The sequence below is a fragment of the Spirosoma radiotolerans genome (assembly GCF_000974425.1).
In the GTDB taxonomy this organism is placed as follows: Bacteria; Bacteroidota; Bacteroidia; order Cytophagales; family Spirosomataceae; genus Spirosoma; species Spirosoma radiotolerans.
In genome coordinates this window covers 6,966,030-7,023,700 of record NZ_CP010429.1, presented here as the reverse complement: position 1 = coordinate 7,023,700, position 57,671 = coordinate 6,966,030, and the positions used below count along the sequence as shown (strand labels likewise).

The 57,671-nt window shown below is 49.4% G+C and carries 29 protein-coding genes and 1 tRNA gene (2 of these 30 cut by a window edge); 16 read left to right on the top strand and 14 right to left on the bottom strand.

Going from position 1 to position 57,671, the window contains the following annotated elements:
- The 4 genes from SD10_RS28475 to SD10_RS28460 form a co-directional block, all read right to left on the bottom strand.
- A protein-coding gene (locus SD10_RS28475) for a VCBS repeat-containing protein (RefSeq protein ID WP_046578836.1) crosses the window boundary here: on the bottom strand, positions 1-886 show its 5' end (the start). It extends 2,504 nt beyond the left edge of the window; the window shows 886 of its 3,390 coding nt (coding positions 1-886); the start codon lies at positions 884-886; its stop codon lies off the left edge, out of view.
- Between the two features lie 72 nt (positions 887-958).
- Positions 959-4,192, bottom strand: a complete 3,234-nt coding sequence (locus tag SD10_RS28470) for a VCBS repeat-containing protein (RefSeq protein WP_046578835.1) — start codon at positions 4,190-4,192, stop codon at positions 959-961.
- 101 nt (positions 4,193-4,293) lie between these two features.
- Positions 4,294-5,889, bottom strand: coding sequence for a RagB/SusD family nutrient uptake outer membrane protein (locus SD10_RS28465; RefSeq protein WP_046578834.1), 1,596 nt, complete (start codon positions 5,887-5,889; stop codon positions 4,294-4,296).
- Between the two features lie 91 nt (positions 5,890-5,980).
- Positions 5,981-9,094, bottom strand: a complete 3,114-nt coding sequence (locus tag SD10_RS28460) for a SusC/RagA family TonB-linked outer membrane protein (protein WP_052731322.1) — start codon at positions 9,092-9,094, stop codon at positions 5,981-5,983.
- A gap of 484 nt (positions 9,095-9,578) precedes the next feature.
- Here SD10_RS28460 and SD10_RS28455 point away from each other — a divergent pair, with 484 nt between their 5' ends.
- Both SD10_RS28455 and SD10_RS28450 read left to right on the top strand, forming a co-directional pair.
- The gene (locus tag SD10_RS28455; protein ID WP_046578831.1) at positions 9,579-12,542 is read left to right on the top strand and encodes an FAD-binding and (Fe-S)-binding domain-containing protein; all 2,964 of its coding nucleotides are present in this window, start codon (positions 9,579-9,581) and stop codon (positions 12,540-12,542) included.
- A gap of 191 nt (positions 12,543-12,733) precedes the next feature.
- Positions 12,734-15,319, top strand: coding sequence for a GEVED domain-containing protein (locus SD10_RS28450; RefSeq protein WP_046578828.1), 2,586 nt, complete (start codon positions 12,734-12,736; stop codon positions 15,317-15,319).
- A gap of 33 nt (positions 15,320-15,352) precedes the next feature.
- On the opposite strand, the gene SD10_RS28445 is transcribed toward SD10_RS28450, so the two are convergent.
- Together SD10_RS28445 and SD10_RS28440 are read right to left on the bottom strand one after the other, a co-directional pair.
- The gene (locus SD10_RS28445) at positions 15,353-16,726 is read right to left on the bottom strand and encodes an APC family permease (protein ID WP_046578827.1); all 1,374 of its coding nucleotides are present in this window, start codon (positions 16,724-16,726) and stop codon (positions 15,353-15,355) included.
- 200 nt (positions 16,727-16,926) lie between these two features.
- Entirely contained in the window at positions 16,927-19,944 is a 3,018-nt protein-coding gene (locus SD10_RS28440) for a TonB-dependent receptor (protein ID WP_046578825.1), read from the bottom strand.
- A 219-nt stretch (positions 19,945-20,163) separates the two neighbouring features.
- Between SD10_RS28440 and SD10_RS28435 the strand changes: the two genes are divergently transcribed.
- Positions 20,164-21,519: a Gfo/Idh/MocA family protein gene (locus tag SD10_RS28435; RefSeq protein WP_046578823.1), complete on the top strand. Its 1,356-nt coding sequence runs from the start codon at positions 20,164-20,166 to the stop codon at positions 21,517-21,519.
- Between the two features lie 8 nt (positions 21,520-21,527).
- On the opposite strand, the gene SD10_RS28430 is transcribed toward SD10_RS28435, so the two are convergent.
- Entirely contained in the window at positions 21,528-22,529 is a 1,002-nt protein-coding gene (locus SD10_RS28430) for an FAD:protein FMN transferase (protein WP_227699093.1), read from the bottom strand.
- 49 nt (positions 22,530-22,578) lie between these two features.
- On the opposite strand from SD10_RS28430, the gene SD10_RS28425 reads away from it, so the two are divergent.
- Positions 22,579-22,782, top strand: coding sequence for a hypothetical protein (locus SD10_RS28425; RefSeq protein ID WP_046578819.1), 204 nt, complete (start codon positions 22,579-22,581; stop codon positions 22,780-22,782).
- Positions 22,783-22,986: 204 nt separating this feature from the next.
- On the opposite strand, the gene SD10_RS28420 is transcribed toward SD10_RS28425, so the two are convergent.
- The 3 genes from SD10_RS28420 to SD10_RS28410 form a co-directional block, all read right to left on the bottom strand.
- Complete coding sequence (locus SD10_RS28420) at positions 22,987-23,415, bottom strand: Uma2 family endonuclease (protein WP_227699092.1); 429 nt, start codon at positions 23,413-23,415, stop codon at positions 22,987-22,989.
- Positions 23,416-23,468: 53 nt separating this feature from the next.
- Positions 23,469-24,548, bottom strand: coding sequence for a chorismate synthase (gene aroC, locus SD10_RS28415; protein ID WP_046578817.1), 1,080 nt, complete (start codon positions 24,546-24,548; stop codon positions 23,469-23,471).
- A gap of 65 nt (positions 24,549-24,613) precedes the next feature.
- A complete protein-coding gene (locus tag SD10_RS28410; protein ID WP_046578815.1) occupies positions 24,614-26,065 on the bottom strand; it encodes a BatD family protein in 1,452 nt (483 codons plus the stop codon).
- A gap of 120 nt (positions 26,066-26,185) precedes the next feature.
- Between SD10_RS28410 and SD10_RS28405 the strand changes: the two genes are divergently transcribed.
- Positions 26,186-26,389 (top strand): hypothetical protein, encoded by a 204-nt coding sequence (locus SD10_RS28405; RefSeq protein WP_046578814.1) that lies wholly within the window; start codon positions 26,186-26,188, stop codon positions 26,387-26,389.
- Positions 26,390-26,480: 91 nt separating this feature from the next.
- Here the strand turns inward: SD10_RS28405 and SD10_RS28400 are convergent, their stop codons facing one another.
- The gene (locus SD10_RS28400) at positions 26,481-27,875 is read right to left on the bottom strand and encodes an MBL fold metallo-hydrolase (protein WP_046578808.1); all 1,395 of its coding nucleotides are present in this window, start codon (positions 27,873-27,875) and stop codon (positions 26,481-26,483) included.
- A gap of 81 nt (positions 27,876-27,956) precedes the next feature.
- Here SD10_RS28400 and pbpC point away from each other — a divergent pair, with 81 nt between their 5' ends.
- The 9 genes from pbpC to SD10_RS28355 all read left to right on the top strand — a co-directional run bounded on the left by pbpC (position 27,957) and on the right by SD10_RS28355 (position 44,308).
- The gene (pbpC, locus tag SD10_RS28395; RefSeq protein ID WP_179945482.1) at positions 27,957-30,320 is read left to right on the top strand and encodes a penicillin-binding protein 1C; all 2,364 of its coding nucleotides are present in this window, start codon (positions 27,957-27,959) and stop codon (positions 30,318-30,320) included.
- A 69-nt stretch (positions 30,321-30,389) separates the two neighbouring features.
- Positions 30,390-30,824, top strand: a complete 435-nt coding sequence (locus SD10_RS28390) for a nuclear transport factor 2 family protein (protein ID WP_046578805.1) — start codon at positions 30,390-30,392, stop codon at positions 30,822-30,824.
- Positions 30,825-30,918: 94 nt separating this feature from the next.
- Entirely contained in the window at positions 30,919-36,555 is a 5,637-nt protein-coding gene (locus tag SD10_RS28385; RefSeq protein WP_052731321.1) for an alpha-2-macroglobulin family protein, read from the top strand.
- A gap of 122 nt (positions 36,556-36,677) precedes the next feature.
- The gene (locus SD10_RS28380; protein WP_046578803.1) at positions 36,678-37,988 is read left to right on the top strand and encodes a hypothetical protein; all 1,311 of its coding nucleotides are present in this window, start codon (positions 36,678-36,680) and stop codon (positions 37,986-37,988) included.
- Positions 37,989-38,107: 119 nt separating this feature from the next.
- Positions 38,108-38,620, top strand: a complete 513-nt coding sequence (locus SD10_RS28375) for a gamma carbonic anhydrase family protein (RefSeq protein ID WP_046578802.1) — start codon at positions 38,108-38,110, stop codon at positions 38,618-38,620.
- A gap of 3 nt (positions 38,621-38,623) precedes the next feature.
- Positions 38,624-39,238, top strand: a complete 615-nt coding sequence (locus tag SD10_RS28370; RefSeq protein WP_046578801.1) for a HupE/UreJ family protein — start codon at positions 38,624-38,626, stop codon at positions 39,236-39,238.
- Between the two features lie 98 nt (positions 39,239-39,336).
- Complete coding sequence (locus tag SD10_RS28365; RefSeq protein ID WP_046578798.1) at positions 39,337-41,715, top strand: M1 family metallopeptidase; 2,379 nt, start codon at positions 39,337-39,339, stop codon at positions 41,713-41,715.
- Positions 41,716-41,738: 23 nt separating this feature from the next.
- Positions 41,739-44,144 carry a M1 family metallopeptidase gene (locus SD10_RS28360; RefSeq protein ID WP_046578796.1) on the top strand — a complete coding sequence of 802 codons (2,406 nt, stop codon included), beginning with the start codon at positions 41,739-41,741 and terminating at the stop codon, positions 44,142-44,144.
- Between the two features lie 90 nt (positions 44,145-44,234).
- Positions 44,235-44,308: transfer RNA gene (locus SD10_RS28355), tRNA-Pro, on the top strand.
- 979 nt (positions 44,309-45,287) lie between these two features.
- On the opposite strand, the gene SD10_RS28350 is transcribed toward SD10_RS28355, so the two are convergent.
- Positions 45,288-49,022, bottom strand: a complete 3,735-nt coding sequence (locus tag SD10_RS28350; RefSeq protein WP_052731319.1) for a two-component regulator propeller domain-containing protein — start codon at positions 49,020-49,022, stop codon at positions 45,288-45,290.
- 735 nt (positions 49,023-49,757) lie between these two features.
- On the opposite strand from SD10_RS28350, the gene SD10_RS28345 reads away from it, so the two are divergent.
- Positions 49,758-50,507 (top strand): response regulator, encoded by a 750-nt coding sequence (locus tag SD10_RS28345; protein WP_046578795.1) that lies wholly within the window; start codon positions 49,758-49,760, stop codon positions 50,505-50,507.
- A 259-nt stretch (positions 50,508-50,766) separates the two neighbouring features.
- Here SD10_RS28345 and SD10_RS28340 read toward each other — a convergent pair whose 3' ends face one another.
- The gene (locus SD10_RS28340) at positions 50,767-54,360 is read right to left on the bottom strand and encodes a PAS domain S-box protein (protein ID WP_052731318.1); all 3,594 of its coding nucleotides are present in this window, start codon (positions 54,358-54,360) and stop codon (positions 50,767-50,769) included.
- Positions 54,361-54,555: 195 nt separating this feature from the next.
- On the bottom strand, positions 54,556-55,650 hold the full coding sequence (locus SD10_RS28335; RefSeq protein ID WP_046578794.1) for a hybrid sensor histidine kinase/response regulator: 1,095 nt from the start codon (positions 55,648-55,650) through the stop codon (positions 54,556-54,558).
- A gap of 1,581 nt (positions 55,651-57,231) precedes the next feature.
- On the opposite strand from SD10_RS28335, the gene SD10_RS28330 reads away from it, so the two are divergent.
- Positions 57,232-57,671 carry the 5' end (the start) of a SusC/RagA family TonB-linked outer membrane protein gene (locus SD10_RS28330; protein ID WP_082111713.1) on the top strand. 2,881 nt of this gene lie beyond the right edge of the window, so 440 of the gene's 3,321 nt are visible here — the first part of the coding sequence; the start codon lies at positions 57,232-57,234; its stop codon lies off the right edge, out of view.

The window sequence follows — 57,671 nt, the reverse complement described above, 5'->3', positions numbered from 1 at the left end:
TGGATGCCAGGCTGATGTGCCCCATTTCGTTCTCGATGTCTTCTTTGAACGTGCCGTTTTTCTGGTTTATGTACAGGTAATCGCGCTCGTAGAAATCGTTCGAGATATAAATATCCGGCCAGTTATCGTTATTTACGTCCCCAATGGTAATACCCAATCCAAAACCGATCAGGCTGCCGTAAATGCCCGCTTCGGCGCTCACATCCCGGAACGGCTTACCCGGTCCTTCGTTGCGAAACAGTTTATCCCCGCCCAGTCTGTCGCGGGAATCACGCATATTCGCGAACCCCAGGCGATCCATGGGTGTGAAGCTATTGTTGAGCAGGTACATGTCCAGGTCGCCGTCGCGGTCATAGTCGAAGAAGGCCGCGTGGGTCGAGAAACCGCCATCAAACAAACCATATTCCTTTGCTTTCTCAACAAAAGTGGGCACGCCGTTTTTTACGCCCTGATTGATGTACAACTGGTTGCCCCGCTCATCGCGGCTGCCTGAATTACAGACATAAATATCCAGTAGCCCGTCGCCATTGATGTCAGCAAAGGTGACGCCAGTCGACCAGAATTTCTTACCGATAATCCCCGCCTTTGTGGTAACATCGTCAAACTTCATCCCGCCTTTATTGAGGTAAAGCTTATTGGCTTCAAAGTTGGATGTTAGAAACAGATCGGGTAGGCCATCGTTGTTCACATCACCAATGGCGACTCCTCCCCCGTTGTAGAAATTACGGTAGTTGAAAATATTAAAGTTTTTTTTATCCAGACTCCGGTTTACGAAATCCACACCGGTTTCTGAAGCTGGTAAATTTTCAAAAAGCGGTTCGGGCTTCTTATGACATGCTATCAATCCGCTCATACAGATGATCAGCAGGCCTACTTTCTTGTTCATTCGTTTAATTAATTTATCAAGCTACGTAGTCCATCAAAGCAGCCAGTGTGTCAGGCTAGGGGCTTCTACCCGTCAGGGCTTTTGCTTAAACGTTAGTAACTTCTCTCCATTGACACCAACAACGATATAGTCGTTCACTTTTTTTACATCGCGAACATCACCCCGCACCATAAAGCCGGTTTCCTCCGATGAACGCTCACTGAAGTGCCATTTACCCTCATTATGGAGTAGCAGACCATGATTTGCGTCCACTTTACCAATTCGTAACCGCATGCGGGAGTTGTTACCCATCAGCAGTAAATCGGGTTTTCCATCCCGGTCATAGTCGTCCACCAAAATGCTGTAGACAGGCGCATACTGAGCCGCTATAGGCAGCGCATGAGCAACCAAATCGCCGTCATTATTTTCCAGAACGAGCGTTCTTAGCTCATCAATCTGCTTGGTTTTAGCCTGACGAAGCTGCTGTTCATCAAAGCACTCGTTAAGGGTTGCGTCGGCAAAAGACTGATAAGTTGTAAATCGCTTTCGCAGGGACGGCACCTGCTCACAAATCTCATCGCGCGAGTAGGCCGGATACACCTTCCCCTGAACCGAATAGCTCATAAAGAAATCAAGTGTGCCGTTCTGGTCGAAATCGTCGTAGGTTAGCGTAGCCGGTTGGCCTTCACTTGCTTTTACCTGCGTGTTCAGGCCAAGGTTGCCGAGAATCAAATCGTCGTCACCATCACCATCAAGATCGGCTTTCTCGATTCGGTTCCACCAGCCTGCCAGGTTTTCGTAAACCTTCTGGTTCGTAGTCGACAATTTCCCCCGCTGATTCAGCAGAACCGTAACGGGCATCCACTCGCCGACAATCACCAGATCAGGCCAACCATCTTTATTGATGTCCAGAACGGCCGCATCCGATACAATACCTAGCTGTCCCAGAGGTTGTTTTTTGAAGTTCCCCCTGCCATCATTGATCAATAAAAAGCTCTCGTCGGCGGCCGGGAACTTGAACGGCCGAACCGAGCTGCCCACGAACAAATCCGAATCCCCATCGCGGTCAATGTCAATGACGTTAACACAGCTTCCGTTTTCGGTTTCGGTGGGTAACGCTTTGGCCACGAAGGTACCTTTGTCATTCAGCCAGAGTTGATCTTGGCGCTTTTCCGCTTCGCGAACGCTATACCCACCATTGACGACATACAAATCGAGTTGTTTATCACCGTTTACATCCAGCAAAACAGCATCCGTATTTGTCCTTCCATCCAGATTCGGTAATGTGGTTGGCTTAAATAAACCATTGACATTCTGATACAGCAGTTGCCCCTGCTGCAGGCGGTTTCCACCCACAAACAAGTCCACCAGACCATCGTTATTTACATCGCCTGTGGCCATGTGGACGCCAGTAGCCGAATACTGAATGGGTAATAAAATCTGCTGATCAAAATTGTTGGTCGAATCGAGTTTATGCGTGAACGCGATGGCATTGACCGCCGAGAAAAGCGGATTACCCGTTCGGAGTGGAGAGGCTAACGCGCCAGCATGTGCCTGACGGTAATCCATGGAAAGCATCTGGTTGGCTGTCACGGCGGGTAACACCTGCGTTTTGCCATCCGGCCAGCGCACGGTAACACGCACTGTCTGAGCATCCGCTCCTGTCCCAAACAGCAAATTACCATGACTACAGGACTCGAACCCCCGCGTTGGGAAATACTCCTGCACCTGTTGCTCTTTACCGACACCAACGGTTACAGTGGCCCCAATACCGAACGGATTACTTGACGGGCCTTTCAATCGAATACTGAGGTAGTTAGTAGAAGCCGTTTCCTGCGTGTTGTTCCGATAGATTCGGGCGGGTTCATTCAGGTTGTTCGTCACGATATCCAGATCGCCATCGCCATCCAAATCGGCGTAGGCGCATCCATTGGAGATCGTTGGGTCGTCGAAGCCCCAGGCAGCCTGTTCATTCGTGAACGTCAGGTCGTGGTTGTTCCGAAAAATGTAATTCCTTGTCCGGGTCGATGGCATTTGCTTGATCTGTTCGAGCACTGACCCGCCCGCCTGCCGAGCCGCGTTATCATCCGAAAATTTGATAAAATCAGCGTTTGTAAAATCGCGCAGGGTACCATTACTGACAAAAATATCTTTATAACCGTCGAGGTCGAAATCAGCCAGCACGACGCCCCAGCTCCAGTCGGTACCAGCGACACCGGCCAACTGACCAATTTCGGCAAACTCACCATTGGGCTGTTGAATCTGGAGCATGTTCCGCATGTTCTGGTGCCAGAAACCATTCTTCAGTTGGGCTTGGTACACGTTCCAATTGTCCGGCCAGGGCAGTAGTTTCTGCCGGGCGTTGCTTTCAGGGAGCATATCCAGCGTCATAATGTCGGGTCGGGCGTCGTTGTTTAGATCCGCAATATCGGCCCCCATCGCCGAATAGGATGTATGGTCGATCCGGCTCCGTAGCTCGTCCCGAAACGTACCATTCCCCTGGTTTATGTAGCAGTAATCATCTTCAACGAAGTCATTTGTAACGTAGACATCGGGGTAGCCATCCCGGTTAATATCCGACACCGAGACTCCAAGGCCAAAGCCCAGCGGATTACCTTTGATACCGGCCTGTTCTGACACATCGGTAAAGTGAATGGAAGTTACTGAGCCAACTTTACCATCATTTCTGAATAGCTTATCGCCCGCATTATAATCCCGTTCGGCCCGCATAACCGACGCTTCCTTGCGCTGGTAATTCTTTAGATTATGATTAATGAGAAAGCAGTCCAGATCGCCGTCCAGGTCATAGTCGAAGAAATTAGCCTGTACCGAATAGCCAGAATCGGCCAGCCCGTATTCGGCGGCCCGATCCGTAAAGGTCAGGTTATGGTTGTTGATGAACAGTTGATTTTTGCGAAGGGAATCGGGTCGCAAGCCCCCGTAACAAACATAGATATCCAGCCAGCCATCAGCATTTACATCGGCCAGCGTAACCCCCGTTTTCCAGCCATCGGTACGGCCAGCCACACCCGCTTTGGTAGTTACATCATCGAAGGTCAGCCCCCCTTTATTAATAAATAATTTATTTGCTACCTGATTTCCGGTATAGTACAGATCGACTTTACCATCGTTATTCAGATCACCGGCGGCTACTCCCGCCCCATTATAAAAATATTCGAATGCCAGGACATTTTCCTGTTCCGTTTCGGTCAGTTGATTTGTGAAGGCAACGCCCGTTTCGGCCGGATTCGTGATGATAAACCGAGGTTTATCATCACGACAGGAAAGACAGGTAAGAAGAACAAGAACGAAAAGAACAGCTTTCATTGGCCAATAAACGCTACCGGATAAGGCGTATTGCTATGGATAGGAAAACAAAACAGCAGCCCAATACCGGGCTGCTGTCCTGTCAATCGAATCAGGCTCGTTTAGTACCCAGCATTCTGCGGCTGCAGATTGGGGTTACTGTCAATGGCCTGTTGTGGGAATGGGAACAATACGGCTGTATCAGGCGACTTGGTTGGGCGCTGATCAACTGGGTTCGTAAAGACACCAAAGCGAATCTGGTCACTCCGGCGCCAGCCTTCCCAGTACAATTCACGACCACGCTCGGCCAGAATAGCAGGCAGGTCGACCGTTGACAGCGTTGAGGCTCCCCGCGTTGTCCGTACGCTATTTACGATACCAGCGGCTGTTTGCCCCTGTGGATCGGTACCACCGCGCGCAATCGCTTCTGCTTTCATCAGCAGAACGTCGGCATAACGCAGCAGGACGTAGTCGTTGGTTGGGTTGTTGTAGGTAAGCGGGTTTGGCAGGTACTTGATGACCCGGATACCAGCTACCTCGTTAGCCAAGGCGATGTTTACAGCAGGCGTAAAGACCAGTGGGTTACCACTACGGTCTTTCAGCGGAACAAGTGCGGTACTACCCTTGGCCGGTGCGCCATATTGCTGACCAACCTGAAAACCAGCCGTCATACCAGTTTGGGGCGTCAAGTCAGACGGAGATGCACCACGACGTTCGTCAGCGGCTTCGAAGCTGTTGTAGAAATCAGCCAGCGTTGTGAAACCATTCCAGGCACCGATGTACTGGTTGTAGTGTTCGGTCATAAAATACCGGTTCTGAACGCTGCCTGGCTGAGCCGTCGCGGTGTTCTGAATGGTAAAAATCAGTTCCTGCGAACGGGCATCGTTATCCCAGTGGAAGTTATCGAAGTATTTACCTTTCGCGGTCAGAGCAAACTTAGCTGAAGAAATCACCTGATTGGCGAAATATACGGCTGAGTCCATATCCGCTTTCGCAAATGTGTAAGGGCCCGCTGGACTTTTGGGGTCTTGATTATAAACGGCCCGGTTCAGGTACATCTTAGCCAGCATAGTTGCTGCTGCCTCTTTGGTAGCTACGTTAGCTGTTGCCGTTGTGTAGGTAGGAAGCCCGTTGAAGGCAGCACGCAGGTCAGAAATAACGAAGTTAGACGCAGCCTGGCGACTTAACACAGCTGGATTGGCATCAGCAGCATCCGTTACTTGACGAACGGGGGTGCGGCCAAACAAATCCACGATGTAAGACGTAAAGAAACCACGTAGAAATTTAGCCTGAGCTACTAGCGTCTGATTCGATCCAGCCGCATAAACGGCCTGAGAAGCCCGGAAAGCGCCCGTATTCAAATCATTCCAGGCATTCAACACCTCTGTATGCTGAGAGTCCCAGGTATGCTGGTGCAGTTTACGCCATACGCCAAAATCGTCCCAGTCTGTCCCACGCGTTGGTCCCATCATCTCATCAGAGGGGTGTTCTTCCAATGCATAAGCCCTGCCTTGGCTATTGGCAATCGGATTCAGGGCTTGGTAAGCCCCCTGCAACGTAGCAGTAGGATCTAATGTAACGGCCCCGAGTGTAGCATCCGTCGATGAAAGTGACCCGAACACTTTATCGTCCAGGTTTGTACAGCCATTGATACCAAACGAACCAACCAATAAGGTGGCAGTCAGTATTCCAATGGTCTGATATTTAGATACGTTCATTTTGTATAGAAATAAGTAGTGTGTTGTGGCCTTCTGTCTATAAATCAACTAATCTGGTTAGTACTTACGAACAGAAGGCCTTTAAGATTGCTTAGAATCCAACATTTAATCCCAGTGTTACTGTACGGGGCGTTGGGTAGGGCGTATAGTCGATACCCAGCGATGGAATACCATTGCCATTACCATTGAACGTAACCGTATTAACATCTGGATTCAACCCAGTATAGCCTGTAAAGATGAACAGGTTCTGACCAGTGAGCGACAACGAAAGTGATTTGGCAAAGCCGCCCTGGGGTAGGTCAAACCGACGAGAAATCGTCAAGTTCGTAATCCGTACGTAATCGCTTTTTTCTAAGAAACGGGTCGAAACCGAAGCTGGGTTCAAGCCATTTTCTGCGCTGTTAGCGACATCATACGTTACATTACCCGCGTTCTTAAGGGCTCCCTTAGCAAACAAGGCGTTGGCTGTGTTGTTGTAGATTTTGCCGCCAAACTGACCATTCACGAATAGGCTGGCCGTCCACTGGCCAAACGTGAAGTTGTTCGTTAAACCCAAACGCAGTTTAGCAAATGGACTTCCCTGGTAGTTGGCCCGGCTATTGTCGGCATAGGTCGCATAACCATTGGCATCATACCCGGTAAAGGTCGGGATAAAGAAAGCAAACGGTGGATATCCGCTGGTAATACGCTCTGCATAAGCACCCGATAGGCCCTGTCCGCTAATAGCGCCTACAGCCTGGTCAGTTGCAATATTCTGCGCTTTAACATCAACCGTGGTCAAGTTAAACAACGCTTCCCAGCCAAACTGTTGCTTTTGAACAACCTGGTACGTCAGGTTCAACTCTATACCTTTGCTGACGATTTCGCCTGGCAGGTTGATCCACTTGTAGTTAACCGGAGCTGGTTGTGCATAGAATACTTGCAACAGTGTGTTCGAACCAGCACGGTGATAGTAGTCAATCGAACCGGCCAGTCTACCTTTCAGCACACTGAAGTCGATACCAACACCCGTCGTTGTGTTCTGTTCCCACTTCAAATCCGGGTTCGGGTTGTTCTGCTGAACCTGCGCGCCCGTGTTGTTGTAGGTATAAATGATTTTCGAGGCACCACCCGTAAAGTCCTGGTTACCCACAATACCATAGTTGGCCCGGAGTTTCAGGTCATCGAAAATGTTCTTCGGAACGAAACTCTCCTGCGATAAACGCCAGGCAGCCGCTACTGACGGGAAAGTTCCGTATTTGTTGTTAATACCGAAGCGCGACGAGCCATCAACCCGTACCGTTGCCGTCAACAGGTATTTTTCTTTGAGGTTGTAATTAGCCCGGCCAAAGTATGACTGCAGGTCGTTCTGGTTCCGTGTCGAACCACCACCGATGGCCGTTCCCGTCAGGGTGTTTGCCGATCCAATGTTATCGGCATAATCGATGACCGATTCATTGAAGGGGAAACGGCTGGCAGCTATATAACTCGTCCGTGTTCCGAACGTCTGGTAAGCAAACCCGGCTACAGCTTCAAGTACGCCAGGACCTACATTTTTGTTGTAGTTTACGGTGTACTCGACCAGTTTAGACAAGCGATTCAGGTTATTAATATAAGCCGCTCCGCCCAATCCCGTATTTGGATCTGCATACACTGGGTTTGTTACCGAGCCCAGCGGAACGTTGAACTGTCCATTCAATCGTGAATCGATGGTGGTCGTCCGGGTCGAGGTAGAATTATCAACACCAAAGTTTGCTCTTACGGATAAACCATCCATAATCGTCCAGGTAGCACTCACGTTGGCCAACGTACGATTCGTAACGCCTTTATCGTGGTAATAATCCAACATAGCCCGTGGGTTACGATACGAACCACCCGCCAATTGATAATAAGAAGCGGTATCGCTGCTATTTGCAAAAACCGGATACGTAGGGTTGGCTTTGATCATAGCGCCGAACAGGTTACCCAGCGCACCGGCCTGGTTACCTGTCAAGGCATATTGATCGGTTACCGATGAAGTCGTTGCGTTAACAGCGATCGTTACTTTTTTATTGAACAAATCCTGCGACGCATTGATACGACCTGTGATCCGTTTCTGTCCCGTTCCTTTTACAAGGCCCTGTTGATCCTGATAACCTAGAGAGAACAGATAACGGGTATCGTTGGTACCACCGCCAAAGCTGGCGTTGTAAATCTGCGATACACCGGTACGTAGAATCTGATCCTGCCAGTTCGTCGATGCGCCTGCGTTAACGGTCGACAGCGTTGGATCGCCACCGGCTGCTTTTACACCCGCCAGAAAGTCAGTGGGAGAAAGCAGGTTGTATTTCTTCAGCGAGGTCGACACAGCGGCAGAAGCCGAGAAATTGAACTGTGGCGCTCCGGCCTTCCCTTTCCGGGTCGTGATCAGGACAACACCATTGGCACCCCGTGCACCATAGATGGCAGCCGCCGAAGCATCTTTCAATACCGAGATGTTTTCGATATCGCTCGGGTTCAGGAATGACAGCGGGTTACGAGCCGTTGTTGTACCCGTACCGAAATCCGGCGTACCACTGCTGAAGTCACCACCATCGAGTGGAACACCATCAACTACGTATAACGGTGTGTTACCACCCCGCAACGATACAGCACCCCGAATCTGGATGTTGTTGGCAGCGCCCGGTTCCCCACTAGCCGGTGTAATTTGCACACCCGCTACGCGACCCTGCAGCAATTGTTCCGGCGACGAAATGACCCCTTTGTTGAAGTCTTTTGGCCCCAGCGTCGCTACTGATCCGGTAACGTCTTTGGCTTTTTGCGTACCATACCCAATCACAACTACTTCCTGAAGTGCCTTGGTGTCATCGACCAGCTTTACATCTACCGTAGCGCGATTACCAACTGCTACCTCCTGCGTTGTGTAGCCAATAAAGCTAAGTATGATTGTCGCGTTTTCAGGTACATCCGATAGTGTATACACACCCTCCGCATTGGTGTTTGTCCCCCGCGTTGTTCCTTTGATCTGAACGCTAACACCTGGTAAGCCAAAACCGGTTGGATCAGATACTTTCCCCGTTACAGTACGCCCTTGTGCCCACGCTGAGGTATTACCCAGCAGCAGTATCATTACCAGCATCGTCAAAAAACTAAAGAAAGCCTTTTGGTTGGATGCTTGGGGTTGGCCAATACCAACCTGACCTACGTTACCACCGAAGTGACTCAATTTGTAGGATTTGTCCATCATAGGTTTGAAGTAAAAATGAATAGATATTGATTCTTAGTTTGGTTAAATTTACTCCTTCGTTCTCGTTTGTTACCAAGTTCTCGACAATACACGAAGCATGTAGCCACACGTCTGGGTTGTATCAACTTGGCGAGAATTTATTGAATAAAACCTGAACCATTTGGCGAATTACATCAGGATAAGACGAAAATACAAATGCGATGAGGTTAAAATGCGAGTAATTCTTGGCAAAATCGTATCACAATAATTGTTAAAATAAATGACCATTTTAATATTATTCCATTTTTTAATAGTATATTATATTTCCTTAACAACTAATGATCAATGCCTTACAACATAAATAAGCTAGAATTAATTATAACTTTACGTATAAACGCCTTCCCCTCATTTTTTACTCTATCAACTCAAAAAAATGTAGTATTTACACCTACTTTTGCCTAACTATTCCATTGCCTAATAGCCAATAGGCAGTTTGTGTGTTTCTATGCGTGCGGACCTCCTTAAACATCTAGCCAACCAGTTAACCGGTGATCTCTTCGACGATACAACGTATCGAACCCTGTATGCAACCGATGCGTCGGCTTATCGGGAGATGCCAACGGCGGTGGCTATCCCTAAAACAGTTGACGACCTTAAGGCGTTAATCGCTTTTGCGAATGAACATAAAACAGCGCTGATCCCCCGTACAGCGGGCACATCGCTGGCCGGACAGGTAGTTGGCAGCGGCATCGTTGTTGATGTATCAAAGCATTTTACCAAAATACTGGAGGTCAATCCCGAAGAGCGGTGGGTGCGTGTGCAGCCAGGTGTTATTCGGGATGAGTTGAACCAGTTTCTTAAACCTTACGGCCTTTATTTCGGCCCCGAAACGTCAACGGCGAACCGGGCCATGATTGGCGGTATGGTGGGGAATAACTCGTGTGGCTCGAACTCAGTGGTGTACCGGGATACTCGAGAACATACATTATCCGTAAAGGTATTGCTGGCCGATGGATCGGAGGCTGAATTTGGTCCGGTTAGTGGCTGGGACTTTACCAAGCAGGTTAGTGAAGCCAGCCGTAAGAATGGATCAGCCACGCTGGCTGACAAGATTATCCTGAAAGCAAACGCCATTTTATCGAATGCTGCGAATCAGGAAGAAATCCGACGAAATTTTCCCAAGAAAACCATTGAACGACGCAACACGGGGTATGCCCTGGATGTCTTGCTCGATATGCAGCCATTCGCCCCGGAAGGCGAATTGTTCAATATGGCCAAGCTGATTGCCGGTTCAGAAGGAACGTTGTGTTTTTTGACCGAAATAAAGCTGAACATCGTTCCACTACCACCCAAGGAAAGCGGGCTGGTTTGTGTTCACTGCCATTCCATCGACGAGGCTCTGCGCGCTACCCTGATCGCCTTGAAATACAAGCCTTATGCCGTTGAATTGATCGACGACATTATTTTGGAGCGGGCCGATACCAACCCGGAACAACGAAAAAACAGCTTCTTCGTCCAGAAAACGCCCACCGATCATTTCCCGATTATTCTGGTCGTTGATTTGTCGCGCGATACACGGGCTCAAATCGAGCAGCTCTCGGCGGCTATGATTGCCGACATGCAGGCGGAGAATATGGGCTACCATTATCCATTGCTATTTGGTGAGGATAGCAAAAAAATATGGACGCTTCGCAAAGCGGGTCTGGGGTTGTTGGGCAACCTGCCCGGCGACGAGAAAGCCGTTGCTGTTATTGAAGATACCGCTGTTGATGTAGGTGATCTACCGGATTATATCCGTGATTTTAACGAGATACTGGCCAGGCACCACATGCATGCAGTACACTATGCCCACGCGGGTTCGGGCGAGTTGCATCTGCGCCCCATCATTAACCTCAAAACAGAAGAAGGACACCGGCAGTACCGGATGATTGCAGAGGAAATTGCGACACTCGTAAAAAAATACGACGGTTCTTTATCGGGTGAGCATGGCGACGGACGTCTTCGGGGCGAATTTATTCCGCAGATGGTCGGCCCGCACAACTACGAATTGATGCGGCAGATCAAACATACCTGGGACCCGGCTGGCATCTTCAATCCCGGCAAAATTGTGGAAACGCCACCCATGGATACCTTCCTGCGGTACGAAGCCGGTCAGCAAACACCCGCCTTTAAAACGTATTTCCGTTACAAAGATCAGGATGTTCTTCAGCACGCAGAACAATGCAACGGCTCGGGCGACTGTCGCAAAACAGAGGCTTCGGGCGGAACTATGTGCCCAAGTTACATGGCTACCCGCGACGAGAAAGATACGACACGGGCACGGGCCAATATCCTACGGGAAATGCTCACCCGTTCACCCAAAGAAAACCGCTTCGATCATAAGGAAATAAAAGCAACGTATGATCTCTGCCTGTCCTGTAAGGGATGTAAAAACGAATGCCCTTCCAATGTGGATGTAGCCAAGCTAAAAGCGGAATTTTTACAGCATTACTACGAATCGAATGGTATTCCTGTCCGATCACGGCTGATTGCCAACTTTGCCCGCTTGTCCAACTTAGCGTCGATTGCGCCCTGGGCCTGGAACGGCGTTCTGGGCACACCTTCGCTCCGGCGCATCGCCAATCGTCTCGTCGGCTTTCACCCCGACAGGACAATGCCGATGATGGGCAAAACAACCTTGAAAAAGTGGTTTTTTGAGCGGAATAGAAAACAGGAAACGAAAGCTACGAAACCCTCTGGCCGCTCCCTCCTGCTTTTCTGCGACGAGTTCACCAACTTCAATGATGTTGAAGTTGGGCAAAAAGCCGTTCAGCTATTTGAGCGGTTGGGCTACACCGTTATCATCCCTCAACATGGCGAGAGTGGCCGGGCAGCCTTATCGAAAGGAATGCTTACCTACGCCAAAACACTGGCCGAAAAAAACGTTCGTCTGTTGAAGGACGTGGTATCCGCTGACACACCGCTGGTTGGTCTGGAGCCATCAGCTATATTGACATTCCGGGATGAGTATCCTGACCTGGTCGATGAGTCGTTGATAGCGGACGCAAAACGTATCGCCGAACATGCCCTAACCTTTGAAGAATTTTTAGCACGGGAGGCAGACGCCGGCCACATCAAACCAGAGCAGTTTACAACCGAAACCCGGTTAATTAAACTACATGGACATTGTCAGCAAAAAGCCGTTTCGTCATTGGTACCAGGCAAGAAGGTGCTGTCATTGCCAAAAAATTATACCGTGCAGTTAATTCCATCAGGCTGTTGTGGTATGGCCGGTTCATTTGGATACGAAGCTGAACACTACGATGTTTCTATGAAAGTTGGAGAGCTTGTTTTATTCCCAACCGTCCGCCAACAGCCTGATGGCGTGATTATTGCGGCTCCCGGCACATCCTGCCGCCACCAGATAAAGGATGGGACAAACCGAAAATCACAACACCCCGCTGAGATTTTATTTGATGCTCTTTTGTAACCTTTTAATTATTGTTGGCCTTAAAAACCGGCTTAATAAAGTCCAGACAGTCTTGCATAATCAGTGTGGACTCATTCGATCTAAGTTTTTGTCACCGATGCACGAGCTAAGGATACGGCCTGTATTCTTAGCTTAATCGACAGTACACAAAGGCATAATTTTTGTACATACTTTCCCTTAAACACCGCTCTATGGGAAAATATGTACAGGTATTATTTTTGTGGTTGTGGCTGCCAGCCGTTCTTTTGGCTCAACAGCCAGTTCATACAAATCCAACCTTACCGCTGTGTGCTACCTTCGATTTAACAGCAGCGCAACGTAAAGAACTTAATTTGCAGGCATCGCAGGCACTGGCTCAGAAGCGCGCTTCGAATGCAGCATTCGCCAGCATTACCTATGTACCCATTCGACCACACATTCTTCGGCGAAGCGACGGTACAGGTGGTATGTCAACGGCGAGCCTCAATCAGGTCATAGCCGTTACAAACAGTTACTACTTATTGAATGGCTACGGAATCCAGTTCTACTTCTGTGGGACTTCGCCAGACTACATCAATAACGATACACAATACAATAGCTTCGACATCAACAATGAGTCAGCTATAACGCAAGGGCATGATGTAACAAATGCAATGAATCAGTATTACGTCAATTCCTTCGCATCAGGTGCAGGTGGCTATGCTTATTATCCAGCTAACGGTCTGTACTCAACTCATTCGTTTATCCTTAATGAAGCCGGTAATGAAGAAGATATGGGCAACCGACTCATTCCACACGAGTTAGGTCATAACTTCAATCTTGTTCACACCTTTGGTGAGCGCGCCGGAAATGGTACGTTAGGCTCAGGAACCACCTTTGAATTAGTGACGCGGGGCGCCGGAGCTAACTGCACAACAGAAGGTGACTACATATGCGATACGCCCGCAGATCCTTACAATGTCGACGGGGCTAATATCATTTACGTAAACAATTGCCCGCAGTATGACCCGAGCAGTACGGCCCGCGACGCGAATGGGCAAGCCTACAATCCATCCCTAACAAACATCATGTCCTATTATTTTCCCTGCGCTCATGATTTCACCGCAGGGCAATATGACCGGATGCAGGCTGGGCTGGCCTTACGCCAAACCCATACAGCTTACTCATTAGACTGTCCACCAACAGCGGTGTCTGCGCCAACCAATCTGGTCGCGTCCATTAGCAATGGGAATGTTTCATTGACCTGGCAGGACAATGGCACCAATGAAATGGGGTATTTCATTGAACGCTCCCGCTCTCCTACGTCGGGCTTTTTGCCAATTGGTGGCGTTGGGCCCAATATGACCACGTTTACGGATACTAAAACTACCCCTATAACCACTTACTATTACCGGGTAAAACCATCGAATTCCACAACAACGGGAATAAGTCAGATAATCAACATCCAAACGCCCGCCTGCCGTCCATCTTTTGTTTATGCCTGTGATTATCCGGTAGGTTTCTCCAGTATGGCCGTAAACAATGTCGCTTTGAGTCAAAACTCAGGTTGTTCGTCGAAAGGATATGGGACCTTTGGCACATCGACCACCGTCCTGGCCGGTATGTCTTATCCCGTATCAGGCGCTTTTCTTTACTCATTTTATGACCAGGGCGTAACGATCTGGGCAGATTTAAACCGGGATGGAACGTATGATGCTAACCAGGGGGAGCGCCTGTTTCAAACGTCTTCTTACGTGACGGGACAATTTGCGGGTAGCCTTACCCTGCCAGCCAGCTTATCGGCCGGTGCCCTGTCTATTCGGGCTATTACTGCGTATTCCACCATTCCTAACATTCCCTGCGGAACCTATTCATACGGGGAGGCCGAAGACTATACGCTAAACGTAGTTAGCCCAACTCCTCCATCGGCCGATCTGAGTCTATCCCTGCAAAGCAGCATTCGAACGCTGGCAACTAATCAACCCGTCAGTTACTCATTGACCATCCGCAACGCCGGCCCCAATGACGCAGCGGATATTAGCTGGCAAAACCGGCTACCGGCCAATGTGAGCTTTCTCAGTGGAGGTACGAATGTTGTCAATTCCGGTACGGCCGTTAGCGGTAGTAATATAGCGCTGGCGAATGGCCAATCCGCTACGTTTATTTATCATCTCCTTCCAACCCAGGGAGGCACTTTTGTGAATGCCGCTCAAATTATGACCAGCAGTCTACCCGACCCCGACAGCCAGCCTGGTTCAGGAACCGGCGACGGGCAGGACGATGCAGCCTCGGTCGACATTCGCACTGCAGCCAGTACCAGCACCGTGTATAGTTCGCCCAACCCCAATCAGGTTCCCTTACCCGCCGTTGCATCGAGTCAGCCAGCTCCCGATCCAGACAAAGCCGACCTATCACTGGCAATGGCTGTCGATTTGCGTACACCAATTGCGGGCCAGTCCGTTACATTCACCGTCAGCATCAGGAATGAAGGCGGCCTGCCCGCTACCAACATTGTTGTCCGTGACACCTTACGCGGATTGACGTTGACCGGCTCATCGCCAGTATTTAATGTAGTAAGTACTGGAGCGGGCTACACGATTATTGAAGGAACGGTTGCTTCACTGGCTGCCAATGCAACTACGCAGGTAGCCTTTACGGCGACACCTACTTCAGCAGGTTATATAACCAATGCCGCTCAGATCTGGTCATCAGCCGTAGCCGACCCAGACTCGAAACCGGGATCCTTAACCCCAACTGGTAATAACTTCAACGGCGAAGATGACATTGCCTGGATCGACTTGCGCGTGGAATTGCCTTGATGCAGTCGTGGGCATCAGTGGCAACATGCCCATCTATTTCTCAAACGGCCACTGTTTTCGCACGCCCGCCGAAATGAGAAAAGCAACAATGCCTAACCCAATAACGGTTATCCCCGATAGCATGAACGTCAGGCCTGTCGAGAAAAAAATGAAGAGCCAAACGCCAATGGCCAATAGTACAGGTATCGGATAAAGCGGCATTCGGAAAGGAAATTCAGCAGCGGCCCGTCGGCGGTGAAGTAGCATTAGGCCAATGGCCTGCCCAACAAACTGAACCACAATCCGCATGGCAAGAATAGCCATAATTACATCACCCAGCCGGAATAGCAGACTAAACACAAAGCCCAACCCACCCAGAAAAAGCAGCGACACATACGGAAACTGGCGGGTTGGGTGAAGTTTCGCGAAAACTTTAAAGAACTGCCCATCTACCGCAGCCGCATACGGCACGCGTGAATAACCAAGTAGAACAGCAAAAAGCGACGAAAAAGCAACCAGCAAAACCAGAATCGTGGCGAATTTAGCAGCACCAGGGCCATAAAGCGTCTCGACGAACGTGCTGACAATGAAATTGCTATTCTGGGCAATCTGCCAGGGTACCACACTGACAACACTCAGGTTCATAAGCAGATACAAACCCGCGATCCCCAAGATCGAAATAAACATACTGGCTGGAATATTCCGGGTGGGTTTCTGAATCTCGCTGCCCAGATGGCAAACGTTGTAATAGCCAAGGTAACAATAGATCGTTTTGACAGATGCCTGCCCCAATCCGGCCGCCAGCAATCCGCCACTCACCGATCCAATTGACTGAAACGTATCGGCCAGTGGAATCCGGGCATTACTCAGCCCGCCAATAATGATCCAACCCAGTGTTAAGAGAACAGCCCCCCACATAACCAGACCAATTTTGCCAATCGAGTCAATCTTTCGGTATAAAAGGGCAATGATAATCAGAACCACCACGCCCGACACTCCTTTGCGTTGCCATTCATCCAGAGGCAGCAGATAAGACGCATACTGCGCAAAACCAATGGCGCCGGATGCCATAACCAGCGGAGCCTGAATCAACGTTTGCCAGACATACAGGAAGGATAACAAACGGCCCCAACGCCGTTCACCATAGGAAATCTTCAGAAAATTATAACTCCCTCCAGCCTGCGGAAACGCGGCCCCTAACTCGGACCAGACAAAGGCATCAATTAAGGAAACAAACGCGCCCAGTACCCAGGCCCATATAAAAAGCGGACCGCCCAGGGTTTTGATTACCAACGGCAATACCACAAAGGGGCCAATGCCGACCATGTCGATCATGTTCAACGCTGTACCTTGCAGCAGCGTTAAATTACGGGGCAGAGCAGCCGATGCAGTATCGGACGATTGGTCTGGAGAGGTAGCGTTACTCAATAGCGTACTGGATAACAGGCTTTCGTTCTTACCTTCACCGACTCAGACGGCCAGACAACAGCGCATGGCATGAATCACGAAAAGGTTCTGACTTATCTGAGAAAGGCCAGAAAGCGACTAAAAGTTCGAATTATGTCGAACAAAAAAGTGCCCTGCTTTCAGCAAAAGCAGGGCACTGGAAAAGCAAGTAAGGACAATGGTTAGTTCATCAGTTGATCGAACGTAAGGCTTATATAATACATGGAGCCGACGCTGGGATTTCCCCAGGCCTGGGTATACAGCTTGCCTGTCAGGTTGGTCCCACCCACTTTAAGAATAGACTTGAAGCTGGTAAGTTTTTTGCTGACCTGTGCATCGAGCGTACTGTAAGACGGGATTATCGTCTGCTTACGAGCCGTTGCTTCTGTATTAGCGAAACTACCCTCCCACAAGAACGAATCCTGTTGACGATACACCACATTGAATCCAAAACCCGTACCGCGTACATTCCGGTTACCGAACGACAGATTATACCGATATTTCGGTGTATTGAAGAACGTGACAAACCCCGTTGGAATCTTGTCCTCATCGATCAAATAGTTCGACGATACGTTAGCCCCAACGGTGTAATTACCCGGCAACACGTATTCGGCGCCAACGGCCCAACCCGCGTTTTTCAATTGTGTTGGCGAATTTGTGGGGTATGAATACACCGAACGGGTTGAACCGCTAATTAGTTGCAATGTCGAGACGGGATCCGTCAATGACACCGGCGATTTACCCTGCACGACGATTTGGCTTCCCAGAAAATTCAGGAAACGATTGTAGTAGTAATAGGCATCGATGAACAGCTTTTTCCCGATAAGTCCCTTATAGCCAACTTCATATGTTTCTACGCGTTCCGGGTCATAGCCCAGGTTAGGCGTTTTTTGCAGAAGAGAAATTGCCTGCGGCAAAGCGGCCGTTCCTCCCTGCTGCAAGGCAGCCCCAAATGCCTGCACCGACTGAAGGGTATAGGTCGGGTTTGTATTGAGGTTATATTTATCCTTCAGAAACGGCAACCCGCCAATGAGCCGGGCACTGGGCGTATTCAGGTCAATGTATTGATCCTGGGTGGTGGGAATCCGGAAGCCCCGCTGAAATGACGCCCGGAAGTTATGGATTTTAGCAACCGTCAGAACGGCCGAAAAACGGGGGCTTACCTGCGCTTTGAAATTCTGGTTCTTATCGTAACGAATCGAACCGGTCAATTTCAGAACATCGGCCAGCGTTTTCGATGCCTGGGCATATGCCCCAAATTCATCGATAGTAAATTCTTTCCCGTTTTCGTCACGAGCAAACAGCGTACCTTCTGAATTCAACGCATATCGACGGACGTTTCCACCCACAATTAACTCAACCGTTTTTGGGTCGATCAACTTTGTGAAATTATACATCACCTCGCCATGATACAGGTTAGTTTTGTCCAGAAACCGGGCACCGACACCCGTTGCATCACCAGGGATCGGTTTGCCGGTTACAGCATCGATGGCCTGCTGGAAACCAGCTGTACCAGGCAATAAGCGGCCCTGATCGGCAGCCCCTCGGGCTTGATTCAACAAAGCCGTTTGCTGACTGTTTATATAGGTTTGCGCAGCTGAAAGAGCAGCCCCCGGCGCCTGCCCCGCCCCAAGTGCGGTTAAGTAAGCACCCGCATATCCCTGTAAAGCCGATTGGGCATACGTGCCAAAATAGGTAGGAAACCATTTGGCTGCACTACCACTCCAGGCTTCATTAATACCTTGGCCGAGAATTGACGTGGCATAGCCATCTCCCGAACGCTCCTGTGTAGTGTAGGCCCGAACAAAGAAGTTTGATCCCCGTAGTTCAAGCTTATACTGGCCCAGCTTGAACCCTTTGAGGTAATAACGATCAGCGCCGGTATAGACAGTTGTCCCAGTGCCCCAGTTGGCCTGGATAATCGCTTCTACATTTTCGTTCAGCCGATAATGCAACGCCCCATTCAGCTTCAGATTTGTCGCATTGTAATTGACCAGATCGCTCTCCTGATAACCCGTCCGCGAAATGTTAAGATTGGGAATGATGTTGTTGAAAATCTGTTGTGGAGTCAATCCTGTCAGTTGTGGTAAGGTCGCATTGCCCGCCTGCGGGATTTGGGTGGTAGCGATAGCCCCCAGAACGGCAGATGTCCCATTTGCCCCCGTTCCAGGCTGGCCATTCCCTAAAAGGTTGGAATACAGGTTAGCGCTGGCATCGCCGTAAATATTGATTCCATCGTAGCCAGGGTTGTTGGCACGATTGCCCGTCTCAAGATTGTAGCCGTTCGAAAAACCCTGATCTCTGTAGTCAGTGGCCTGCCAGTCCTTTGCAGTTAAGTAAGAAACGCCAACTTTAATGGCCAGTCTGTTATTAAAGGCCTTGGCATAACGAAAAGCGGCATCGTAAAACGGAGTCGTAGCTGTTGACCGATTGCTGGCATTCATAACACCCCCTTTCACATAGGCACTCAGGCCCTGGTACAGAAAAGGACTTTTCGAATTCATTAGCAATAAGCCGTTGATCGCATTCGGGCCATAGAGCGCCGAGGCCGCACCGGGCAGGAGTTCAACACTTTCCAGATCAAGCTCCGACACCCCGGCAATGTTGCCTACCGAAAAATTAAGACCGGGCGCCTGGTTGTCCATCCCATCGAGCAGTTGAACCACCCGAGTGTTGCCATTCGAGCCGAACCCACGTACGTTGACGGACTTGAACGTTAAACTTTGGGTACTCATGTCCACGCCCTTGATGTTCTGCAATGCATCATAGAAAGTAGCCGCTGGCGTAGACTGAAATGTGCGAATATCCAGCCGCTCAACGGATACGGGCGACTTGAGTACACTCTCCTCCACCCGTGAGGCCGACACGACAACCTCCTGCCCCATGGTCACCTGCTCTTTCAGGCTCACGTTCAGATCGGTTCGGTTGCCATTGACAACAAATTCCTGTGGTTGAAAACCAACGGCTGAAATAGCAATTGTAAAAGGCGTTGGAGTCGTTGTTGTTAGCGAAAAGTTACCTTTCTGATCCGTAATGGTTCCGATGACTTTGCCTTTTACCGCAATACTGATCCCAGCTAATTCCTCTTTCTTTACATCGTCTGTTACCTTCCCGGCAATTTTGGTCTGGGCAATGGCATCACTGCCAAAGGCATTAAATAAAGCGAGAAGTAACACTAAATAAGTAATAATTTTTCCCATAGGTGTATAGTAACAAGTTAGGAATTGGTTACAAAATCGTCTTAGACGCTAAACATACGGATAACCCTTCATTTTGTACAAATTTTTCTTGTAATTAATAAATTACATCTTACTCATGCATAATTTATGAATTTCAATCATGCCAATAATAATTAGTAAATTTTAATTTGTATTTCCTTTAGTATCAGACAACTTTCTCAACCGAAATTTCTTCTATATATGACAACTGAATCGAACCAGGCACGCCGGGACTTTCTTAAGGCATCTGGCCTGTTGACAGGGAGCGCTCTGCTAGGTAGTCTGCCTTTTCAAACCAAAGCGGCTGGTAATCCAGGCTACCATTTTTCGGTAAATGACACCATTAAAGTAGCCCTCATTGGTTGTGGTGGACGGGGCACAGGAGCAGCTCAACAGGCGCTGAACACGAAGCAAAACGTCAAAATCGTGGCCCTGGCCGATGCCTTCCGGGATCGGCTGGATGACGCCTACAAAGCATTGACAGAACGGGGACTAAAAGCGGCTGATGGTTCACCAAAAGTAGATATACCGGAAGATCATAAGTTTGTAGGGTTCGATGCCTACAAGCAGGCGATGGCTCTGGCCGATGTCGTTATTCTGGCCACCCCTCCGGGTTTCCGGCCCAGCCATTTTGAAGAAGCCGTTCGGCAGAACAAGCAGGTATTTATGGAGAAGCCCGTAGCGACTGATGCACCGGGCGTTCGGCGGGTGCTGGCGGCTGCGGAAGAAGCGAAACGGAAAAAATTGAATGTCGTGGTTGGTCTGCAACGGCGCTACCAGCCAAGTTACCGCGAGATGATCAAGCGCATTCACGATGGGGCGCTGGGCGATATCGTGGGCGGCCAGGTGTACTGGGTCAGTGGTGGCGTTTGGCAGAAACCCCGCAAACCCGGCCAAAGCGAAATGGACTACCAAATGCGTAACTGGTATTATTTCAACTGGCTCTGTGGCGATCACATTAATGAACAGCATGTCCACAATATCGATGTGGCCAACTGGGTAAAAAACAGCTATCCGGTTTCCTGCCAGGGTACGGGTGGCCGGCAGGTACGGACGGGCAAAGATTACGGCGAAATTTTCGATCACCACATCGTCGATTTTGTATATGCCGATGGAACAACCATTAATAGTCAATGCCGCCACTACGAAGGCACTTACAGCCGGGTAGACGAGATGTTCCTGGGTACAAAAGGAAAAGTGGAAGGCATGGAAAAGAAAACCAGCGCCCTTCTGGGCTACAACGGTCAACCTATTTACAGCCACAACGCCAAAAACGATGGCAACCCGTATCAAATCGAGCACGACGAACTATTCGACGCGATTGCGAAAGGCCAATACAAGTTTGCGGATGCCGAACGCGTGGCCAAGAGCACAATGACTGCCATTATGGGCCGTATGGCTACGTATTCGGGCAAAGTGGTAAAGTGGGATGAAGCCCTTAACTCGCAAATTGACCTCTTCCCCGACAAACTTGCCTGGGACGCCATGCCGAAAAGTGTGCCTGATGCCAATGGATTATACCCAATTGCGGTGCCCGGAAAAACGGTAACCGTGTAATATTGACGTTACGAGAACGGGGCCGATTGCCATCTGTGCAATTGGCCCCGTTTGTTTTCCAGAATTAGCAGTTTCACCCCCGGAAAGCGCTTTACTAATCGACGGCTTTTGCGAAGACCCGCCACACTGAATACTTTCGTCAGGGCATCGGCCCGGTAGCCATCGGGTGCCAGCACCGTGGTCCGAACGAAGTGCTGAAGCCCTAATCCAGAACGTGGATCCATAATGTGCGAGTACCGCTGACCTTTGTATTCCAGAAAGCGGTAAGTATCTCCTGAGGTAGTAACAGCCGCATTTTTCAGGAAAATCGTCGTTGTATCGGCGTCATCCCTTGTACCCGAGCCAATGCTTACCCGCCAACCCTGGCTGCCTGGGGGCGGGTCACTGACCAGAATGTCTCCCCCAATGTCAATCAGGGCTGACTTGATCCCAAAGTTAGATAAGCGTTTTATCGCTTCGTCGATAGCATATCCCTGGCCAATACCGCCCACATCCAGCCGCATGCCGGTTCGGCGCAGGCGAACTGAGCGGGTTGTGCTATCGAGGTCCATCAGGCGATACCCGACCGCTCGTCTGGCCCGATGCCGTTCGGTATCTGTTGGGAACTCTTTCCGCCGAACCGCCCGGCGCCACAGCAGGGTTAGGGGACCAAGGGTTGGATCGAAACATCCATTGGAGCGGCTGGCAATCATTTTTGCTTTTTTCAACACAGCAAACAGATCGACCGACACGGGCACCCATTTTCCGGAACCCGCCGTTTTTGACAGCTCATTTATTTCGGAGCCATCTAGGTAATCGCTCATAATTTGATTGAGCGAGTCCATGCGGGCATTGACAGACGCATTAGCCCGCTGGGCAGTTAGGCTATCTGGTGCGTAAAAAATGACGTTGAACTGCGTACCCATCAGTCCCCGGCGGAACGAAAAACGCGACAGGTTGGGTTGTGCAGTGACCAGTCCCGGTAGTAGACTGACCACAGTAAGCAAGCCGGTTAGGAAGCGAAGAGACAAATGAGTGTTCAAAATAGTTTAACAGGCAGCCTCCAGAATTAGCCAACTAATGGTTACTATCAAAAATAAATACATCCTGCTGGCAGCCGGTTTCTGGCTTTCAGGCCTGGCTTTAACATTAGCGGGTGCTTACGGCAAAAGCCACCAGTGGAGCGCCACGGGTACACTATTAACCATTGGTATTTCAGCGCAGGCCATTGGCTTTGCTTTTTTAGGCTTCGCCATTATGCAGGCTGTCTTCAAGAAAAAATAAATCGAGCCAGCCGTTTTAATTAAGGGACGGCATAGCTTACCACTGATTGACAGTTTGTTATTCAGGATTGAAACAAATCCTGGATAACAAACTGGAAGTCGGGCACAACGGGCGCTGCGGAACACACATCCTGGCCCTTATAGACTTTAATATCATCAGGTGAGGTATAGGCGTATATCTTCTGTTGCCTGGGCGCTACATACCTCACCAGTTGAACCCCGGCATCGAAAAATCCTGCACTTTTTCGAGCACGTCATTCTGCGATTCAGAATCGGAAAGTATTTCGATAGCCAACGGCGGCATAAAGCGTTTGCCTATTTTAGCCTCCCAGATTTGTTCGTCCGTAAAAATCGCCAGGTCAGGAATCCGTTTCCGAAACGTGTCAACATAAGCATCGCCTTCTGACAACATCTCCGATCCATTCTGGTACAATTGCGTTTTGGCAAAGGCCCGCATTAGAAATCGGGCAATAAATAACTCCGCCTGCTTCACGGGTGGCTTTTTGATGATACGCCCCCGTACAAACTCGTAGTTCGCATCGGTTTTTTTACACGCAAGCCACTGCTCAAACTCAGCAACTGTCTGCGGAGCCGATGGGCGTTTTTTACGAGAAGACGTTGCTGTTGTTTCCATGTTGAGCATTGCTGGTTAATCAAAGATACCCATTTTGATTGGATCAGGGTCGTTTACACCTTGGCCGCCTTATTTCGTAAATACATATCGACTAGCACCAAAGCAGCCATCGCTTCGACAATGGGAACGGCACGGGGAACGACACAAGGGTCATGTCGACCTTTTCCTGACACCGTTACAGGTTGGCCATGTACGTCGACACTGTCCTGATCCTGCATAATCGTGGCTACGGGTTTGAAAGCCGTTCGGAAGTAAATATCCTCGCCGTTGCTAATTCCGCCCTGAATCCCTCCCGACTTGTTTGTTTTCGTACGCACCCGCCCGCTCTCATCGGTATAGAATTCGTCATTATGCTCGGAGCCAAGCTGTTCTACACCAGCGAATCCACTGCCGTACTCGAAGCCTTTTACCGCATTGATACTGAGCATGGCTTTACCCAATTCTGCATGGAGTTTGTCGAATACGGGTTCACCCAGGCCAGCAGGCAGGCCGGTAACTACACAATCGACAATGCCGCCAATGGAGTCGCCCTGTTTGCGAATGCCATCAATGTACTGGAACATCTGCTCGGCCGTTTCAGGGTCGGGGCAACGCACCGCATTCTCTTCAGCAAGCGCCAGGTTCAGTTCCGGATAGGCTTTTTCAAGTTTTAGTTTTCCAACCTGCGAAACGTAGGCTGTGATCTGGACACCCGCCTGGGCAAGCAGTAATTTAGCCACGGCCCCAGCCGCCACACGCGCTGCCGTTTCGCGAGCTGATGAGCGCCCTCCTCCCCGATAATCCCGTGAACCGTATTTGGTCTGGTAGGTATAATCGGCGTGGGAAGGCCGAAACTGCTCCGAAATATGCCCATAATCTTTACTGCGCTGATCGGTATTTCGAATAATCAGGGCAATGGGGGTTCCCTGGGTATGGCCCTCAAAAACGCCGGACAGCACGTCGAACTCGTCAGCTTCGCGCCGTTGGGTTGTAATCCGTGATTGACCGGGTTTCCGCCGGTCTAATTCGTGTTGAATAAAATCGGTATCAAACGCCAGCCCCGCCGGGCAGCCATCAATGACAACACCAATGGCGGACCCGTGCGATTCGCCAAATGTAGAAATCTTAAATAATGTTCCGTAAGTACTACTCATGCTACCTGTTTTGGGACTTCATCCCCGATTAGTAACCAAAAGACAACCCGTCTTTCAGCCCAAGTTTATTTTTTAATCAACACAAAAACCATACCCAGCAACATGATCAAAATCAACACATTAGCTACTGATCGAATAAGTACTGAAACACTAACCGGCTGCCGGGTGCTGTCCATTCCTTCGATACCAGCATAGATTGAATTGACCACCGGTGTGCCCGGAACAGTCTCGCCGTTCGTGACTATTGAACTACTGGTTATGTTTGTGTTCGTTACAACCCCCGCTCCATTGCCCCCAACCTGAAGTTGTAATTGGGGCCGAAGCGTGTCGTAACGAGCCGTTTGCGGATCGAAGTAAACCCATTGAAAGTAATTCGCCAACGTAACCGACCCATTTTGGTGTGGAACAATGTAATACGTAAACGTTTTTCGGCCGGTTATCTCACTCCCGCCATGCGTGATGTTGTGTTTTGCTTCCGGTGGAAAGATATCAATTTCGGATCGTCCGTTCAGTAATCCGGGTTCTGGCAAGGTGGCAATATTACCTTTGCCGGAAATAGAGAACGTGTAGCGCACACTCTTCCCGGCAACCACATGCTGCCGCTCCAGGGCTTCTTCCAGTCGAAACGTTCCGACTGGTACGCGCCCCCGCAAGGGATGAACCGGCAGTGACTTGACACTAACAATAAGGGGCTGACTGGTAAATACGGCGGTCTCGGGCTGGGGGGATGGCGGACCAATAACTGGCCGACGGTTTAATTGAAGCGATACGGCAGGAATGCGCAGGGATTGATTGGACAATGGAAAGAAGACAGACTGAAAAATCCGGTACTCTCTAAACTTCTTTTTGCGTATAACAACTGGAATCGGTTTCAAGTCATTGATCGGCACATTTTCCTCCCACGAATTAGCGGGACGAATTTTTTTAACAATTGTCTGCAACTGTTTATCGAGCGCGTGAAAGCTAAGTTCGTAGGGATAATTATCCGCAACAAAAAAAGACAAGGTTAGCCCAACTTCGGCGCCTGTATAAATGGCTTGCCTGGACGCCCGAAGTGACAAAAATGCCGCTCCTTCGGGTACCACCGCAACTGTATTGAGGGTTGCGCTACCCGGTACTGACAAAGTTGCCGACGGTTGAACAATGAGGGTCGCCCCTTCCGAACGGACTATTTCACCGTTCATCATAATGGTGAATGGTGGCAACCGAAAGCGACCAGGCGCTTTTGCCTGGTAGTTCTGTGTAATAACCTGGCTAGTAAGCATTTTGCCCCCTACCTCGACTGGTGTCACGCTGGTTGAGGTACCTTTTTTAACGAAGCCAGCAATGTCAGGAAACGTGACTGTGGCACGAGTTTCGCTGTTCGGAATGATGAGCGAAATGGTAAAGGGCCGTTCAATCGGAAAAGTTGTGGAGCCTAATTCGATAGATGACAGATTATCAATAGATTGCCCAAATCCCGAGAAAAGGAAACAAAAAAATAATACAACAACTTTTCGGAATATTGCAAGAAACATTATTAATTTTGAGCAACAATGTATGAAATCAGCCGTTACGAATTAAGGTACCAAAGATAAGAACGAACTGTCCAACCTCTTTCAATATCCTAGCTTCTTCAACCGAAAATATGTTACCCTATGCTTTCCATGCTTGAGTATATCAAAACGATCCTTCAGAAGGTAAGTTTTGATAAAAATCTTTTTGATAAAGAGCTGGCTAAAGCCATCAAAATGCTCATTCCAAAAGAGGTAAAGCAACTTAAACGCTGGTGTTATGTCCAGTTTGGCAAAATGTATCGTGCTGTTTTAAATCGTCGTTTCGCCCGGGTACGGTTCACCTGACGGTGTTATCCGTTTTCTCTACACAAATCCCCCGGCTATCAAGCCGGGGGATTTGTGTTTTATCGGGATTCAGCAAAAGCCATGTCTTTATTTACAGCGTCACTTTCTGACGCATCTCTGGTATCTCGATGTGTTGAAACCCAGCGGCCTGCAAGTGGCCTTTCCAGATCAATTGTTTGTCATATTCACCATGCACGAGAAACAGGGATTTAACCTTGGCGGCATCCTGGCAACTCAAAAAGTGCAGCATTTCCTGATAATCACCATGCGCCGAGAAGGAATCCATTATGGCAACATGAGCGACAACGGCATACCGTTCGCCAAAAATGGTTACTTCCTTATCGCCCCGCTTCAGAGCACCCCCTAAGCTGTTAGGTGAAGCATAGCCAACGAGCAAAATAGTCGTACTGGCCTTGCCAATATTATTCTTGATGTGGTGCTTGATCCGACCGGCTTCGGCCATCCCTGACGGGGCAATGATGATGCATGGTTCTTTCAGATCGTTAATAGCCTTCGATTCCTCAACATCCGTTATGTAATGCAGATTAGGAAACTGAAAGGCGTCGCCATCTTTCTTGATATAGGCCAGAATGTCAGGATTGAAATCCTCTTCGTGATCGCGCATGACATCCGTAGCTTTTACAGACATCGGACTATCGATATAAACGGGCAAACGTGGTAATCGCCCTTCGCTCGATAACTGGTCGAGCGCGTAAATCAACTCCTGCGTACGGTCGACGGCGAAAGCCGGAATGATCAGTTTGCCTCGGCCTTCAACACAGGTTTGCTGTACAATACGCAGTAAGTGGGCTTTCATATCAGGTTCCGCTTCGTGGAGCCGGTCGCCATAGGTCGATTCGCAAATGATGTAATCGGCCTGGGGAAACGGTTGGGGCGAGCGCAGAATTTTGTCGTCGGGGCGGCCAATGTCGCCACTGAAAAACAGTTTTTTATCGACATTCCCTTCCCGAATCGTCAGACTAACCGACGCACTTCCGAGTAGATGACCGGCATCGGTCAGCAAGGCCGTCACGCCATCGCAAACAACAAACGGCTTATCATACTCAACGGCCTGCATTTGATTGAGTGCCCGCTGCACGTCGTTTTCGTCGTAAAGGGGTTCGATTTCGGGCTGCCCCCGGCGGGTACGGCGCTGGTTGACTCGTTCCAGATCGCGCTCCTGAATCCGGGCGCTGTCCATGAGCATAACTTCACAGAGATCAATTGTGGATGAAGTCGTGTAAATTGGTCCCTGAAATCCCTGCCGTACCAGTCGGGGAATCAAGCCAGTGTGGTCAATGTGGGCATGCGAAAGCACCATGTAGTCGACCTGAGCCGGATCAAAGCCGAACTGCTGGTTAAGCTCGTCGGTATCAATGCCCTGGAACAGCCCGCAATCGAGCAAAATTTGTGTACCGCTGGTGGTGGTAATCAAGTGCTTGCTACCCGTTACCGTTCGGGCGGCACCGAAGAATTGAATGGTCATTTGTTAACGTAAGGTTTTATTGGTCAAGGAATGTAGGTATTCTTCTCTGAGACCAAAGGCTAACGAGAAGTAACACCCTGTATGGCGATGTTCGGGTCAATAATGAGCAATGTACGTGGTATCATCAAACGGTTGGCAAAATACCGTCTAGTGAAAACCCTTCTGGTGGCGCTATTGATTTTTTTCGGTCTGGATTTTTCCTTTCCGATCCGCAATCGTGTTCCCTACTCAACCATCATTACCGCTCGTGACGGCTCTATTTTACACGCCTTTCTGAGCCGCGACGACAAATGGCGAATGTATGCTGAACTAGACGACATTACGCCCACTCTCCGCAACGCCATTCTCTTTAAGGAAGACAAATATTTCTGGTACCATCCGGGTTTCAACCCCATAGCGATGATCCGGGCAGCTGCCCGAAACCTGCTGACAGGCCGACGAACATCGGGGGCTTCGACCATTACCATGCAAACCGTTCGCCTGCTCGAACCACGCGAACGAACCTATATCAGCAAATTCATCGAGCTATTCCGGGCTCTGCAACTCGAACTTCATTATTCGAAAGACGAGATTCTGCAGCTGTACTTAAATTTGATTCCATACGGCGGTAACATTGAAGGGCTTAAATCAGCGTCACTTCTCTATTTTGGCAAATCACCCGCCCTGCTGAGTCTGGCCGAACTGACAACGCTGACCATTATCCCAAACCGACCATCGAGTTTACGACTGGGTATCCACAATGCACTGGTCGTGCAGGAGCGAAACCGCTGGCTTGCCCGCTTCCGAACGAGTCATCTTTTTAATGAAACCACGATTGCCGATGCGCTGAATGAACCACTCGTGGCCTATCGGCGGGAAGCACCCCAACGGGCACCGCACCTGTCGCGTCGACTTCGGCTCGAAAACCGCGACCTGCCCATCATTCGCTCATCTCTTTCCCCAACGATACAGTCAACGGCCGAGCGGCTGGTACAGCAATATGCCAACCGTATTCGGGCCTATAATATCCACAATTCGGCAGTGCTAATTGTGGATAACCTATCCCATGAGGTGGTTGCCTATGTCGGCTCGGCCGATTTTGGCAATACATTCGATGGCGGGCAGGTCGATGGTGTCCGGGCGATACGGTCGCCGGGGAGTGCGCTGAAACCATTGCTGTACGGGTTAGCCTTCGACGCAGGCATTATCACCCCTAAAACAAAACTAGCCGATGTGCCCACTAACTTCGGTGGTTATGAACCCGACAACTACGACCGGCGCTTCAATGGTCCCGTCACGGCAGAATTTGCGCTGGCCAACTCGCTCAACATTCCGGCAGTTGCGTTACTAAAAGAAGTAGGCACTCCGGCCCTCGTTTCGACGCTTCAAAAAGCGGGTTTTTCGGCCATCAGGAAACAGGCAAAAGCGCTGGGGCTTTCCATGATTCTGGGCGGGTGTGGCGTTACGCTCGAAGAGATGACGCGCTTATATACCGGTCTGGCGAATGAAGGGCAGGTGAGCCCACTGGTGTTCACCTCATCGGACCGCCGAACAGAGTCAGTTTCTCTCCTCTCGCCCGAAGCCGCCTACCTGGTCACGCATACGCTTACCCAGATTACCCGGCCTGACTTACCCAATAATTTCGACAACAGCTATCACCTGCCACGGATTGCCTGGAAAACCGGAACGTCATACGGTCGGCGCGATGCGTGGAGCATTGGGTATAATCAACGGTACACCATTGGCGTTTGGGTGGGTAATTTTTCGGGGGCGGGGGTAGCGGAACTGAGTGGCGCCAATACGGCCACACCGTTGTTGTTTCAGCTTTTCAACGTACTGGACTACAACGCACCGACGGGTTGGTTTAAGATACCCAAAGCCGCCACCAAACTGAGCAGCCGACTTATCTGCCCCGAAACGGGCGACGTTCCGGGTGAGTTTTGTACGAATCCAGTTACCGACTATTGCATCATGGGCATTTCCCGGTATCGGCGATGCCAGCACCGGAAAGCCGTTTTCACCAACGAAGCCCGAACAATCTCTTACTGCGCCCATTGTATGCCCGATTCTGGCGCGGTACGCCGGGACTATCCGAATGTATCCCCTGAAATCAGGGCGTTTTACCAAAGCCACAGTATTCCCATCGAAGCCGTCCCGCCACATAATCCCGCTTGTGAACGCGTGTTTGGTAGTCAGAACGCAGAGCAGGCGGGGCCGCTGATCACGAGTCTGAATAACGGAAGTGAGTACTTCATCAACCCAAAACAACAGACCGAACTGGAGTTGGCCTGTCAGGTTCCTACGGGTGTGCAAACCGTGTTCTGGTACTTAAACGATAAGCTTTACCGCCGGGCTAAACCTACGGAAGCGGTCTTTTTCAAACCACGCCCGGGGCTGCTGAAAATCTCCTGCGCCGATGACCGGGGACAGAGCCGTGATATTCGGGTGATCATCAAAAATGAGTAACGATTTATTGATTTTGCTTTTTTTATAATTCATTCACGCTTTTCCCGTAAAAAGCTAATTAGCAACCTAATGAATTACGTTTTCTCTTCGCTGATCGCCCTGTTGTTTACAACCACTGCTTTTGCCCAACAGGCAGCAGCCTCGCAAGATCCTACCGCACTTGGCCATGCGTTTTTCAAAGCTTTGCTCGATGAAGACAGCAAAACTGTAGAGAGTTTGATTTCGAGTGATCTGGAGGTGATCAGCTTCGATGGACAATCCATAGATGGCGATTTACTGGTTCAGGGGGTGAGTGGCGGGGCGTTCATTATCGAAACGGGTGACGTTTCGGATGAGGTTACGCGCGTATATAACAACGACTCGGCGGTCATGACGGGCACCTGGAAATCGAAGGGCAACATTCAGGGACAGGCGTTTGACAATAGTGTTACGTTTTCGGTGGTGATCGCCAAACAGGCTGGCATCTGGAAAATCGTCAATGTGCAGTTTACGCCCGCACGTTAATAACCGTTCAGTAAGTGACACGCTGAAATTCGGCCCACTTATGAATCCTGAGTGGGCGTTTTCGTCTATCTTCGGCCCCTCATAACCACCATGCATGAAAACGCTTTCCCACCTTCGTAACATCCTCTTAATTAGCACCCTATCTATTTTATTCTTTCATTGTTCGCACTTACCCTTCAACGACATATCGGTTGTAGGACGCAATTTCGATGATGAGGTTCAACAGACCCAGAACCTGATCTTTACGTTCAATAAAAATGTCGGCCCAACCAGTCAATTCGGCGAGTGGGATTCGACTCAATATGTGCGCTTTATTCCGGCCGTTCGTGGAAAATTCAAATGGACGGCTCCCAACGAACTGGTTTTCTCGCCCGCTCTTGCCTTTGAGGCCGCTACGGACTACCGGGCCGAATTGACCGACGATTTACTGAAGCACTCGGACAAAAAAGACCTGAAAATTTCGGGCGACGCCATTGCCTTTCATACCCCGTATCTGCAACTGACGGGTGTCGAGAACTGGTGGTCGCGCGCGCGGGAAACGGGTCAGCCCGTGGCCAAAACCCGCCTGAATTTCAACTATCCGGTTTCGGCCGCAAACGTGGTTGAAAAAGTAGCCGTTTCGTCGGACGAAAAACCGCTCACGGTAGTAAGCGCGCCAAACGATGCCCAGCATTCGATTGCGTTAACGCTTACGAACGCACCTGCCTTGAAGAACGAGCAGCCCCTGGCGATAAAACTTGGCAAAGGGATAAAGGTGCCCAACACGGCCTTTGTCAGCAAAGAAGTCATCGAAGAAACCAGTACGTTACCATCCCGTTTCAAGATTGAGATCGCCGACGTACAAACCAGTTTCGACAACAATACGGGCGTCGTCAAGGTCATTACCACGCAGGAATTGCAGGCAGGCGACCTCAGTCAGTACTACACCATCCAGCCGCAGGTCGAGACAACGGCTGAGCTGACGGAAAACGGCTTCATTATTCGCGGAAACTTCACCGAAACAGACACGTATGTCCTGACGTTGACGGATCAGATTCGGGGCGTATTAGGCACAAAACTGGAAGAGCCTACTACCCGTGATCTGTTTTTCGGGAAAATGCCCGCCAGTATTCAGTTCGCCAATAAAAAAGCGCTGTACCTATCGTCAAAAGGAGCCCGAAACATTGGCCTTGCTATTGTTAACGTCCCTAAAGTACAAGTCAAAATTGCGAAGGTGTACGAAAATAATATCCTCAATTACCTACGCGCCAACCGGTATGAGGAGTATCAGGAAAAAGCCAACGGCGAGTGGGGTCCATCCGGTTCGTTCAACTACAGCGACGACGAAGCCGGCGACTTGAGCGATGTGCTGGTTAACAAAACCATCGAAACTACCGACCTGCCTAAAGTCCGGGGCGTATCGGCGTTGAACCTGGCCTTACCCGACCAGAACAATACCTTCCGGGAGGGTCCACTCCGGGAGCATCCCTTAAGGGGCGTTTATCTTGTTTCAGTATCCTCGAAAGATGAGGCTTATTTGCAGGCTAGCCAGTTGGTATCGGTGTCTGACATTGGTCTGGTGGCGCGTCATACAAACGACGAAGTACTGGTTTGGGCCAACTCGATCCGCACCGGCGAACCCCTGCAAAGTGTTGAGATAACCCTGATCAGTAGCAACAACCAATCGGTATATACCCTGAAAACAGATGGCACTGGCTTCGTCAAATTCGAGAAGGTAAGCGAGAAAGCACCCGGCTTCAAGATCGCTCTCTTAACGGCCAGCATCACCAGCACCGCAGCCGGAAGGCTATCGGATCAGGACGATTTCAACTTTCTGTTTTTGCCCGATACACGAGTCGAAACTTCCCGGTTTGAGGTCGATGGGAAACGCGATAACGAATCGGGTTTTGATGCGTTCGTATACGGCGACCGTAACATTTACCGCCCCGGCGAAACAATACACGTCAACACGATCATTCGGTCGCAGAGCTGGCAAAGCGTGGGCGAAGTGCCCGTGCTGGTTCGTCTTTTGGCGCCCAATGGCCGTGAAGTACGGGTGTTCCGCAAAACAACCAATGCCCAGGGAGCCGTGGTCACGGATGTATTGCTCGACCCGGCGGCCGTAACCGGCACCTACACCCTTGAGGTGTTGAACGCCAATAATGTCCTGCTGACCTCGGAGCCAATCAGTGTCGAAGAGTTTATACCGGATCGGATCAAGGTGGATGTAGCGACGGATCGACAGACCGACCCAACCATACCCGCGATCTATAAGGCCGGGCAAACGGTCACACTTTCGTTGACAGCCATGAACTTGTTCGGTCCGCCCGCATCCGATCGGAACTATGAAGTGGAGTTGCAACTGAAACGAAAGGCGTTCGTCCCCAAAGGATTTGGCGACTATGATTTTAGCATCGCCAACGGCCAGTCGCCAACGGGCGACGAAGCGAAAACCGATGTGTTTCCGAAAGAACTCCGTCAGGGCCGAACGAATGCCAATGGCCAGGCCAGCGAGAAATTTCCCATTTCTGGGCTCTATCAGGACATTGGCTTGCTGGAAGGCAAACTCTTCGTAACCGTCTTCGACGAGAATGGTCGCCCGGTTAATCGGCTCCGGCGGCTGGACGTGCTGACGCAGGACACGTTTTTTGGCACCCGAATACCGACCAGTTACGTTGCCACGAACTCACCCCTTGCCGCTGATCTGGTTGCTCTTGACCCGGCGGGTCAGGTGCGCTCGTCGGCTTCGGCGCTGGTCGAGGTTGTCCGCTACGAGTACCAGACCGTTATTGAAAAGGAAGGTGATGGGAATCAATCACGCATTAAATACACGACCAAACGCCGGGAGAAGTCGGTGTACGCCAACACGCTGTTATTCAAAGCCGGGAAGGCCGCCTTCCGATACGTACCGACGGTTTCCGGCGAATACGAAATCCGCGTTCGCCGGCCGGGCGCAGCGGCAACCGCCTATGCGACGACCCACTTTTATGCCTATGGTTTTGGCAGTACCTCAGCTTCATCCTTCGACGTTAGTCAGGAAGGACAGGTGCTTATGACGCTCGACAAACCCATTTACCAGACCGGCGACAAAGCGAACGTACTGTTCAAGGCTCCCTTCGATGGTAAGTTGCTGGTGACTGTAGAGCGCAACCGTGTGCTTGAACAACACTGGCTTACGACCACCAATAAATCAGCCGAGTGGAGCTTTTCTGTCGGTGCAGATCACTTGCCCAACGTGTATGTCACGGCTACGCTTATTCGGGCCATTGACGGAACAAACCTTCCGCTTACGGTGGCACACGGGTTTGCTCCCGTTTCGGTACAGGACCCGGACACAAAGCTGCCCGTTACGCTCACCGCCGTCGGGCAATCCCGTTCGAAAACCAAGCAGATCGTACGAATTAAAACGGTGGCAGATGCCCAGGTAACAGTGGCCGTTGTCGATGAGGGTATTTTGCAACTAAAGAACTTCAAAACACCGGATCCACATGGCTTCTTTTATCAGAAACGCGCCCTGGAGGTAGATAGCCATGATTTGTACGCCTTGCTTTACCCCGAACTTTCGTTAAAATCAACGTCGAGCGTCGGGGGTGATGGCTATGATCTGGAACGACGCGTTAACCCACTCAGCAACGGTCGAGTACGCTTAGTCGCGCTGTGGAGCGGCATTCTGAAAACCGGTTCCGATGGGCAAGCCGAATTTTCGGTGGACATTCCGCAGTTTTCGGGTGATTTACGTGTGATGGCCGTTGCTTATAAAGACAATGCGTTTGGGTCGGCCAATACCAACATGAAAGTCGCGGATCCCATTGTCATTAGTACGGGCGTACCCCGTTTCCTGACGCCCGGCGATAACCTGGAACTGCCCGTTAACCTCAGCAACACGACCAAACAGCCCGCCACTGTTACCGCCCGATTGAGTTTGACCGGTCCGCTGGCGACCGATAGTGTTAGTACCCAGAAACTGACGATTCAGCCCGGCCGGGAAAGTCGTGCGCTGTTTCGCATTTCGGCTAAACAGGCCATTGGTGCCGGAGCGATTACCATCACGGTCAACGGCCTCAACGAAACCTTTACGGAGAAAACAGAAGTCACCGTTCGTCCCGCAGCATCGCTGCAGAAGACCACGTTGTCGGGTGCCGTCGCTGCCGGATCGACCCAGGCGCTTCAACTGGCCAGTGGTTTTCTGCCCGGAACAGCCCAGGCAAGTATAACCCTGAGCCGGTCGCCAGTTGCGCAATATGTCCGCGAATTATCGTACCTGCTGGGTTATCCACACGGTTGCCTGGAACAGACGATTTCTAAAGCCTTTCCGCAGCTATATTTTGCCGATCTATCCAAACAAGTATCAGCCAATACGTACTTCGTTCGGGCGGGCGAGAGCGATTTAAATCCAGCCTCCAATGTTCGGCAGGCGATACAAAAAGTCGAAGGACTCCAAATACAGAACGGTGGTTTCAGCATGTGGCCGGGTATGATCGTCGATGGCTCAACGACAGGTTCAACCGTCGATCCTTGGGCGACAGCCTATACCGTTCATTTCCTGGCCGAAGCACAGGAAGCGGGCTACGAAGTGCGCTCGTCGGTGTTAAGTTCGGCAATTGACTACCTGACAACCCTTACGAATAGCCCCGCTACCGAAAACGCAGTTACGGTCGATGAAGGTCAAACCGGTACGCGGATCGTGAAGCAGGTAGCCAGCCGCACGAGTATCTATGCACTTTACGCGCTGGCCGTAGCGGGCAAGCCAAATCGGTCGGCCATGAATTACTACAAAGATGCGGCTCTCCGACAAAGTTCAGGCGCGTTGACAACAGACAGCCGTTACCTGCTGGCATCGGCCTTTTTCCGCGTTGGCGACACGCGCAGCTATGTGGCTCTTTTACCCAGGCGCTTCTCCGATAACACCACCGGTCGGCAAACGGGCGGCAGTTATGCATCGCCTTTGCGGAATCTGGCCCTGGTGCTCGACGCCCTTGTCGATACTGATCGTGATAATATTCAGATTCCGACCCTGGCCCGACAATTAGCCACAGCGCTGAAGCAGAGCACTTACCTCAACACCCAGGAAGCAGCATTCTCTTTTCTGGCACTCGGCAAACTAGCCCGCCAAACGGCGAACAGTACCGCCACCGCTACATTAACAGCCGCCGGAAAGCCACTGGGCACCCTGAGCAACACGCTGGTAAACATCAAACGGGTTCCGACCAACGTGCCCCTTAGCCTGAGTGCCAAAGGCTCCGGGAATGTCTATTATTTTGCTCAAAGTGAAGGCGTGCCAGCCAGCGGCAAAATCAGCGCAGAGGATAATGGCCTACAGGTTCGGCGGCAATACCTGAGCCGTGATGGCAAACCGATGAATGCAATTCGGCAGAATGACCTGGTAGTTGTAAAAATAACGCTGGTTAGTACAAATGGACTGAACGTCGACAACGTAGTGGTAACCGATCTGCTACCCGCCGGGCTGGAAGTAGAAAACCCGCGCCTGACCGGATCGCTGGGGCGCGATGCCGGAGACATGGCCTGGATCAGCAAGTCAACAACCGGACCGCTGGCCCGCCCCGCTCACTTCGATCTACGCGACGACCGGATCAATTTTTATACAACAGCCACTGGCACCCAACGGACGTTCTACTACCTGGCGCGTGCCGTATCGAAAGGGCGCTTTGTCGTGGGTCCGGTTTCGGCCGATGCGATGTATAATGCCGAGTATCGTAGTTACAACGGGGCCGGAACCCTGCTCATTCGGTAGGGGCCTCAAGGTATTATAATTCCTAACATTTGCCCCGTATCATTGGTTATACCAGACAAAACAGCTTTGACACAGCGTTTAGCTGATTTGATCAATATACTCAACACAATGATACGAACGTTATGAAACGCAAAACATGGGTAGTAGGTGCTCTATTGGTAGCGATGGCTGGTTTGTCATCCTGCGCGTCAACGGAGCGGCTGATCTACGGAAACAATGAAAATAGCCGGGAGGACATTGTTCAACGGGATTCGAGAAGCCAACAGAATTCGAGAGGCCGCAGAAACTACGACGACGATGAAGGCGGAATCTTCAGCCGCCGGAACAGAGATCGGGATGACGACGACCGGATGAGTCGGAATGAGTCGCGTGGCTCACAGCAAAACAGCTCGTACCGCAACCCATACCGGTCGGATGATCGGATGAGTTACCGCAGCGATAACTCAGACCGGCCCAGCCGTCAGTCGGGCAGCGATTCGTACAACAATCCATACAGCAGCCGCTCCTATGATCGGCAGGATTCGTATAACGACCGGGACCGCGATTATGACGATCGCTCATCCAACCGACGCGACTCGTACAATGACCGCTACGATGATCGGTCATCTAACCGACGTGATTCGTATAATGACCGTTATGATGACAGACGTAGCTCGTACAATGATCGCTACGACAACGACCGCTACGATAGCCGGAACTCCCGCGATTCGTACAATGGCCGTTCGGATAATTATCGGAATGACGACCGTAATTATGATCGTCAGAACGATGATCGGTATTCCTCGAACGACCGGTATAACAACCGCCGGAATGATGACCGTGACCGCGATTATGACCGCCGGAATTCAGACAACCGCGACAACGACCGGGATAACCGGAACATGAACGACGATCGTCGGAATGACAATCGGGACAATCGTCAGAATGACGACCGCAACAACCAAAATGACAATCGGAACAGCCGTCAGGACAACTACCGTTCTGATGACCGCAACTCCAACTCATCCGACGACCGCGACAGCCGCCGGAATTCGGATAACCGGGATAACCAAAACAATGGGGATAATCGGGACAACCGGATGAGTGATCGGGACAACAACCGCAACAATGGTCAGTCCAATGACCAGAGTTCGGACCGGGATAAGCGTGATTTGACCGACCGTATTTCGGAGCAGATGGATAAAGTTGACAAGCAGCTTGACGATGCGAAATCCGAAGTAAAAAATGAAAGCAAGAGAGAGCGCCGGAAACGCGAAGACCGCGTGAAAGACCTCGAAGACAAACGTCGTCAACTAGCCGATTCGTACTACAAAGTTCAACGGTCAAGTTCCGATGATTTTGATAAAGTGAAGAAAGAGACCTCTAAGATGATCGACGACATGGGCAAGGACCTGGATAAAGCCGCCGAGAAACTAGAGAAGAAAAAAGATTAGAAGAGAAATAAGCGATTTATTTACGTGTGCAGGGAGGGCTGATTCATTGAATCAGCCCTTTTTTCGTGCGCAAACGGAACGATAAAGTACATACCGCGCCACCGACCTATATTTGCGTTATGGCACTCATTAAATCTGTTCGGGGAATTCATCCCACATTCGGCGATAACTGTTGGTATGCCGACAACGCTACCATCGTTGGCGAGGTAATTATGGGGCGCGACTGTACTGTCTGGTTCAACGCGGTTGTGCGGGGCGATGTCAACAGCATCACAATTGGCGACCGCACCAATATTCAGGATGGAGCGGTGATTCACTGCACCTACCAACGGCACAAAACGGTCATTGGCAACAACGTATCGATTGCCCACAACGCCGTCGTTCATGGGTGTACGGTTGAAGACAACGTGCTGATTGGCATGGGCGCTATTGTGATGGACGGCGCGGTTGTTGGTACGGGCAGCATCATTGCTGCCGGAGCCATCGTAACCCAACATACGATTGTTCCGCCCGGCTCCATTTATGCGGGCAATCCGGCGCGCTTCCTGAAAGTTGTTTCACCCGAACAGGCCGAAATTTTCAGCCGAACGGCCAACAACTATGTCATGTATGCAGGCTGGTTTAAGGAGTAACGCATGGACGACTTTCTCATCTACCTCGGCCTGGGCTTCGACCACATTACCGACCCCAGTGGCTACGACCATATTCTATTCGTTGTGGCGTTATGTGCCGTTTACACCATTCGGCAATGGCGTCAGGTACTCATACTGGTTACAGCGTTTACCATCGGCCACTCGGTTACGCTGGCACTGGCAACACTCCAGCTCATTCACTACGAAACGGCGCTGATCGAGTTACTCATCCCAATCACCATTCTGATTACCGCCATCATTAATTTTTCCTTTCAGGAGCCTAGATCGCGCTCCTTAACTGCCCCGCCAACCTACCGTTCCGGGCGGTATATCCTCGCGTTGGCCTTTGGCCTGATTCACGGCATGGGTTTTTCCAATTACCTGCGCAGTCTGCTCGGCCGCGAAGCTGATATTGTTAAGCCACTGCTTGCGTTCAATATAGGCCTCGAACTGGGCCAGTTAGTTATTGTCAGCCTTGTTCTTGGACTGGCCTTTGTAATGATCGACCTGTTGCGACGAAGCCGCCTACGCTGGACGCTCGTTGTATCGGGCCTAGTGGCCGGGATGGCGTTGTCACTAATTATCAATAACGAGTATTTAAGTAAATTAATGAAGTAAAGTAGAAACATAACCGTATCTCCGTTCATCATATTGAAACCGCATAATCTCTTTTTTTCGTACTTTTACCTCACTTATCAACAACTACAACCTAACTTATGCAAAAGATAGTTTTGCTGGTGGCAAGTTTGGCCATTCCGCTGGGATTGGTACAGGCGCAAGCCCCAACACAGCATGCTAACACGCGATTTGAGCAGCTCGGCCCCCTGTTGCCTACGCCGAACACCTTCCGAACGGCCTCGGGTGCCCCCGGAAAAGATTATTTCCAGAACCGCGCTGATTATGATATAAAAGCTACGCTCGACGATACAAAGCAAAAAATTACGGGCTCAGAAACCATCACCTATCACAATAACTCGGGCGATGCGCTCCCATTTTTGTGGTTGCAACTGGATCAGAATCTGTTTCGGCCCGACGCCACGGGCAATGTGGCCAAAACGAGCAGTATCAACCCCGAACAAGGTTCTTCGTTGCGGCAAATCGATCCCAGCGCGGCCCTGCAGGGCAAAGATTACGGACATAAAATTACCTCTGTTCGCGATCAGGCAGGAAAAGCGCTTAAGTACACAATTAATCAAACCATGATGCGGGTCGACCTGCCACAGGCCGTAGCGCCGGGCAAGACCGTGACCTTTTCCATCGACTGGAATTTCAAAATTATCGACGCCAAAAATGTTGGTGGCCGTTCAGGGTATGAGTTCTTCCCGAAAGATGGCAACTACGTGTATGAGATTGCGCAGTGGTTTCCCCGGCTGTGTGCTTATAATGATGTAAATGGCTGGCAAAACAAGCAGTTTCTGGGCCAGGGTGAATTCACACTCATTTTCGGCAATTACAAAGTAGCCCTCACTGTTCCGAATGACCATATTGTTGGCGCAACCGGCGAGCTGCAAAACCCGGCTCAGGTACTGACCGCTACCCAGCAGAAGCGCTGGAATGACGCAAAAGGCAAAGGCGATAAAGCGGGGGAAAACCCAACGCTCATTGTCACCCAGGCCGAAGCGGAAGCCGCCGAAAAAGGTAAACCAACGGGTACGAAAACCTGGATTTATAAAGCCGATAACGTCCGCGATTTTGCATTTTCGAGCAGCCGCAAATTTATATGGGATGCCCTGAACCCAACGATCGAAGGTAAAAAGGTTTGGGCTATGTCGCTTTATCCAAAAGAGGCTAATCCGCTTTGGGGTCAATACTCTACCCGACTGGTGGCGCACACGCTTCGCTCCTATTCCCGTCGGACAATCGGTTACCCTTACCCGGTGGCTTATTCCGTTCACGGCCCCGTTGGTGGCATGGAGTATCCAATGATGTGTTTCAACGGTGCCCGTCCTGAAGAAGACGGTACGTATTCGCAAGGGACCAAAAACTTTCTGATCCTGGTGGTTATTCACGAAGTAGGGCACAATTTCTTCCCCATGATTGTGAACTCCGACGAGCGCCAGTGGTCATGGATGGACGAAGGGCTGAACAGTTTCCTCGAAGGACTGGCCTGTCTGGAGTGGGATGCCAACTTCCCGGCGCGGGGGATTGAACCCCAGTCTATTGTTCCGTACATGCAGCTCGATTCGACCAAGCAAATGCCGATCATGAGCAGTTCAGATAACATTCTGCCGGGCACGTTTGGACCAAATGCCTATAGCAAACCCGCCACGGCCTTGAACATTCTGCGCGAGACGGTTATGGGTCGTGAACTGTTCGATTATGCGTTTAAAGAATACGCTCGCCGGTGGGCCTTCAAATCTCCCGAACCAGCTGATTTTTTCAGGACGATGGAAGATGCCTCGGGCGTTGACCTGGATTGGTTCTGGAAGGGTTGGTTCTATGGCGTACAGCCCGTCGATCAGTCGCTGGTAAAAGTAGACTGGTTTCAGCCAAATTCACAGAACCCGGAGGTTACGAAAGCTGAAGCCCGCGCTGCTGCCCAAAAACGCGCGAATACAATCAGCAAACAACGGGATGCCCTGAGCAAAGATCAGACGGTGGTGGCGCAGGATAGTACGATGAAAGATTTTTACAATCGCTACGATCCGTATGCCGTTACCGACGAAGACCGCAAAAAATACCAGGACTACCTGGCAACGTTGTCGGCCGAAGAGCGGGCTATGGCCGAATCGGGCACCAATTTTTATACGCTGTCGCTGAAAAATAAAGGCGGTATTCCAATGCCGGTTATTGTGCGGATGGAATTTGAAGACGGCACGGATTCAGTAGCCCGCTTCCCGGCCGAAATCTGGCGTTTCAATGACGTGTCGATCCGGAAAGTCATTGCCACGAACAAGAAAGTGAAGCAGTGGACACTTGACCCCTTCTACGAAATAGCGGATATAAACACCGAAGACAACACATTTCCGCCGGTCTCGCAGCCAACTCGTTTCCAATTATTTAAGCAACAGCAGCGGGGTGGTGGCACTGCGCCAAACCCGATGCAACAGCAACGGCAGCAATCACCCGCGAAACAGGGTACTGGCCGAAACTAACTAATCTTAACTTCCAATAAACGATGAGAAAACTTCTGTTAATGGCTGGCCTGACCCTTTGGTCAGCCGCTTTGATGGCGCAGGCACCAGCGGCCCCTACCCAAAACGCGAACAGCCGTTTTGAGCAGCTCGGCCCGATGCTACCGACGCCGAACACCTTCCGAACAGCCTCTGGTGCTCCTGGTAAAGATTATTTCCAGAACCGTGCCGACTACGACATCAAAGTCGAACTCGACGACGCGAATCAGAAAATCATCGGCACCGAAACGGTTACGTATCATAATAATTCGACAGACGAGCTACCGTTTATCTGGCTTCAACTCGATCAAAACCTATTTGCGAAAGGCTCTACGGGAAGTGTAACCCGGACGGGGGGCGTTAACGAAAGCGGCATGAGTTTCGCTCAGTTGCAGAACCTGACCTCAGTTCGCGAACGCAGCAGTCAGCAGGCTTCCGACAAATACGGCTACAAGATTGTTTCCGTAAAAGATGCCAAGTCAGGTACGGCGCTTAAGTACACGATTAATCAAACCATGATGCGGGTCGATCTGCCTGCGGCCATCAAGCCGGGCGGTACCTACTCGTTCAACGTTGACTGGAATTACTTCATCACCGAATATTACGGCCGAAGCGGCATGGAGTATTTTGCTAAAGATGGCAATTATAACTACTTCATTGCGCACTGGTTTCCCCGTCTGTGTGCTTATAATGACGTAAACGGCTGGCAGAATAAGCAGTTTCTGGGCCAGGGTGAGTTTACGCTTATCTTCGGTAATTACAAAGTAGCCATTACTGCGCCAGCCGATCACATTGTGGGCGCTACTGGTGAGTGCCAGAACTACAAGCAGGTTCTGACGGCTGCCCAGCAAAAGCGCATGGCGCAGGCAGCCACATCGAAAAACCCGGTTGTCATTGTTACGCAGGCCGAAGCGGAAGAAGCCTTAAAAACTAAACCAACGGATAAAGTAGCCAAGAAGACATGGGTATTTGACGCAAAAAATGTGCGTGATTTCGCCTTTACAAGCAGCCGCCGATTCATCTGGGATGCCATGCAAACGGATGTGTATGGCGATGGGCGTAAAATCTGGTCGATGTCTTATTACGCAAAGGAAGGCAACCCACTATGGGGGCAGTATTCGACCCGTGTTGTCGAGCATACGTTGAAATCGTACGGCAACCGGACCATCAAATACCCTTACCCTGTTGCTATTTCCTGTCACGCCACAGCCGGTGGCGGTATGGAATACCCTATGATTTCCTTCAATGGCGGTCGGCCTGAAGCCGATGGTACCTATTCCGAGCAGACCAAAGCGGGTATGATTGGGGTTATCATTCACGAAGTGGGACACAATTTCTTCCCCATGATTGTGAATTCTGATGAGCGCCAGTGGACCTGGATGGACGAAGGCCTAAACACATTCTGCCAGTATTTAGCCGAGAAAGAGTGGGATTACAACTTCCCCAGCCGCCGGGGAGAGCCTCAGTACATTGTCGACTATATGAAGTCGGATAAAGCGGTTCTGTCGCCAATCATGACCTCATCCGACAACGTGATTGGTCTTGGACCAAATGCCTATGCCAAACCCGCTACAGCGCTGAATATCCTGCGTGAGACGGTGATGGGTCGTGAGTTATTTGATTATGCCTTCAAAGAATATGCTCGCCGGTGGGCGTTCAAATCTCCCGAACCAGCTGATTTTTTCCGCACATTGGAAGATGCGTCAGGTGTCGATCTGGATTGGTTCTGGAAAGGCTGGTTCTACGGCGTTGAGCCCGTTGATCAGGATTTGGTCGAAGTGGATTGGTTCCAGGTTGATTCAGGTAATCCGGAAGTAACGAAAGCTGCTGCCCGCGCCGAAGCAAAGCGTCGGGCTGGCACGATCAGCAAGCAGCGGGATGCCGCTACACAGGCCGAAACAGTTGTTGCAAAGGATTCAACCATGAAAGACTTTTATAACAACTATGACCCCTATGCAGTAACGGACGCGGACAAGAAGAAATACCAGGATTATCTGGCGACTTTAAGCGCCGACGAGCGTAAAACTCTCGAAGCAAATGCCGCTACAAATTTTTACACCCTGTCGCTGAAGAACAAAGGTGGCTTACCCATGCCTGTAATCATTCGGATGCAGTTTGAAGACGGTACGGATTCAGTAGCCCGCTTCCCGGCCGAAATTTGGCGTTTCAACGACGTGTCGATCAAGAAAGTGATTGCAACACCGAAGAAAGTAACGCAGTGGATTCTTGACCCTTATCAGGAAATCGCCGACATCGATACGGAAAACAACGCATTCCCGCGGATGGCACAGCCTACCCGCTTCCAACTGTTCAAGCAACAGCAGCGATTTGGTCCACAAGGCCCGAACCCAATGCAGCAACAGAAGCGAGCTAATCAGCCGCCAGCAACCCAAGGCAGCGGCAAAAATTAAGTAAGCGTGTAGAATGAGCCGTAAAGCAGACAATTTTTCGTTATTCTTTATTGTTCATTCTACACTCTTCACTACCTTTGCAGACCAATTCGGGATGTAGCGCAGTCCGGTAGCGTGCTTGCATGGGGTGCAAGAGGTCGTGGGTTCGAATCCCGCCTTCCCGACAACTAGGGTTTTGAGTAAGCAAAAACCGCTTCAAAATATATTTTGAAGCGGTTTTTGCTTTTATAGCCATTCGAATATTTCCGCATTGCTTCGCTAATTGTCTCAGGATTGTTTCAGTTAATGCCCAAATGCTTCAGCCCACTTGACAGATAGCTTCTCTATAAAATGCTGCCTCTCAGTTCCAAATGCCACTGGAGTATCTACAATTTACCTACGAATCATAGTAGACCGGCAAAAGACTGAGATTTTGACAAGGCTTTCAATAATTAGAGAAAACTAGGACGAAGTACGTCAGCGCTCAAGGGAAGTGCCGAAAATGCTAATCTTGATGCAGTAGCTTCTGACATCCGTCGGATTAGGGATAAGCTCAACTATCTTGATAAACCAATCTCTGCCAAAATCATCCGGGACATTTATACCGGTGCCACAAAGACTCAACGACAACTGATTGAGTACTTCACAGAGCACATAGAAAGGTTAACTCAACTACCAGCACAAGAAATTGCAAAAGGGACCGTTGCTAATCACAAGGCTACCACTGCCCGCCATACGTTTGCCACAACTGTAACCTTATCTAATGATTTGCCTTTTGAGATTGTAGGTCGTATGCTAGGACATACAAGTCTGAAGTAACTCAGACAAATGCTAAAATCACAAATCAGTACTTAAAAAGGTGACTTCCATACTCAATAAAAAGTTAGAGAAGTAAATTAGTGTTTTGGTGTACGTGGTCAGCCAAAAGTGGATAGATGTTAGTTGAAAGTATTGATAGACTCTTAGCCCCTTTGTTCACGTTAAAGGAGTTTGCGAAACCGGCCAAATAAACCAAGTTTCCTTTAAAAATTATGAACAACTATACTGAACGGCTTTATTGAATGCAAAAAGAGCCGTTTCCAGCCCTATCCCTCCTACTCAGCTACCGTTCAGAAAAACGTCGATATATTTTCAGGTTGAGACAACGTACCGTAAAGCAATTGATTATTCTATTAACCCCATAAATACCTGCTCTGGAAATTCAGTCGGTAAGGTAACCGTGAAGGTAGTTCCCCTGTTTTCCTGACTCTCCACGTCCAACTGACCACCGTGGCAGTTTACGAATTGGCGGGCAATGACCAGCCCCAGGCCCGTACCCTGGATACCAGCTGTATTACTAGCCCGAAAGAAAGCCTGAAACAACGAAGACTGCTCGCTAGCCGGAATTCCTACGCCCCTATCGATCACCTGAAGCACCAAGCAATTGGTCTTAAAGAAAAGGCGCAAAATGGGGGGCGTATTGATGGAAAACTTAAACGCATTCGACAGCAGATTGGTCAGCACATGACTCATTAGTCTGGCGTCCAGATAGACCTGGCGGGGTGTACCATCAATAAGCAGTTGAACGCTTCGTCCATCAGGGCGTCTACTAAAATGAGTATGAACCAAGCCCTCACAAAGGTCAATGGCATCCACAAAATCAGGAGCAAACGTTACTTTTCCAGCTTCGATCTGGCCGATGGTTAGTACATCAGACAATAGTACACCAAACTGATTAATCTGTTTTTCGATGACACCCAGATGTTTTTCAATGGAGGCCCGGGAACTGGCACGCGGTATATCCAGATACATTTTTATCAGTTCGGCACTGGACTGGATGGTCGTCAGCGGGGTGCGGAACTCGTGCGAGGCCGTAGAGACAAACTGCGACTTAAGGTGGTTCAGCTCCTGCTCCCGCAAGAGCGATTGCTGAAGGACAAACTCCTTTTCTTTCTGACTCGTCACGTCACTGGCAATGCCAATGTGGCGCAGGGCCTCCCCCGCATCATTTCGGATGATAAAGGAGCGAACCAATAGCCAGCGCAACGGCTCGCCTGTTGGCTGTAGCCGATAATATATTTCCCCTTCTACACCAGCCTTATACTGCTCCATAAAGGACAAAACTGTGGGTCGGTCTTCGGGCAGGACATTCTCCATAAAGGCAAGGGGCTCTGTCCGTAATTGCTCAAACGTAGTGTTCCATACGCGCTCGCAAGCTGGGTTGATATAAATCAACTCGAAGGGATCAGCCGAGTGAATCCAGAAAACCTCATCGACGTTTTCGGCAATTTCCCGGAACCGCTGCTCACTCTCCTGAAGCTGCTGTTGAGCCGCCTGCTGCTCTACTTTGGCCTGTAGTAACTGCATGTGAAGCGCCTGATCCTGTAGTTCCTTTTTTTGTTGAAGTACCTGGCTGGTTCGCAACCGTACCTGGTCTTGCAGGGTGGCCTGCTGCGCCTGGAGATGCTTAACCCGCAGGCGATACACCAGATAAAGACTTCCGACCAGTAATAAGGTAACCAAACTTTTGAACCACCAGAGTTGCCAGAAAGGGGGGTGAATGATTATCCGAAAAGTCGTTCCCCGTTTATTCCAGATCCCATCATTATTAGACGCATTCACCCGAAAGGTATAGGTGCCGGGCCCCAGATTCGTGTAAGTTGCTGCCCTAGTATAGCTTTTTGGAGTCCAGTCTTGATCGAATCCCTCCAGTTTATGAACGTACTGATTCTTCTTGGGTATTGAGTAATTTAAAGCCGCAAACTCAAAGCTTAGCGTTGATTGGTCATAGTCGAGGGTAATTTGATTGGATCGAAGCAAAACCGGTTTATTGAAAACACGAAGCTTAGTAATGACCACGGGTGGAATAAATGAGTTATCACGCATACGATCAGGATAAAAGCTCGTCAGACCGTTAATGCCGCCAAAAAATAAGTTACCCAAGTGTCCTTTAAAAACCGACATCCGGTTGAACGCCCCTTTCTGTAGCCCGTCCTCGGCCCCAAAATTCCGGAATAATTTGGTTTTAGAATTGAGCACCGATAGGCCTTTATTAGTGCTTATCCAAAGGTTTCCTCGGGCGTCACTTCGCATACTTTGAATTACTTTATTGGCCAAACCCTGCTTTTCGGTATACGAGACGAAAGATTGAGTCTGGGGCTCAAATCGGTTTAGCCCACCGTAAGTGCCGACCCAAACCTGGTGCTGGGCATCTTCGTAAAGGCTGATTACTAAATTATGGTTTAAACTGCCTGGAACTGCCCGATTGTGACGATAAGAGCGGAACGTGCCGTTGCGGGTATTGAGTACATTCAACCCGTCTCCTTCTGTACCAATCCATAAATTATGATTGTGGTCATAACACAGCGTACTTACATACCCTTGTGTAAGGTGGCCGGAATGAGTTGGATCAGGCCGATAATGAGCAAAAATGCCGTTTTTTTTAGTATAACAACTAAGGCCACCCCCCATGTATCCTAGCCAAATCGTCCCTTTTTGCCCTTCTACAATGGTCGTAACGGATTCATGAATGAGTCCTTTGGCATCATCACGTTGGGTAAAGTTGATGAAGTCACCGGACTTTTTTCGCCATAGGCTCAGCCCCCCTTTGTAACTGCCAATCCAAATATCCCCATCGCTATCCTGGTAGAGGCTCATTATAAAGTTACTGCCCACACTCCTTGGATCGGCGGGAGAATGCTGGTAGTGGACATAACGTTTACTCGATTTAAGCAGGACATTCACCCCGCCCCCATCCGTCCCGATCCATAAGTTGCCCTGATGGTCTTCCAAGACCGCCATCACATTGGGATTAGTAAGGCTGTTTGTCTGATTAAGTTCTTTTTGATAGCGGGTGAATTTGGCCGACTGGTGATCAAACAAGTTAATTCCTCCGCTGTAGGTTCCAATCCACATGTTACCGCTCCGATCCTGGCAAAGGGCATAAATAGAGCCATTATTGAGTCCATCTGGATCATTCTCCTGGTAGGGGTACTGGCTGAAAGACGTCCGGCTTTTATCCAGTACGCTGATGCCTTCGTTTTCGGTACCGATCCATAAATTCCCATGCCTATCTTCCGCTAGTGTATTGACATCATCATCGGCGACCGAACTGGCCACCGCCGAATTGTGCCGAAAATGGGTAAACGACTTTTGATCCCGATTCAACAGGTTTAATCCCCCACCTCGGGTAGCCACCCAAAGCCGCCCCTGAGAATCTTCAAGCAGCTTTTTTATTTGATTATGGCTTATAGACGTTTTATCAGCTAGACGATTTTTATAGTGATGAAATCTACCCGTTACGGGATCAAACCGGTCTAATCCTCCCCCAAAGGTGGCTACCCAAAGTTGCCCCTGACGGTCTACCACTACATCCTGAAGCAGATTATTACTTAAGCTACCCGGGTCATTGACTTGATGTTGGTAACGAATGAACGTCCCGCGGGTAGGGTTAAACTGATTGAGTCCGTTCTCGGTAGCGATCCATAGATTACCCTGGTGATCTTCAGTAATAGCGATGACGTGATTGCTGCTGAGACTTCGGGCATCGGTTTGGGAACTGTTAAACCTAGTAAATCCCCCGGTCTGCTTATCAAACCGGCATAGTCCCCCGTCGTCGGTGCCGACCCACAAATGTCCTCTACTGTCCTCAAAAAGCGACACGACAAAATTATCGCTTAGGCTGTTCGGCTGCAGAGGATCGCTCTGGTACACGGTAAAGGAGTATCCATCATATTTGTTAAGGCCATCCTGGGTTCCAAACCACATAAACCCTTGCTGATCCTGGAGAATACAGGTTACATTACTTTGGGATAATCCCTCCTCGGTAGTTATATGTTTGAAGGGTACTTTACTGGTTTGGGCTTGGGCTGGCTGAGAAAGAAGAGACCAGACCAGGAAGGCAGCCACAAATCGTTTCATATCTTGCTCAACAAAGGCAATGTATATACTAAAATATTGTTGAATTTGCCCCTTTTAGCTAGCCAATTGTTTCTTCACTTTTTGTCCGGGTAAAGGCGCAAGCAGACTAAGCTATAAATGGGTTATCTGTACCGCTGTATCAACTAAAAAGAGAAAGGGATGAATAATGTAAACTTAATTAAAGTTATCTTTATTCACAGGAGGTAACACTAAGTTGGTTGAGAAAAAAGAGTTTATGCAGTAAGTTAAGGGGATGGCTAGTGGCTAATCACTATAGTCAACCAAATTCCCTCAAAAATATTATTTGAGAACGTTTTCTCATCAGAAATACACTTTATACTTGATAAATTGGCTTAAATAGATTTATGTTTTCATTTTTTCATATCTTTAGTACACGAAGTTGCCTCAAACGACCATTATATCACTTCAACTAGCAGTTTAATTTAGAAAGTCAACATAGTTAGCGTTGGGCGCCCGCTTGGTTTAGCTTACCGGCTATTGAAGTTGACCAAAGAATTTCGATAAAAAGGCGGGTAAGCGTCTTTGGTTATCCTTCCAATTAATAATGGTCGTTTCGAATCGGGATTTCTATAAATTTTTCCCAAAGTATGAAACTGTCATTGGCTTTATTGGTGCCTTCTGCAAAGGCATTGGACCTGGAAAACCATAAACGCTCCACCAACCGTATACCCAAAGCATAGACTAGCAAACCCAACTTCCATACCTCAACTGTACATGTCCACCCACCTGTTAATTATTGAAGACGAAGATCAAATACGCCACAATCTAGTTGAACTCTTAACCCTTTCTGGCTATGAGGTGGCTTCCGCTTCGAGTGGCCTAAGTGGACTAGCGTTGGCCAGCCAACGTCCGCCTGATTTGATTTTATGTGATATCATGATGCCCCAGATGGATGGCTATCAGGTGCTCGAAGCGATTCGCCGGAATCCTGGCCTGGCCCACCTTCCCTTCGTCTTTTTGACCGCCAAATCCGACATGGTCGATTTGCGCCGGGGGATGAGTTTGGGAGCGGATGATTACCTGACCAAGCCCTTCATGATCAAAGATTTACTGGCCGCTGTCGAGAGCCGGCTGAAACGTTACCTCCTGACTCCAACCCCACGCCCCCCTATGGGTTATCTATCCACGATCCAGGGGCACGACGAAAAAGGCACAATGATCTTGCTAACGGCCGAGTGCCTATACTTCTATGTGGTCAACCGGCAGTGTTTTGTGCAACATCCGTTGGGCACCTTTCAAATCAATCGAAGCTTAGACACCTTAACTGCTGAACTTGACCCCACGCAGTTTTTTCGGGCTAACCGGCAAGTGCTACTTCATCGGCAAACGGTTCGAAAATACACGTACTGGGATAAAGGCAAGTACTGCCTTTATTTAGATCTCGTCGGTCAGAGCCAGCAAGCCACTCTAACCAGAGCCCGGTTTGGTCAATTTAAGCACTGGTTAGCTGGTTCGTATCCATGATTTGGAAGTAAACGAATGGTATCGTTTACTAGTGGGCATTCTAGTTGTAAATCAGCATAATGTGTGCCTAGCCATCCTGCGCGATATTGTCCGTAATCTTCTGCAATACAATTACATTTATCGGGGCTATAAAGCCTAAACTCTTAACAGAACGCGCTTCTTCGACGAGGTCGATCAATGCACGCTGGACTGTAATTTGTCCTGGATGTTCAATGGTAATCGCGTAATCGTTCGACTCTAGGACAAGTCGAATACAAAACTACCCCGACGTTACCTGGGTATCATCCCTTGCCGTAGACTGAACTTCCGGCTCGGCTGGCAAGCGAATGGTAAATGTGGTCCCCTTATTCTCCTCGCTCTCTACACTTAGCTGGCCTCGGTGCAGTTCAACAAACTGCCGGGCAATCACCAACCCTAATCCTGTGCCCTGGATACCCGCTGTATTACTGGCCCGAAAGAAGGCCTGAAATAGAGTTGATAGCTCCTCCGATGGTATACCAATACCTGTATCCACCACGGCCAGCATCAGGTTACTATGGTTAAATACGACTCGTAAGCAGGGTGAAGTATCGCTGGAAAACTTAAAGGCATTCGACAGCAGATTGACCAGCACATGACTCATCAGTTTATCATCCAAGTAGACCCGTCGGGGTGTCCCCTCTACAAGCAACACAACGCTACGATCATCGAAGAGATGTCCCCTAAAATGAAGGGCTATCAGTTCGTTAATTAGTGCGAGGAGGTCTACCCACCGGGGGGTGAAGGCTATTTTGCCCGCTTCAATTTTTCCAATGGTCAGCAAGTCAGACAGCAGCGTATCAAACTTTTCAATTTCTTTCTGAATCACCGCTACATGATGCTCAATCGATGCGCGGGCCGTGACCGGAGGCAGATTTAGATACATCGTAATGAGGTCAACACTAGACTGAATGGTGGTCAGCGGGGTTCGGAATTCATGGGAGGCCGTCGAGACGAACTGCGATTTGAGCTGATTGAGCTCCTGCTCCCGCTGTAGCGATTCCAACAAGACGAGTTCTTTTTCTTTTTGCCCAGTAATGTCATTGACAATGCCCAGGTGCCGGGTAATCTGTCCCGCCCCATCACGGACGATAAAAGTACGCACTGACAGCCAGCGTATTGATCCGTCAGCTTGCTCGAGCCGGTAGTCCAGTTGTCCTTCCTTGCCCGCCAAATAATCCCCAAAAAGAGCCTGCACCGCCGGTCGGTCTTCGGCCACGATTCCCTCCATAAAGGTGGTCGTATCGTCGTAAATACTCTGAACCGAACGGTTCCAGATTCGTTCATAGGCCGGGTTGATGTAAAGTAAGCGAAAGGGATCAGCCGAGTGAATCCAGAAGACTTCATCAACGTTCTCGGCAATCTCGCGAAACCGCTGTTCGCTTTCACGCAGGGCTTCTTCAGCCAGCTTTCGTTCGGTCACATCCCACATCACCCCGATTGCCCGGACCGGTTTTCCTTGTTGGTTCCGCATAAGGATTCCGTTGGTTTCAGTGTAGCGAATCGCGCCATCGGGCCGAACGATTCGCGTTTGATTCCAAAGCGTATCCTTCTGTGTGTCTGATTGAACGCGATCCAGAAAAGCGGGAAGATCTTTGGGGTGAACCAGGGTCAGATACTTTTGAAAAGACCAGTCGGCCTGGCCAGATTCCAAACCGTGTATTTCCCATAAGCGGTCGTCCCACAGCAAGCAATTCCGTTCATAATCGATTTCCCAAACACCCTGTCCGACGCTTTGGGTGGCTAACTGTAGCCGCTGATTGAGATTCCGTAGCTGAATTTCCGACTCTTGTTGTTGGGTAATGTCGTGGGCCGATCCATATACCACCCCATCGATGCCAATGGCATTCCACTCGATGATGCGGTAGGTGCCATCTTTACAACGCATCTGGTTAATCTGTTTGCGAACCGGTTGCTGGAGGATAGGTTGCAGCAGCTGCTGGTACACGAATTTCTGCTCATCGGGATGAATCAACTGCAAAAACGGAATCGCCCTTAGCTCTGCCGCTGAATAGCCCAGAGCAGTTTGAAAGGCCTTGTTTACTTTAGATATATTGCCCCGGCTATCGGAGATACAGTGCATATCCAAGGCGTTTTCGAAGAAGGTGCTCAGTTCCCGATTCTTCTGGCGAAGTCGCCCCTGAACCGCTTTTAAGGCGGAGATATTGGAGGCAACTCCTAGATAGCCAATGACCACACCGTCTTCATCATGCAAACTAATCGCTGACAAAAGAATGGGAATAGTCGTACCCGTTTTGGTTATGACCACCGATTCCATATTTGAATAATGCTCACCATTCAGCGCTTGCTGCAAGATGTCGGTCGTGCCATTGGCTTGTTTGGTGGGATGGAAAGAAATGACAGGCAATGAATTGGCAACACGGTCAGGTTTCACTTGTACGTACAGCCCCAATAGTTCCTGAACCGAGTAATCCAATAATTTTTCACAGGCCTGATTGGCCGTTTGGATCATACCATCGATACTGGTCGAAATAATAGCTTGACCGTCATGCTTTAAGATTGCATTTTGTAGAACCGACAGTTTATTAATTTGTCTGGAATGCGCCAAAATTTGTTCCTCTAACTGAGCATTCTGATGGTTAAGTAGTGCCTGGTTTTGTTTAAGGGCAGATATATCCATAACGGTGAACAGCACGTTCTCTCCCACCTTCGAGAGTGTAAATTGCCCCCAGTGTGAAAGCCCATCGTGCTGGGCGAGTGCTTGGTACTGCTGGGATATACCCGTTTGAGCAACCTTCACCAGGCGCTCGAAAAGCCCCTCTCGGGTAGTCTGGGGAAACAAGGTTCTCAGCGTCTGAGCCGCCATCTGTGCAATGCTACGCCCGGTTATCGCGGCATTGGCCGGGTTGGTCAAGAGATAAGTGAAATCTGTAATCTGATCCTGTTGCCAAACGGGTCGAAAAAGAGCCAGCGCTACCGGCGTATTAAACACAACCGCATCCAGAAGCTGATTCATCTCATCCAACAGAATAGGTAATCGCCGTTCGGTTTCGGCAAAAAGGCTTTCACTTAGAGAATGGGCGCACTTCGAAAGGAGACTCTGATAAGAAGCGGTAAAAAAGTGAGCGCTCGCATCCATCACCAGCAGGGCGCCCAGCAGTTGATTGTTTGCCAGCAGGGGCAATAGCATGAACGAACGATACCCAAGCTGATAGAGGGAAAGTGCAGTGGCCAGGCCCGGGGTGTGGGCTTCGATTTGCTGATCAATGATTGGCTTGCCGCCCCGCAGGTAGTCCATACTCACGCTAGGAATACAGACAGGCCCATTACTCTCTCCCTTTACTAACTGGTATTGAACCAGGGCTAGCGGATCGTTTGTGGTGAATGTATAATAAATTATTTGCTGGCAAGGCACCTGTCGGGCCACTACTTGCAGCATCGAATCCGTCACCCGTCGGTGTTGCTCTTTCTGAATTTGATCCTGCATCAGGGACAGAAAGGGATCGGACGCTAGCTGAGCCGGAGGAGAGGCATCGTTGGATTGAAGCTCAACCAGATACCCATTCTGAATGGGAGTAATCGTTAGCTTGCCTGACGTTTGGGGTGTGAGTTGGCAGTCCAGCCAGCAGCTGATGCCCTGTTCAAGTGCCGGCCAAAGGCGGGACAGATAAGCCTCTACTTTAGGGACTACCCAGTCAGATAAGTAGGACTCCGGAATGTCCGCCCCGACTGCCCATTGACCGCCCTGGAAGAGCTGTAAGTTAATTAGGCGACCCTGCTCATTACGTATAGGGGTGAAGAAAAATAAGGACCGCTCTTGGGTCGCTTGTTCGGCAAAACCCGTTAATTGGGCTGCCCGCAAAGGAATCTTCATGGTGAATGAGACCAGCTTAACCAGCCTTGACTACTTGTGAGGGGAATTGCCCGCCAGTTCTGCTTAGCTACTGTAGCTTATTCTGGTCAGCCAACATTGTCCAGTCGCTTTAACCCGGGCTAACCCCTGCTAAGCGGCCATTAAAACCTGCTGCCTTCGCTTCCAACCTGTGAAAGTCAACCTATAATCCCGCCTTTACATCAAGGGCAGATACACCCTTAGCTGTGTTTCGCTTCTTGAGAGGCTATCTATTAGTAAAGTGCCATTATTTAACGCCAATAGCTTTTTAACAATGGCCAGGCCCAGCCCAAATCCTTGCTGTTCGTATTGACTCTGCTCAAACTGCCGATATGCTTCGATTTGCTTCATGTCAGCGGTGTTAAAGGGTTGTCCATCGTTTTTGATGGTCAGCGAATACTGGCAGTCATCTTGGCGACCGGTTATGTGGACAGGCTGACTACCAGTCGAAAATTTGCAGGCATTATCGAGTAACTCGTCTATGATACTAATCAGATTATCTTTTGCAATACCGACCTGAGCGCTTTCTACCTCTATTTGATGGGGAACCGTTCGATCCTGTCGGTAACTGATGGAGCCAAGGCGTTCTTCAATCATAGCCGCATTAATTACGGAATGGCCCGTACTGAAAATAGCATAGGCAGTGTCTGAAGGGCTAATGTTCTGTAGTCGGGTCATCAATCGATTATTGTCCAGGGATCGTTTTAGTCGTAAGCAATTAATTTTAATCATGTTCAGCATTGACAAATTCTCGGTCCGGCTAAACTCTCCGTAATAATCCATCAGTAGGCTAGTAAAGCCCAATATGCCCGTGAGGGAGGTATTGTATTCGTGGGTAGAGACGCCTGTAATGGTCCAGAGCTGCTCCTGAATAAGCGTCTGGATGTGCGCTTTACGGTGCGTTTCACGCTGGAGCCGCGCCCAAATGGCGCTTAGCAATGTGTCGATCTTAAAAGGCTTTGTCAAGTAATCATCGGCACCCAAGGCCATTCCTTTTCGGTTGTCAATGGCCTCGGTTTTGGCGGTCAGAAATAAAAAGGGAACCGAACTTAAAATGGGGTTAGACCGAATGACTTCCAGGGTTTGAAAGCCATCCAATCCGGGCATCATCACATCACACAGGATGAGATCCGGGTGTTGCTGCATGGCCAGAGTAATACCTTCCCGGCCGTTTGGAGCTGTTTGTACGCTAAAATTGTTAAGGGTCAACAGTTCGGCCACATTCTGTCGAATAGGCTCCTCATCTTCAATAACTAACAGGTGAGGCTTCATGGATAAACAGTAGGATTTTGGGACTGTGAGGATAATAAAGTTAAGTCAGGACTGGTTTATTTTTAACGGCGTATTTACTCTTCGGGTACTGTTCATCCAGGTTAGGCTACTATCGTACTGCCCTAGCTCCTGTATTAAATCGAAGCGCGGGTTTTGGACTTAATCAGCGTATAGTATGAATATAGTGGGCACCGTGTACAGGGTAAATATATATAAATCGTATATTTAATAAACAATTTATTTACAGTATTCGTAAATCTATTTAATAGCTCATGATTCGCTTATAGAACTTTTACAAGCGGGCAATTTTATAGGATTAACAACTAGATTTCTGGCGTAGAAGAGATTGTTTGTTTATGAACACGGCTGCTGAAGACTAGTCTTGCTGAGGCTAACTTAACTTTCCGATTTTTTTGTTCAATTATTTACCATTGAAGTTTTGAATGAATTTCAAAACGGGTCAAACCCTCCGAATGATTTACGGACATGACAAATCCTTACTGTTACGCTCAATGGCCTGACGCAAAAATTAATAGGTATCATGATCATTGTCAGTCCCTGAAATGGTAGTCTGTCTCTAGTTCATAGCCGATTATATAGATCAATGAGGGAATTCATTGTAAACGATCAACCGGGCCGATGCGACCTGGTTTTGCTCTATCTTTAAAACCACAACGCCCACTTCCTCCCTGACTCCGTCAATTCTAAAAGTGAGAGCCTTATCAAAGATCACATTGACTTTACTAGCAGCTTGTAAAATGAAAGCCGCCACTTTCTCCAGTTAAGACAGCATAGCTATATAGATAAACTTCAATTTAATAGTTGTAGCCTTAAATTCAGACTTGCAAAGCTGCTTTGAACCGCATAGGCTGTTCATCACTTGTATTCGTTTTAAGGCAAAATTTAATTAAGACATATAATTGAAAATCACTAGTTTAACCTAAGTAAACTTCCTGCATTAATCGCAATAAATTTACAAAGGATTAAGACTGGTGTGTGGTACAAACAAAAGTGATTACAATAAAAGGTCGGCGATTTCAGGCTTGGTAAAGCATTGCTCAATTAATCAGAGATCTGACTTATCTAAAGGCTACCTAATATTTTATATATGAAAAGTTTTATCAGCATTCACTCATGGTGATTTATGCCTATTAAATGTTAATATTTTGATTATTCTTAAAAAATCTATATATCTAATATAATATTTTATATTATATATCATCATTACCTTTTTATTTCAAATTTTGACCTTTTATATATATATTATTCTGACAGAGAAATAGTACATTTATCCTCCTGATACGTAGTACGTATTAGACCTAAAAAGTTATCCGATTATTCCTATTAAGATTTCATTGAAGCAAGCTTGCCCGTTCCCCTTGAGCGATTGAGTGCGCTGATAATTACTTAGTACTCATACATAAGTGTGTCTTTCCAACCGTGGCCACGGTTGGAAAGACACACTCCGAATCAAAAAGCAAACGATAACCTTCACTTACCAAGCTACTAACAGACCTTCATTACTCCTTTCCATCCAACTAAACACTTCAGTAAAAATCAATCACTCAACTCGCAAAAAGCATGTTAAGAAAACTGTACCTCACTCAACTACGGCAAATCAGCATCACAAATGGCCTGGCCTTATTTATGGCTATAGCTTCGATAAACCCGACGCTTGCTCATGACAGAGCCATACATCTTACAAACCGACGAAAGGTCAATTTGAACACCAACACAAAAATTCTTTATCCGATTACTGGGCAAGTATTCGACGATACGGGCGCTCCTCTACCCGGCGCAACAATTGTCTTGAAAGGAAGCTCATCGGTTGGTACAACCACCAACGGTGAGGGTCGATTTACACTAAACGTTCCAGAAAATAGCGCGCCTGTCCTGATTATCTCTTCCATTGGCTATGCTACTCAGGAAGTAGCCGTGAATAACCGTACTACATTAGAAATCCGTTTACTGGTCGATGCAAAATCACTAGGCGAAGTGGTTGTAATTGGTTACGGCACACA

Excerpts from the sequence above, each read along its gene's own strand:
- SD10_RS28470 (WP_046578835.1), bottom strand. The coding sequence starts at position 4,192 with ATGAAAGCTGTTCTTTTCGTTCTTGTTCTTCTTACCTGTCTTTCCTGT.
- SD10_RS28465 (WP_046578834.1), bottom strand. The coding sequence starts at position 5,889 with ATGAACGTATCTAAATATCAGACCATTGGAATACTGACTGCCACCTTA.
- SD10_RS28460 (WP_052731322.1), bottom strand. The coding sequence starts at position 9,094 with ATGATGGACAAATCCTACAAATTGAGTCACTTCGGTGGTAACGTAGGT.
- SD10_RS28455 (WP_046578831.1), top strand. The coding sequence starts at position 9,579 with ATGCGTGCGGACCTCCTTAAACATCTAGCCAACCAGTTAACCGGTGAT.
- SD10_RS28450 (WP_046578828.1), top strand. The coding sequence starts at position 12,734 with ATGGGAAAATATGTACAGGTATTATTTTTGTGGTTGTGGCTGCCAGCC.
- SD10_RS28440 (WP_046578825.1), bottom strand. The coding sequence starts at position 19,944 with ATGGGAAAAATTATTACTTATTTAGTGTTACTTCTCGCTTTATTTAAT.
- SD10_RS28435 (WP_046578823.1), top strand. The coding sequence starts at position 20,164 with ATGACAACTGAATCGAACCAGGCACGCCGGGACTTTCTTAAGGCATCT.
- SD10_RS28425 (WP_046578819.1), top strand. The coding sequence starts at position 22,579 with ATGGTTACTATCAAAAATAAATACATCCTGCTGGCAGCCGGTTTCTGG.
- SD10_RS28420 (WP_227699092.1), bottom strand. The coding sequence starts at position 23,415 with ATGGAAACAACAGCAACGTCTTCTCGTAAAAAACGCCCATCGGCTCCG.
- aroC (WP_046578817.1), bottom strand. The coding sequence starts at position 24,548 with ATGAGTAGTACTTACGGAACATTATTTAAGATTTCTACATTTGGCGAA.
- SD10_RS28410 (WP_046578815.1), bottom strand. The coding sequence starts at position 26,065 with ATGTTTCTTGCAATATTCCGAAAAGTTGTTGTATTATTTTTTTGTTTC.
- SD10_RS28405 (WP_046578814.1), top strand. The coding sequence starts at position 26,186 with ATGCTTTCCATGCTTGAGTATATCAAAACGATCCTTCAGAAGGTAAGT.
- SD10_RS28400 (WP_046578808.1), bottom strand. The coding sequence starts at position 27,875 with ATGACCATTCAATTCTTCGGTGCCGCCCGAACGGTAACGGGTAGCAAG.
- pbpC (WP_179945482.1), top strand. The coding sequence starts at position 27,957 with ATGGCGATGTTCGGGTCAATAATGAGCAATGTACGTGGTATCATCAAA.
- SD10_RS28390 (WP_046578805.1), top strand. The coding sequence starts at position 30,390 with ATGAATTACGTTTTCTCTTCGCTGATCGCCCTGTTGTTTACAACCACT.
- SD10_RS28385 (WP_052731321.1), top strand. The coding sequence starts at position 30,919 with ATGAAAACGCTTTCCCACCTTCGTAACATCCTCTTAATTAGCACCCTA.
- SD10_RS28380 (WP_046578803.1), top strand. The coding sequence starts at position 36,678 with ATGAAACGCAAAACATGGGTAGTAGGTGCTCTATTGGTAGCGATGGCT.
- SD10_RS28375 (WP_046578802.1), top strand. The coding sequence starts at position 38,108 with ATGGCACTCATTAAATCTGTTCGGGGAATTCATCCCACATTCGGCGAT.
- SD10_RS28370 (WP_046578801.1), top strand. The coding sequence starts at position 38,624 with ATGGACGACTTTCTCATCTACCTCGGCCTGGGCTTCGACCACATTACC.
- SD10_RS28365 (WP_046578798.1), top strand. The coding sequence starts at position 39,337 with ATGCAAAAGATAGTTTTGCTGGTGGCAAGTTTGGCCATTCCGCTGGGA.
- SD10_RS28360 (WP_046578796.1), top strand. The coding sequence starts at position 41,739 with ATGAGAAAACTTCTGTTAATGGCTGGCCTGACCCTTTGGTCAGCCGCT.
- SD10_RS28350 (WP_052731319.1), bottom strand. The coding sequence starts at position 49,022 with ATGAAACGATTTGTGGCTGCCTTCCTGGTCTGGTCTCTTCTTTCTCAG.
- SD10_RS28345 (WP_046578795.1), top strand. The coding sequence starts at position 49,758 with ATGTCCACCCACCTGTTAATTATTGAAGACGAAGATCAAATACGCCAC.
- SD10_RS28340 (WP_052731318.1), bottom strand. The coding sequence starts at position 54,360 with ATGAAGATTCCTTTGCGGGCAGCCCAATTAACGGGTTTTGCCGAACAA.
- SD10_RS28335 (WP_046578794.1), bottom strand. The coding sequence starts at position 55,650 with ATGAAGCCTCACCTGTTAGTTATTGAAGATGAGGAGCCTATTCGACAG.